Source organism: Thermostichus sp. MS-CIW-30, assembly GCF_054058015.1.
In genome coordinates, this window is sequence record NZ_JBSRZW010000018.1 from 1 (window position 1) to 54981 (window position 54981).

57 protein-coding genes (1 of these 57 only partly in view) are annotated in these 54981 nt (G+C 59.1%); 33 read left to right on the forward strand and 24 right to left on the reverse strand.

Going from position 1 to position 54981, the window contains the following annotated elements:
- Positions 1–91 precede the first annotated feature (91 nt).
- The 3 genes from ACVWXW_RS08945 to ACVWXW_RS08955 form a co-directional block, all read right to left on the reverse strand.
- Entirely contained in the window at positions 92–325 is a 234-nt protein-coding gene (locus tag ACVWXW_RS08945) for a hypothetical protein (protein ID WP_457387631.1), read from the reverse strand.
- Between the two features lie 130 nt (positions 326–455).
- Entirely contained in the window at positions 456–2081 is a 1626-nt protein-coding gene (locus tag ACVWXW_RS08950) for a TM0106 family RecB-like putative nuclease (protein ID WP_457403589.1), read from the reverse strand.
- Between the two features lie 60 nt (positions 2082–2141).
- Positions 2142–2420, reverse strand: coding sequence for a hypothetical protein (locus ACVWXW_RS08955; protein ID WP_011431115.1), 279 nt, complete (start codon positions 2418–2420; stop codon positions 2142–2144).
- Between the two features lie 452 nt (positions 2421–2872).
- Between ACVWXW_RS08955 and ACVWXW_RS08960 the strand changes: the two genes are divergently transcribed.
- Positions 2873–3721, forward strand: a complete 849-nt coding sequence (locus ACVWXW_RS08960) for an ABC transporter ATP-binding protein (RefSeq protein ID WP_011433616.1) — start codon at positions 2873–2875, stop codon at positions 3719–3721.
- Between the two features lie 325 nt (positions 3722–4046).
- Here the strand turns inward: ACVWXW_RS08960 and ACVWXW_RS08965 are convergent, their stop codons facing one another.
- The gene (locus ACVWXW_RS08965) at positions 4047–4748 is read right to left on the reverse strand and encodes a response regulator transcription factor (RefSeq protein WP_457396140.1); all 702 of its coding nucleotides are present in this window, start codon (positions 4746–4748) and stop codon (positions 4047–4049) included.
- 475 nt (positions 4749–5223) lie between these two features.
- Between ACVWXW_RS08965 and ACVWXW_RS08970 the strand changes: the two genes are divergently transcribed.
- From ACVWXW_RS08970 to ACVWXW_RS09015, 10 genes are all read left to right on the forward strand, one after another.
- The gene (locus ACVWXW_RS08970; RefSeq protein ID WP_414342412.1) at positions 5224–5604 is read left to right on the forward strand and encodes a hypothetical protein; all 381 of its coding nucleotides are present in this window, start codon (positions 5224–5226) and stop codon (positions 5602–5604) included.
- 226 nt (positions 5605–5830) lie between these two features.
- Positions 5831–6601, forward strand: a complete 771-nt coding sequence (locus tag ACVWXW_RS08975) for an SH3 domain-containing protein (protein WP_457403591.1) — start codon at positions 5831–5833, stop codon at positions 6599–6601.
- Positions 6602–6920: 319 nt separating this feature from the next.
- Entirely contained in the window at positions 6921–7388 is a 468-nt protein-coding gene (locus ACVWXW_RS08980) for a hypothetical protein (RefSeq protein WP_414388357.1), read from the forward strand.
- Between the two features lie 8 nt (positions 7389–7396).
- Positions 7397–8098 (forward strand): cobalt transporter CbiM, encoded by a 702-nt coding sequence (cbiM, locus tag ACVWXW_RS08985; RefSeq protein WP_457403592.1) that lies wholly within the window; start codon positions 7397–7399, stop codon positions 8096–8098.
- Complete coding sequence (gene cbiQ, locus ACVWXW_RS08990) at positions 8085–8915, forward strand: cobalt ECF transporter T component CbiQ (RefSeq protein WP_457403593.1); 831 nt, start codon at positions 8085–8087, stop codon at positions 8913–8915. The genes cbiM and cbiQ overlap by 14 nt, the downstream gene beginning before the upstream one ends.
- Positions 8899–10383, forward strand: coding sequence for a 30S ribosomal protein S12 methylthiotransferase RimO (rimO, locus tag ACVWXW_RS08995; protein WP_457403595.1), 1485 nt, complete (start codon positions 8899–8901; stop codon positions 10381–10383). The genes cbiQ and rimO overlap by 17 nt, the downstream gene beginning before the upstream one ends.
- A gap of 50 nt (positions 10384–10433) precedes the next feature.
- Positions 10434–11150, forward strand: a complete 717-nt coding sequence (gene rpiA / locus ACVWXW_RS09000) for a ribose-5-phosphate isomerase RpiA (RefSeq protein WP_457403597.1) — start codon at positions 10434–10436, stop codon at positions 11148–11150.
- A 285-nt stretch (positions 11151–11435) separates the two neighbouring features.
- Complete coding sequence (locus tag ACVWXW_RS09005; RefSeq protein WP_457403598.1) at positions 11436–12773, forward strand: UDP-N-acetylmuramoyl-tripeptide--D-alanyl-D-alanine ligase; 1338 nt, start codon at positions 11436–11438, stop codon at positions 12771–12773.
- Between the two features lie 77 nt (positions 12774–12850).
- Positions 12851–13105 (forward strand): DUF3134 family protein, encoded by a 255-nt coding sequence (locus ACVWXW_RS09010; RefSeq protein ID WP_457403599.1) that lies wholly within the window; start codon positions 12851–12853, stop codon positions 13103–13105.
- A gap of 328 nt (positions 13106–13433) precedes the next feature.
- Positions 13434–13967, forward strand: coding sequence for a fasciclin domain-containing protein (locus ACVWXW_RS09015; protein WP_457398116.1), 534 nt, complete (start codon positions 13434–13436; stop codon positions 13965–13967).
- Positions 13968–14091: 124 nt separating this feature from the next.
- Here ACVWXW_RS09015 and ACVWXW_RS09020 read toward each other — a convergent pair whose 3' ends face one another.
- Positions 14092–14334 (reverse strand): hypothetical protein, encoded by a 243-nt coding sequence (locus ACVWXW_RS09020; protein ID WP_011433628.1) that lies wholly within the window; start codon positions 14332–14334, stop codon positions 14092–14094.
- A 188-nt stretch (positions 14335–14522) separates the two neighbouring features.
- On the opposite strand from ACVWXW_RS09020, the gene ACVWXW_RS09025 reads away from it, so the two are divergent.
- Positions 14523–15431 carry a cyanophycinase gene (locus ACVWXW_RS09025; RefSeq protein ID WP_148202746.1) on the forward strand — a complete coding sequence of 303 codons (909 nt, stop codon included), beginning with the start codon at positions 14523–14525 and terminating at the stop codon, positions 15429–15431.
- A gap of 10 nt (positions 15432–15441) precedes the next feature.
- A complete protein-coding gene (gene menD / locus ACVWXW_RS09030; RefSeq protein ID WP_457403600.1) occupies positions 15442–17262 on the forward strand; it encodes a 2-succinyl-5-enolpyruvyl-6-hydroxy-3-cyclohexene-1-carboxylic-acid synthase in 1821 nt (606 codons plus the stop codon).
- Here the strand turns inward: menD and miaA are convergent.
- Positions 17186–18199 carry a tRNA (adenosine(37)-N6)-dimethylallyltransferase MiaA gene (miaA, locus tag ACVWXW_RS09035; protein WP_457403602.1) on the reverse strand — a complete coding sequence of 338 codons (1014 nt, stop codon included), beginning with the start codon at positions 18197–18199 and terminating at the stop codon, positions 17186–17188. The genes menD and miaA overlap by 77 nt on opposite strands.
- Before the next feature lie 277 nt (positions 18200–18476).
- Between miaA and ACVWXW_RS09040 the strand changes: the two genes are divergently transcribed.
- The gene (locus tag ACVWXW_RS09040; protein WP_457403603.1) at positions 18477–19178 is read left to right on the forward strand and encodes a hypothetical protein; all 702 of its coding nucleotides are present in this window, start codon (positions 18477–18479) and stop codon (positions 19176–19178) included.
- A gap of 87 nt (positions 19179–19265) precedes the next feature.
- Here ACVWXW_RS09040 and rpe read toward each other — a convergent pair whose 3' ends face one another.
- Positions 19266–19976: a ribulose-phosphate 3-epimerase gene (gene rpe / locus ACVWXW_RS09045; protein ID WP_414522387.1), complete on the reverse strand. Its 711-nt coding sequence runs from the start codon at positions 19974–19976 to the stop codon at positions 19266–19268.
- A 105-nt stretch (positions 19977–20081) separates the two neighbouring features.
- Positions 20082–20393 (reverse strand): hypothetical protein, encoded by a 312-nt coding sequence (locus tag ACVWXW_RS09050; RefSeq protein ID WP_414383965.1) that lies wholly within the window; start codon positions 20391–20393, stop codon positions 20082–20084.
- Between the two features lie 149 nt (positions 20394–20542).
- On the opposite strand from ACVWXW_RS09050, the gene ACVWXW_RS09055 reads away from it, so the two are divergent.
- Complete coding sequence (locus ACVWXW_RS09055; protein WP_414331820.1) at positions 20543–20944, forward strand: VOC family protein; 402 nt, start codon at positions 20543–20545, stop codon at positions 20942–20944.
- Between the two features lie 2 nt (positions 20945–20946).
- Positions 20947–22587: an NAD(P)H-hydrate dehydratase gene (locus ACVWXW_RS09060; RefSeq protein ID WP_457403604.1), complete on the forward strand. Its 1641-nt coding sequence runs from the start codon at positions 20947–20949 to the stop codon at positions 22585–22587.
- A 37-nt stretch (positions 22588–22624) separates the two neighbouring features.
- Here ACVWXW_RS09060 and ACVWXW_RS09065 read toward each other — a convergent pair whose 3' ends face one another.
- From ACVWXW_RS09065 to ACVWXW_RS09105, 9 genes are all read right to left on the reverse strand, one after another.
- Positions 22625–23194 carry a hypothetical protein gene (locus tag ACVWXW_RS09065; RefSeq protein WP_457403606.1) on the reverse strand — a complete coding sequence of 190 codons (570 nt, stop codon included), beginning with the start codon at positions 23192–23194 and terminating at the stop codon, positions 22625–22627.
- 209 nt (positions 23195–23403) lie between these two features.
- Positions 23404–24036 (reverse strand): hypothetical protein, encoded by a 633-nt coding sequence (locus tag ACVWXW_RS09070; protein WP_041436643.1) that lies wholly within the window; start codon positions 24034–24036, stop codon positions 23404–23406.
- Between the two features lie 18 nt (positions 24037–24054).
- Positions 24055–24666, reverse strand: coding sequence for a hypothetical protein (locus tag ACVWXW_RS09075; RefSeq protein WP_457403607.1), 612 nt, complete (start codon positions 24664–24666; stop codon positions 24055–24057).
- Positions 24667–24982: 316 nt separating this feature from the next.
- Positions 24983–25120 (reverse strand): DUF4351 domain-containing protein, encoded by a 138-nt coding sequence (locus ACVWXW_RS09080; protein WP_414374584.1) that lies wholly within the window; start codon positions 25118–25120, stop codon positions 24983–24985.
- Positions 25121–25205: 85 nt separating this feature from the next.
- On the reverse strand, positions 25206–26039 hold the full coding sequence (locus ACVWXW_RS09085) for an undecaprenyl-diphosphate phosphatase (protein ID WP_457403608.1): 834 nt from the start codon (positions 26037–26039) through the stop codon (positions 25206–25208).
- Between the two features lie 231 nt (positions 26040–26270).
- On the reverse strand, positions 26271–26789 hold the full coding sequence (locus ACVWXW_RS09090; protein ID WP_414374581.1) for a DUF2808 domain-containing protein: 519 nt from the start codon (positions 26787–26789) through the stop codon (positions 26271–26273).
- A 332-nt stretch (positions 26790–27121) separates the two neighbouring features.
- Positions 27122–27307 (reverse strand): photosystem II reaction center protein PsbZ, encoded by a 186-nt coding sequence (gene psbZ / locus ACVWXW_RS09095; protein WP_011433643.1) that lies wholly within the window; start codon positions 27305–27307, stop codon positions 27122–27124.
- A 142-nt stretch (positions 27308–27449) separates the two neighbouring features.
- Positions 27450–28142, reverse strand: coding sequence for a queuosine precursor transporter (locus ACVWXW_RS09100; RefSeq protein ID WP_414329328.1), 693 nt, complete (start codon positions 28140–28142; stop codon positions 27450–27452).
- Positions 28142–28798 (reverse strand): response regulator, encoded by a 657-nt coding sequence (locus ACVWXW_RS09105; RefSeq protein ID WP_457384811.1) that lies wholly within the window; start codon positions 28796–28798, stop codon positions 28142–28144. Before ACVWXW_RS09105 ends, ACVWXW_RS09100 begins: the two co-directional genes overlap by 1 nt.
- 251 nt (positions 28799–29049) lie before the next feature.
- Here ACVWXW_RS09105 and ACVWXW_RS09110 point away from each other — a divergent pair, with 251 nt between their 5' ends.
- From ACVWXW_RS09110 to ribB, 13 genes are all read left to right on the forward strand, one after another.
- Positions 29050–30168 carry a class I SAM-dependent methyltransferase gene (locus tag ACVWXW_RS09110; RefSeq protein ID WP_414349803.1) on the forward strand — a complete coding sequence of 373 codons (1119 nt, stop codon included), beginning with the start codon at positions 29050–29052 and terminating at the stop codon, positions 30166–30168.
- A 162-nt stretch (positions 30169–30330) separates the two neighbouring features.
- Complete coding sequence (locus tag ACVWXW_RS09115; protein WP_414342436.1) at positions 30331–30801, forward strand: hypothetical protein; 471 nt, start codon at positions 30331–30333, stop codon at positions 30799–30801.
- 73 nt (positions 30802–30874) lie between these two features.
- Positions 30875–31219: an MgPME-cyclase complex family protein gene (locus ACVWXW_RS09120; RefSeq protein ID WP_414329330.1), complete on the forward strand. Its 345-nt coding sequence runs from the start codon at positions 30875–30877 to the stop codon at positions 31217–31219.
- Between the two features lie 147 nt (positions 31220–31366).
- Positions 31367–32911 carry an MFS transporter gene (locus tag ACVWXW_RS09125; RefSeq protein WP_457403610.1) on the forward strand — a complete coding sequence of 515 codons (1545 nt, stop codon included), beginning with the start codon at positions 31367–31369 and terminating at the stop codon, positions 32909–32911.
- Positions 32912–33050: 139 nt separating this feature from the next.
- Entirely contained in the window at positions 33051–34220 is a 1170-nt protein-coding gene (locus ACVWXW_RS09130; protein WP_457393415.1) for a glycosyltransferase family 4 protein, read from the forward strand.
- Between the two features lie 80 nt (positions 34221–34300).
- On the forward strand, positions 34301–35998 hold the full coding sequence (locus ACVWXW_RS09135) for a PP2C family protein-serine/threonine phosphatase (protein ID WP_238376753.1): 1698 nt from the start codon (positions 34301–34303) through the stop codon (positions 35996–35998).
- A gap of 471 nt (positions 35999–36469) precedes the next feature.
- A complete protein-coding gene (locus tag ACVWXW_RS09140) occupies positions 36470–36688 on the forward strand; it encodes a hypothetical protein (RefSeq protein WP_414329334.1) in 219 nt (72 codons plus the stop codon).
- A 130-nt stretch (positions 36689–36818) separates the two neighbouring features.
- Complete coding sequence (gene argH, locus ACVWXW_RS09145; RefSeq protein ID WP_414349809.1) at positions 36819–38252, forward strand: argininosuccinate lyase; 1434 nt, start codon at positions 36819–36821, stop codon at positions 38250–38252.
- A gap of 119 nt (positions 38253–38371) precedes the next feature.
- Positions 38372–38668, forward strand: a complete 297-nt coding sequence (locus ACVWXW_RS09150; RefSeq protein ID WP_457403611.1) for a DUF6464 family protein — start codon at positions 38372–38374, stop codon at positions 38666–38668.
- A gap of 161 nt (positions 38669–38829) precedes the next feature.
- Entirely contained in the window at positions 38830–39318 is a 489-nt protein-coding gene (locus ACVWXW_RS09155; protein WP_011433657.1) for a M67 family metallopeptidase, read from the forward strand.
- Positions 39319–39564: 246 nt separating this feature from the next.
- Positions 39565–39846 carry a MoaD/ThiS family protein gene (locus tag ACVWXW_RS09160; protein WP_011433658.1) on the forward strand — a complete coding sequence of 94 codons (282 nt, stop codon included), beginning with the start codon at positions 39565–39567 and terminating at the stop codon, positions 39844–39846.
- Between the two features lie 2 nt (positions 39847–39848).
- Positions 39849–41018, forward strand: coding sequence for a molybdopterin-synthase adenylyltransferase MoeB (gene moeB / locus ACVWXW_RS09165; protein ID WP_011433659.1), 1170 nt, complete (start codon positions 39849–39851; stop codon positions 41016–41018).
- A gap of 440 nt (positions 41019–41458) precedes the next feature.
- Complete coding sequence (gene ribB, locus ACVWXW_RS09170; RefSeq protein ID WP_457387606.1) at positions 41459–42712, forward strand: 3,4-dihydroxy-2-butanone-4-phosphate synthase; 1254 nt, start codon at positions 41459–41461, stop codon at positions 42710–42712.
- Here the strand turns inward: ribB and ACVWXW_RS09175 are convergent.
- The 3 genes from ACVWXW_RS09175 to ACVWXW_RS09185 all read right to left on the reverse strand — a co-directional run bounded on the left by ACVWXW_RS09175 (position 42701) and on the right by ACVWXW_RS09185 (position 45615).
- Positions 42701–43183, reverse strand: coding sequence for a hypothetical protein (locus tag ACVWXW_RS09175; protein ID WP_457403613.1), 483 nt, complete (start codon positions 43181–43183; stop codon positions 42701–42703). The two genes, ribB and ACVWXW_RS09175, sit on opposite strands and share 12 nt — an antisense overlap.
- Before the next feature lie 114 nt (positions 43184–43297).
- A complete protein-coding gene (locus tag ACVWXW_RS09180; protein WP_457403625.1) occupies positions 43298–44341 on the reverse strand; it encodes a GntR family transcriptional regulator in 1044 nt (347 codons plus the stop codon).
- A gap of 155 nt (positions 44342–44496) precedes the next feature.
- Positions 44497–45615, reverse strand: a complete 1119-nt coding sequence (locus ACVWXW_RS09185) for an ABC transporter ATP-binding protein (RefSeq protein ID WP_011433663.1) — start codon at positions 45613–45615, stop codon at positions 44497–44499.
- 290 nt (positions 45616–45905) lie between these two features.
- On the opposite strand from ACVWXW_RS09185, the gene ACVWXW_RS09190 reads away from it, so the two are divergent.
- On the forward strand, positions 45906–46460 hold the full coding sequence (locus ACVWXW_RS09190; protein ID WP_414418374.1) for a DoxX family protein: 555 nt from the start codon (positions 45906–45908) through the stop codon (positions 46458–46460).
- 311 nt (positions 46461–46771) lie between these two features.
- Here ACVWXW_RS09190 and ppk1 read toward each other — a convergent pair whose 3' ends face one another.
- Genes ppk1 through ACVWXW_RS09205 form a run of 3 tightly spaced genes read right to left on the reverse strand, consistent with a single transcriptional unit; the run spans position 46772 to position 50833 of the window.
- Positions 46772–48946 carry a polyphosphate kinase 1 gene (gene ppk1 / locus ACVWXW_RS09195; protein ID WP_457403626.1) on the reverse strand — a complete coding sequence of 725 codons (2175 nt, stop codon included), beginning with the start codon at positions 48944–48946 and terminating at the stop codon, positions 46772–46774.
- A 58-nt stretch (positions 48947–49004) separates the two neighbouring features.
- Positions 49005–49964 (reverse strand): branched-chain amino acid ABC transporter permease, encoded by a 960-nt coding sequence (locus ACVWXW_RS09200; RefSeq protein WP_414418731.1) that lies wholly within the window; start codon positions 49962–49964, stop codon positions 49005–49007.
- Positions 49964–50833, reverse strand: a complete 870-nt coding sequence (locus ACVWXW_RS09205) for a branched-chain amino acid ABC transporter permease (protein WP_457403614.1) — start codon at positions 50831–50833, stop codon at positions 49964–49966. The genes ACVWXW_RS09200 and ACVWXW_RS09205 overlap by 1 nt, the downstream gene beginning before the upstream one ends.
- 152 nt (positions 50834–50985) lie before the next feature.
- On the opposite strand from ACVWXW_RS09205, the gene lptC reads away from it, so the two are divergent.
- Positions 50986–51951, forward strand: a complete 966-nt coding sequence (gene lptC / locus ACVWXW_RS09210) for an LPS export ABC transporter periplasmic protein LptC (RefSeq protein ID WP_457403616.1) — start codon at positions 50986–50988, stop codon at positions 51949–51951.
- Between the two features lie 83 nt (positions 51952–52034).
- Positions 52035–53798 carry a sulfatase gene (locus ACVWXW_RS09215; protein ID WP_457403618.1) on the forward strand — a complete coding sequence of 588 codons (1764 nt, stop codon included), beginning with the start codon at positions 52035–52037 and terminating at the stop codon, positions 53796–53798.
- A 12-nt stretch (positions 53799–53810) separates the two neighbouring features.
- Here the strand turns inward: ACVWXW_RS09215 and ACVWXW_RS09220 are convergent, their stop codons facing one another.
- Positions 53811–54305, reverse strand: a complete 495-nt coding sequence (locus ACVWXW_RS09220; RefSeq protein ID WP_414331319.1) for a DUF3531 family protein — start codon at positions 54303–54305, stop codon at positions 53811–53813.
- A gap of 544 nt (positions 54306–54849) precedes the next feature.
- Between ACVWXW_RS09220 and fabG the strand changes: the two genes are divergently transcribed.
- Positions 54850–54981, forward strand: partial view of a 3-oxoacyl-[acyl-carrier-protein] reductase gene (fabG, locus tag ACVWXW_RS09225; RefSeq protein ID WP_457403619.1) — the 5' portion only. 630 nt of this gene lie beyond the right edge of the window; 132 of the gene's 762 nt are visible here — the first part of the coding sequence; the start codon lies at positions 54850–54852; its stop codon lies off the right edge, out of view.

Below are 54981 nucleotides of genomic sequence, written 5' to 3' on the forward strand. Positions count from 1 at the left end.
TTCGGGCCTGTTTTGTTCTCTGGTAGAGCAGAGCAGGCTCAGGGCTACTGAAAGCCCGCTCCGTACCGCTTAGCGGTCGGAGCCGGGTAGTTTACGCAGCCAAGCGGGATCCCCCGTAGCCAGGCCAAGGAGAAGCAAGCACAAAAAAGGCAGGGTTAACCTGCCCCCGCCGAGAAGATCGAGAGTTGAGAGCTTGCTCTCGTTGTCGTAATCGTTGCATCAAGGCGCGGTTCCGTTTGTCCAGTTGGCGCTTGCGTGCCGATCCCCCACGACCGCGACGGTTTCTGCCCTGATGGCGAGGAGATTCATGAGATTTCAACAGCATGGGATTCCCCTGATAAACTAAACAGTCCTGCCTGATTCTAAACGAAACCTCAGCAACTGGCCACAAGACTGGCGGCGCAAGCTGCGGCATTTGCGGCTGGGGATAGGCCGTCTTTGTCAATTTATTCGCATCATTCGGCATGGAGGACTCCTTGGGACAGCCAGTCTTTTAGGCGGTGGGTAGCCCGGCAGTCATCCTCGTTGTAGATAAGCGAGTGCTCCAAATATCTGCGCTCCCGAGTTTCCAGCCATTGGCTATACCAGTAAATGGACTGGGCGCCATTGGCATCCGGCAGACGCCATTGAAACCCCAACCAGCGGGCGATGTTTTTCAGGGAATAGCTCTCAATCGGTAACACCACCGAGCGTTGCACCCAGGCCTGTAAATCCACAAAGCGCTGCAACAACTGCCGCAGCTGTCGGGGATCCGTGCGGTATTGCTCCCCCAGCCGTCGGCAGGTCTGCACTTCAAAGCCGTGAAAGTGGTAGATGGGAGCGTCAGGATAGCGTTGTGCCAGTTGCAAGAATTGCTCCCAAGCTTGCCTTTCTTCCCGCGGCTCGGCGGCCAGGCAACTGTGATAGCTCGCAACCTTTTTCCCCTCGGCTTGCTCCACCACCAGCAGGCCCAGCAGATAGGCGACGTTGTGGCGGGGATCCGCCTCGATATCGAAGTACAGCTCTACGGGTGTGGTGGGCAGGGTTTCCGGGGGGGATTGAATCCAGAGAGGCTGCCGGCTGAGGGTGGCACGGGCTTGCAGCTGCAGTTGCAGGGCCACGCCGGATCCCAACTTGGGAATGGCTTGCAACCTATCCAACTGAGCGTTGGCCAGGGCTTCAATCGAGTGGATCCCCGCCTCTTGCAAAAGGGGATAGCGGGATCCCGTTACGCCCGGCAGCAGGCTGAGGGGTTGAGCGGCGGCGTTCAACTGGCGACAATGCTCCCGCCAGTGGCAAAGATGGCAGCGGCTGCGGGCCATGAACACCTGGGGCGGTTCCGGCTGGTTGAGGGAGTGCAGGTACTCCTGCAGCAATTGCCGCACCTGTGCTCGTCGGCGGCTCAGGTGGACGGGGTGCCACTTCCCATCTTTCAGGATCAAAATGCCCCGCTTGGGAACGTTTCCCTGCAGGGATCCGAGCAACTCTGCCTGCAAAGCCAGCAACAATTCGTATTCCGGTTTGGGGCGTTTGCCGATACGAATATGAACCGGCAGGTAAGAGGATCGGGCGGCGTGGCGACTTCTGCCAACGAGAGTGGGATCCCGAATCAGCAGATCCAGGGAGCTGCTCACCCAAACTGAACGTCTCTCTGGAACAGCTTCAGGCGGCAACGCAAGAGCGGGCACCATCTCGTAGTCTTCTGGGGCAGGGATGGGATCCCTTGGAGAGGAGGAGTGAGGGACAGGTTCAGAAGCAAGCTGCAACAGCTCTGCCTCAGCAGTACAGTTGAGATCTTCCTGCGGTTGCCAAAACAGCTCTGCGGCAATCCGTCCGCCGTAGATCCGCTCCGCCCCGTCGGCCATGGCTGCCAAGAGAGCTTCATTGCCCGGCGCAACCCGTTCTCCGGGGAATCGCTCAAACACAGCGGCTGCCAGGGCTTGGCGATCCCGCCGCCATTGCTCCAGCAGGTTGTCCGGCGGCAGCTTGGCCTCTTGAGGGCCAAAGCGATCCAGGTAAGGCAAGCGTCGGCAACGAAAGAAAGCAAGCAGCTCCTCAGACTCAACAGAACCCTGTCCTGCTGCTGCAACCTGGCACTCCAACGGTGGAAAACCTCAGCTCTGCTGCCATTGTGGCACGCCCCCAGGTTGCCCTCTGATCCTTCAAGACTTGGGATCCTGAGCGGGCAGGAGATGGGCGATGATCCGCTCAATCGTCTCAGATTGGCGACGAGCTGTATCGGCTTGCTGTTGACATATTGCCTTTAACTCTCCCAGCCAAGTGCTCTGCTCCTGGGATATCAGCACCTGTTGTTGAACAATGGCTTTCAGATGGGTTAGGTCATCCTTGACGAAGCTGACGGTCTCGGCCAGGGTCAACACAGCCCCAACCAGGCGATCCAGCCGGAAGTCAATTTGGTCGAACCGGTCTTTGCTCTGCATTTTGCTTAGATTTGTCGGTAGAAGCTATCGGCCAATGCTGAAGGGGAGTCGCTTCGCCCAGGGAAGGCCCCCCGCCGAATAGCTAGCCCCCTCAAGCTTGTGTCTTTATTGTTACCCATACGTACAGATACGTACAGATATGCCATGAGCTATCCAGCCCAATTTCCCCTTCCAGAGTCTGTACAGGTGTTGTCTTGGGAGTGCGGTTCACCCTTCAGACGCAATGTGTACTATTTTGCAAGATCCAGAGAAAAACCCCAGAGAACGAAATCACAGCCACGCAAAAGCTCAAGAGACAACCCAGACTGCTGCCAGCAGCAGGGATCCCTGATAAGACCTGCAGCTTGCTGACACGGCTGGCGTATGCTGGAGAATAAAGATTTCTTTACACTTTACCGGAGCGGACTGTGACAGCTCTTTCGACGGCCCCAGCCTTGCCCCAAACCAAGACGGTGGCGGTGGAAATGCAGGGGGTGTGGAAGCGCTTTGGGCAGCAGGTTGCCGTTCAGGATTTGAGCCTGCAGATCCCCCAGGGGGAAGTGTTTGCCCTGTTGGGGCCCAACGGCGCTGGCAAATCCACCACCATCCGCATGCTTACTAGCCTTACCCGACCCAGCCAGGGATCCATCCGGGTGGGGGGGTATGACGTGGTGCGGGATCCGGTGGCGGTGCGGCAGCAAATTGGCGTAGTTCTGCAGCCTATCACCCTAGAGGCAGAGCTGACCGTTTGGGAAAACCTGGAGTTCCACGGGCGTATGCACCACATCCCCAACCCAGAGCGGCAACGGCGCATCGATGAATGGCTGGAGTATGTGCGGCTGGCGGATCGCCGGCAAGACAAAGTGAAAACCCTCTCAGGGGGAATGAAACGACGCTTGCAGGTGGCCAGGGCGTTACTGCATCGCCCCCAGATTTTGTTTTTGGACGAGCCCACTGTCGGGTTGGATCCCCAGGCGCGGCGGCTGTTGTGGGAGATCTTGCGGGATCTCAATCGGCAGGGCATGACCTTGCTGATTACCACCCACTACATGGAGGAGGCAGAAGAGCTGTGCGACCGCATCGGCATCATGGATGGGGGAAGGTTAATCGAGTTGGGCAGCACCGAGCAACTGCGGGCCAAGTATGGAGAGGCCCTGCTGGTGCGATCCTGTCCTGGCCGGGAGGTGGAGTACACCTTTTTCCCCAGCTTGGCGGAAGCTCAGCGGCAGTTGGAGGCAGAACCCGACAAAACCGGCCTCATGGTGCGCCCGGCCAACTTAGAAGACATTTTTGTGCGTTTGACGGGCCGCCGCCTGGATTAGAGAACCCAAAGGATGCTGGCACTTTCATCCCCCAGGCGCAAAAACTGTGTCTTGCTGGAGTGGGGCATTGAGCGTTGCAGTTCTACACTCTGGTCATCTTATTTTTTTATTGGAATAGCGCGTTTATTGGAATGGCGCGGGGTGAACCTGTTTCGCCGTACTGATCCCCGCCTTCCCTCTCTCAAAAGGAGAAAGACTGGAGGTGAGTTGGCGAGTGTTTCAATTTGGCTCGACTTGAAATGACCCGGTGCGCAACAAGTCTCGGCCCGATAACTCCGTCCTGCTCTCGCGCTTAGGCCGGGGAGGATACCAACTTTTTCTCTGCCTACCCCTCTTTGGGGCTGGGGGGCTCAAACTTGTAGCCAACTCCACGCACGGTGCGGATCAACTCCGGTTGGCTGGTATCAGTCTCTAGTTTCTTGCGAATTTGGCCGATGTGGACATCGACCACCCGTTCATCTCCCTCGTGGTTAAAATCCCACACCTCTTGAATCAGCTCAGCCCGTCGCCAAACCCGCCCCGGATGTCGAGCCATAGCATAGAGCAAATCGAACTCCAGTGCTGTTAAGTTGATCAGGCGCTGCTCGCGGATGACTGCTCGGGTTTCCGGGTCGATTACCAAAGAGGCAAAGGTCAAGACCGGTGCGCTGGCAACTTCGGTCTTCATGCGTTGCCGCCGCAGAATGGCTTGCACTCGCGCCTGTAACTCCGGCAGGCTGAAGGGCTTGGTCAGGTAGTCATCTGCCCCCAACTGGAATCCGTGCAACTTATCAGCAGGGCTGACGCGGCTGGTCAACATCAACACGTACACGCCGGTCTCTTTTTGCATTTGCTGGCAGAGATCGTAGCCGCTCACATCCGGCAAGTTCAGATCCAAAATTACCAAGGCCGGCTGAAAAGCGCGCAACTGCTGTAAGCCCTCGGCCCCCGTCATCGCCACCTCAACCGAATACCCCTGCCGCTGCAAGTACCGCTGCAGTAGAGCACAAATGCTGGGATCATCATCGATGATGAGGATGCGTGACATGGCAGCTTGGCACTCTCGAAGTCAGCAGGAGACAAGGTTGCAGGGCGTTGGGGTGTGGGGATCCCTTCGGCAGCTCATGGGCAACAATCGTGCAGAGGCGATGGGCCCTCGGCTCGCGGGTGAATAAAGAGCCCTCTCAACAAGGCAAGCTTGACCCCAACCTCGGCTGGAAAGGGCCACAGGCGCAGGCAATTCATGAGTGATTGAACACTTAAATCTTATTTCAAGTCTTTACGTATGGGGTCACAGGGGGAGTTCATCCTTGTCAAGGCTGCCCTTCTCTCCAAATTAACGGAGGCTTATCCAAGAATCTTGGGCATTATCTTACTGAGTTGCCCAAGGGGAAAAGTAGCGTAAGGAGGATCCGTCAAGCAAGATCCTTAGCACCTGGAGTTAATCTGGAAGCTGTGACGCTGCTGTTCCTGTCTCAAAGTCTCGCTTTAGTGTGGCAGGTGGCGGTTTATCCCGGAGGCTTATGTACACCAATCCCGATGAAGTCTTCCGCAAAGATGTCTGGTTGGCCCTCTTCACGTGGGGGATCCTAGAGTTGGCTTGTTTCGTGATTATCCCCTTTACCGGAGCCTACGCATTCTCGCAAGTGGAGGCTTGGCTGTGGCCCTCTTTGGTTTTGGGGCCGGTGGGGGCGGTGGTAGTGGCTTTTTGTTCTAAAGTGGTGCTGGCTGCTAACAACATCCCGGATCCCAGGAGAAAACAAGCCCAGCGGCAAGTGGCTCAGGTGGTCAGTCTTTTTGGCTTTCTGGGCTTGGCATTGCCCCTCCTTCTGGCAGGATGGGTATTTGGCCGAGAGATTTTGACGACCGACTGGCAGAATAAGTTCACCAACACCAATAAGTAGAAGCTAATCTCCGACGCCCTTGCCCTCTGGGGTCGCGTCGCCCCGTCAGCGTTGCGATTCCTCTGCACAGGCCTAGCAAGAGCGCTGCGGAACACGATACATTGGGATGCAATCACGTCAGCGTTGCGCAGCAGTCGTGCTCTGGCTTTCGTAAATCACCGGTTTTGACGGGGATCCCATCTTCTCTGCGGATTCTTGCCTGCAGCATTGCGGGAAGGTATTTCGGATGGCTAACTACCCGATGCGAGGCCGTTCTTCTCCTGCTTCTGGCGGTTTTCCCTTGGGCACCTTGGTGGTGGTGAGTGTCTCGGTTGGGGCTCTGGCCGCCTTGGCTTGGCAGTTGTGGCAGCTCGTCGCCCCCATGTTGGCCCCCCCTGCCCCGCCTCAATTTCCGCAGGCCGTGCGCTTGGATCCCTTGCCCCGCCCAGCCAGTTTTCCCTCTCCCCCCTCTGGCCCTGCTGCAGGCACTGTTGACCCTGAGGGATTTCCCCCCGGCAGCCGTGGGCGGGTGATCGAGCCCATTGGCCTGGCCATCCGCAGCCAACCTTCTGCCGATGGAGCCTACCAAGGGGGAATTGTGGTGGGGGAAACGGTGACGGTGTTGGAGTACAGCGCCGATGGTCGTTGGCAACGGGTGCGGCGGGAGTTGAATGGACAAGAGGGCTGGGTGCGCGCCGGCAATTTGGGCCCTGTGGATGGTGTTTCAGCCTCAACTTCTCCAGCTCCCACGGTTGAACCCAACCCTGAATCAACTCCTTTGCCGACTCGACCCCCCACGGCAGCAGTGGTTTCCCCAGGTGAGCGGGGACGGGTGATCGAGCCCATTGGCCTGGCGCTGCGGGCCACTCCAGAGCGGGAGGGAACCTACATTGGTGGTGTGCCCATGAACGAGGTGGTGACGGTGCTGGGCCTCAGCGAAGATGGTCGTTGGCAGCGCATCCGCCGTCAGAATGGGCAGGAAGGTTGGGTGCGGGCGGGGAATCTGGCGCAGGAGTAGCCATACAGATGCCCCGGTGGGGGATTGTGACGACCGGGAAGGCTGTGTTTCGGTAGAACAGTACCGATGCCAAGCTATGCTGGGGCTGCAGCTTGTTTACGCGACCGTGCTGGCAGCGCGGAGCAATGGTGAAGTGCGTCGGGGGATCTGCTTTCAGTGCTAGGAGGGCAGAGTTCTTGCCTCTGATCTCCTGGAGATCAAGCAGTTGCTGACCCCATCTTCGCCGCCCATGGACAGACCAAGACCCTGGATCCTTTCTCGTTCTTGCTTGCTACTGCTTCTTGGCTTGCTTGAGCCTGCTCCGGCTTGGGCCCATGGGGTGGAAGCCTCTCTTCGGGCTGTTCCCGCTTTTGAGATCGAGGCCCGCTACGATTCTGGGGAACCGATGGGATCCGCCCGGGTGACGGTATTTGCGCCGACGGATCCCACTACCCCTTGGCAGGAGGGACAGACGGATGCGCGGGGACGATTTCTGCTGCAGCCGGATCCCAACCTGACGGGCCTCTGGCAGGTGCGGATTCGCCAGGCGGGGCATGGGGTGTTGGTCAACGTGCCGGTGGGCGAGGAGTTCCCTCAGACAGAAGGGATCCCCAGCGCTTCCCCACCCTTTGGGCCTTTGCAGCGGGGGGTTATGGCCGCCTGTGTCATTTGGGGCTGTCTGGGCACAGCTCTGTTCTTCTCCAGGCCCCGTCAATCTGGTTACGCAGCGGTGGAGAGCCCACCGGTTTCGGGATCTCCAGGGTCAGGAATCTCAGGCTCCCAGGCTGGCTCCTCTGCTCTGGAGTAGGACTGACCATGCACATCAGCGATGGCATTTTGCCAGCACCGCTTTGGCTAGGGGGTTATGGCATCACCGCCCTGATCACCAGCTACAGCTTGCGGCTTCTCCGTCGCGCCGGCGTTGCCGAGCAATGTCCTTGGTGGGAACGGGATCCCCGCCATATTGCTACGCAACGCTGTCGCGACCAGTTGCCCAAGGCGGCTCTGTTCACGGCTGTCTTTTTTGTGGCCTCTTCGATTCACCTGCCCTTTCCCCCGGCCAGCCTGCATCTGGTGCTGAACGGGTTGATGGGTCTGATGTTGGGGGCTTTGGCCTATCCGGCCATTGTGGTGGGCTTGTTTTTTCAGGCGGTGGCCTTTGGCCATGGGGGCCTGACCACATTGGGCATCAACGCCGCCATTATGGGGATCCCGGCGCTCCTGGCCGGTGGGATTTTTCGGGCAGGCCGTCGGGTGATGGGGGCCGGAGTGTCTGCCTTCTTGGCGGGAGCGGTTGGGGTGGGTCTAGCAGTGCTGTTGTTTTACGGGGTGGTCATGGCTGCTGTGGTTGACGCTGGCAGCGGGATCCTCTCCACAGAAGCCGGTCGTCTGGCTCTTGGGAGCTTGGTGGTGGCCCACATCCCCCTGATGGTGGTGGAGGGGTTGTTCGCCAGTTGGGTGGTGCTGTTTTTGCAGCGGGTACAACCGGCGCTGCTGGGAGAGTATGGCAAGAGATGAAGCCGGCTCAGGGATCCCTTGCTGCTGGCGCGGTCAACAATCCCATCCTCACCCCTCCAAACCCCTTTCCTGGCTGCACCGGTGGCAACCTCTGCCCAAGGTGCTGGGCCTGATGGCGCTGATGGCGGCTTTCGCCTCGGTGAGGTGCCTGGCCCTCTTGCCGCTTATCTGGGCGCTGGTGGCTGGACTGTGGAGCCTGTCGGGATTGCCTTGGAGCCTCGGGCTGAGGCGGCTGGCAGCCCCAGGGCTGTTGGTGGCAGGGTTGATGGGGATCCTTCCCTTCTGGGCGGGGGAAACCATCCTGTGGCGCTGGGGATCCCTGGCTCTGCGTTGGGAGGGGCTGCAGATGGCGCTTCGCATTGGGGGGAGAGGGCTGGCCCTATTTGCCCTCACGATGCTGCTGCTGGAGACCACCCCCACATCGGAACTGTTGGCAGCGTTGCGACAACTGGGGATCCCAGACCTCCTGCTGGAACTGGCCTGGCTCACCCAGCGCTATTTGCAGGAGGTAGCCGCTCAGTGGCAGCAGATGCAACGGGCAGCCCGGCTGAGGGGTTGGCGACCGCGGGGATCCCTGTGGCGTCCTGGGCCGGCTTTGAGGCAAGACCTACCCTTCCTGGCTGCTTCGGTGGGCACCCTGTTGGTGCGCAGCTACGAGCGCTCCGAGCGCACCTATCAGGCGCTGCGACTGCGGGGCTACGGACGGGCACCTCTGTTTTCGACGGCGGCTGGCGGGGATCCCTGGAGCTGGGCGGCCACCGCGTTGGCCGTGGCTACGGCTCTATTGCTCCGCAACGCTGATGCGGCCCTCAACTAGAATAGATAAGCCTCTGGCAAGCTGCCCCCTTTTTGATGCTCAGTCCATGAATGGGTTAGAAGCGACCGTCTCCAGTTTCCCATCCGTTAAGGACTCCGTCCCGCTTACGCGAACAGCGGTGCAGCGTACAAAGGCGTCGGTTGCCGTTTTACACCTGGGCTGTGAGAAAAACCGGGTGGACACCGAGCACATGCTGGGCCTGCTGGCCCAAGCGGGCTACCGGGTGGATGGGGACGAAGAGAGTGCTGACTATGTGATCGTCAATACCTGTAGCTTCATCGAGGCAGCGCGGCGGGAGTCGGTCAGCACCCTGATGGAGTTGGCAGTACAGGGCAAGAAAATCGTTATTGCCGGCTGCTTGGCGCAACACTTCCAAGAGGAGCTGCTGCAGGAGATCCCGGAGGCGGTGGCTATCGTGGGTACCGGCGACTACCACCAGATCGTCCAGGTGATCGAGCGGGCGGAGCGGGGAGAGCGGGTCAATGCCGTTACTTCCAGCTTGGATTACATTGCCGACGAGACCGTACCTCGCTATCGCACCACCCATGCGCCTGTGGCCTACCTGCGGGTAGCCGAGGGCTGTGATTACCGCTGCTCCTTCTGCATCATTCCCCACTTGCGGGGCAACCAACGCTCCCGCTCCATCGAGTCCATCCTCCGGGAAGCAGAACAGCTGGCCGAAGAGGGGGTGCAGGAGCTGATTTTAATTTCCCAGATCACCACCCACTACGGGATCGATCTCTACGGGGAGCCGCGCTTGGCTGAGCTTATCCGCGCCCTGGGCCAGATCCCCATTCCCTGGATCCGCATGCTCTACGCCTACCCCACGGGCATTACCCCCGCCGTGGTGGAGGCCATTCAAGAGACCGCCAATTTCCTGCCTTACCTGGATCTGCCTTTACAGCACAGCCATCCTGAGATCCTCAAGGCCATGAATCGCCCCTGGCAAGGGCAGGTCAACGACCGGGTGATCGAGCGGCTGCGCCAGGCGTTGCCCAATGCCGTGCTGCGCACCAGCTTTATCGTCGGCTTTCCTGGGGAGACGGAGGAGCACTTCCAGCATCTACTAGACTTTGTCCAGCGCCATCAGTTTGACCATGTGGGGGTGTTTACCTTTTCTCCCGAAGAGGGCACCCCTGCCTACCACCTCCCCCATCAGGTTCCAGAGGCTGTCAAACAAGAGCGCCGCGCCCGTCTAATGCAACTGCAGCAAGGCATTGCCTTCCGCCGCAACCGCGAGCAGGTGGGCCGAGTGGTACCTGTACTTTTGGAGCAGGAAAACCCCAGAACCGGCGAGTGGATTGGCCGCTCCCCTCGCTTTGCCCCCGAAGTGGACGGGGTGGTGTACGTGCGTGGGGAGGGCTCTCTGGGATCCCTGGTGCCGGTGCAGATCACCCACGCCGAGCCCTATGATCTCTTCGGTCGGGTGGTGGCAGCGCCGGAGGGTTTTAGCTGGAGCGGGCGGTAGCGGTGCAAAGCACTTTGGTAGGATCTTCATCCACGGGAGAGGAGCTGGGAATGACTACCCTTGGCGGCAGCGGGACCGAGTCTTTAGATGAGCTGAAACAGGCGGCAGCCCGGGCTGCAGTTCAAAAGGTGCAGTCGGGAATGGTGGTGGGGCTGGGCACGGGATCCACAGCCGCCTTTGCTGTCAGCGCCCTAGCAGAGCGGATGCAAAGCGAGGGTCTGCAGATCCTCGGTGTGCCCACCTCCGAGCGCACGGCTGAACAGGCCCGCTCCCTGGGGATCCCGCTGGCTACCCTAGAAGAGCAGCCGCGCCTGGATCTGGCCATCGATGGGGCCGACGAGATTGAAGTGGGATCCCTGAACCTGATCAAAGGGGCAGGAGGGGCCCTGTTGCGGGAAAAATTGGTGGAGGCCAGCGCTGCCGAGCTGATCATCGTTGCCGATGCCTCTAAAAAAGTCGCGCAGTTGGGCACCCGCTTCCCGGTGCCGGTAGAGGTGGTGCGCTTTGGCTGGAAAACCACCTTGGCGCGGGTAGAGGCTCTGGGGTGCACAGCCACCTTACGGCGGAATGCCAACGGGGATCCCTACTTGACGGACGAGCAGCACTACATCCTCGACTGCCAATTCGGCCCCATGGCGGATCCTGCCAAGATCGCCGATCAACTCAAAGGGACGGTGGGGGTTGTGGAACATGGCCTGTTCATCGGCATGGCCAAAGAGGCAATCATCGCCCTCCCGACTGGGATCGAAACGCTGCAACCCAGCTGACAACTTCCTATACCCAGTCGTGTATTGGCGTTGCCCAGGAACTGGGTTTACAGCTTTTTCCGACTTCATGGGAGTTCCGTAGCCAAGCGGGAGCCTTCCCACGCAAGAGATTGATTGACACTGGCTGTGGTAAACAACGCTGAAAAAAGCTGTACAGCTATCCCCAACTCCCCTCTCCCCCTGGGAGAGGGGCTGGGGGTGAGGGGGAGCGCTTGGGAAATGTCTCAATCGGGTCTGAAATGACCATAGACGAAGAGGCTGTAGGCGAATTGGAGTTTCTGCCCGATGCTGACCTTACGAACTGTGGCTGACCTGCTGCAAACTCCCCTGCAGGGGGATCCCCATTTGTTGGGTCTTCCCGTCCAAGCCATTTGCACCGACAGCCGCCAACTCCAGCCAGGCTCAGTCTTCGTGGCGCTGCGGGGGGAACGGTTTGATGGACACGACTTCATTCCACAAGCTTTGGCAAGGGGGGCCGTTGCCGTCATCAGCCAGCGTCCGGTGGCTGGGCCCCATTTTCAAGTCTCAGATACCCTAGCTGCCTACCAGCGCATTGCCAGAGGCTGGCGGGAGCAGTTTCCCCCCTCCGTAGTAGCCATCACGGGTTCAGCAGGCAAAACCACCACCAAGGAAATGCTGGCGGCTGCCCTATCCCGCTACGGCACAGTTCTCAAAAGTGAGGCCAACCACAACAACGACATCGGGGTTGCTCAAACACTGCTCCAGATGCAACCGGAGCATCAGTTTGTGGTTCTGGAAATGGCCATGCGCGGCCCCGGAGAAATTCGCCGGCTGGCTCAGATGGCTCAACCCACCCACGCCTTGATCACCCATATTGGCACCGCCCACATCGGCAGACTGGGATCCCGCGCGGCCATTGCTGCTGCCAAGTGCGAGCTGCTGCAGGAGCTAGGGCAGGGGGTGGCTCTGCTGAATGGAGAAGATCCCTTGCTGTTGTCTACCGCCGCCAGCCTGTGGTCGGGACAAACCCTTACCTATGGTCTGGATCGGGGGGACTTACGGGGAGAATGGGATCCCCAAGCCCAAACGGTAACTGTGGAGGGCCTAACGCTGCCGGTGCCCTTGCCGGGAAGGCATCATGCCCTCAACTGGATGGGGGTGCTGGCTGCTCTGTGCAGCTTGGGGCTGGATTGGGAGCGGCTCCGAGAACCCATTGCTTTGCCTACTCCTCTGGAGGGGCGCAACCGCCATCTCAAGCTGGCAGGAGATGTGGAAATCTGGGACGAAACCTACAACGCCTCGCCGGAAGCGATGATTGCGGCTCTGCACCTATTGGCTCAAACCCCGGGGAAACGGCGCTGGGCCATTCTCGGCCCGATGCGGGAATTGGGAGAGCATGCACCTCAGCTCTATGCGGAGGTGGGTCGGGCGGCTGCCCCTTTGGGGCTGGATCGGGTCTTGCTCTTGGATCCCGAAGGAGAAATGCAACCGCTGCTCGACCAAAAACCGGCAGCCCAGGCAGAACGCTGCGAGGAGGTATCCGAACTGCTGGAAATCTTGCTGCATCAGGTACAAGCTGGGGATCGGCTGCTGTTCAAGGCAGCGCGAGCTGTTGAGCTGGATCGGGTGCTGCGCCGCTTTTTGCAGGAGTGGCAGGCATAGGCTAAACTGAGGGATATATCGATGGAAAGCCCGCGTCCCTCGGTTGAGAGGAGATCAATCCAAGCCGAGTTCATTCCTTGTCGATAACTGCCCTTTTTCCGTACGGCATGTACTACCACAATCCCTCTCTGCGCGAAGAGCCCCGCGATCAGCCGCCAACGGTGGTGCCCTCTCCTAGCAGCCTCTCCATTCTTGACTGGTTGCGCAAAGAGGGCCGGTTGATCGAGCAGCCCATTGAGGTCCCTGAGATGATTTTGGAAGAAGACATCGACGATATCGACGATTTGATCGGGGACGACTACGACGAAGACTTCGAGCCCGAAGAAGAATAGCTGCAGTTGTTGAATGCCTCTTCACCCCCTTTGCCCGGCACAGCAAAGCTGCCGGCTCTTGCAACGAAAATGTAAATTAAATAAATGTAATAGATTTCTCGGCTTGAAAGGATCCCTTTTCAGGTCGTTGTGGTTGGCTGGCAAACGTACCGGAGTTGTTGTTGCAAATCTAAAAGCAGTGGAGCATAATCCCAAAATCCTTGCGTAGATTACGTTTCGCACGTTGAGAGTATCTTTTTCCAAGATTTTTTTGATTTTTAGGAACTCGAACAGGCTCCCCTACGTCTCTAAGGAATGTAAACCTAATCTTTACGAAGGGTTACAGCATATGATTCGCAATCTCTTCACTCTCTCTTTGGCCGTTGCCTCGGCCACCACGTTGGTTGCAGCCCCTATGGTCAATGCCAGCAGCCAGGGCGCGACTTCTGAAAGCGTGAAAACCGCTGCTGCTAGTAGAACCATTGTGGATGTTGCTGCTGAGGCCGGCTCTTTCACCACCCTGATCCAAGCTTTGGAGGCTGCCGACTTGGTGGAAGTGCTTTCTGGGGAAGGCCCCTTCACCGTCTTTGCTCCCACCGATGAGGCTTTTGCAGCTCTGCCGGAAGGCACTTTGGAGGAGTTGCTCTTGCCGGAAAACCGTGAGCGATTGATCCAAATCCTCACCTACCACGTGGTGCCCGGCAAAGTTCTCTCCACCTCTTTGGAAGCTGGGGAAGTGGTTACGGTCGAGGGATCCCCTGTGGAAATCTCTTTGGCTGATGGTGTCAAGGTCAACGATGCCAATGTGGTAACAGCCGACATTGAAGCTTCCAACGGTGTCATCCACGTGATCGACAAGGTGATCTTGCCTCCACAAGGGTGACCTACCAACGCCATGGATTCTAGGCCCTTCAGGGTCTAGCCCTCTGGCAGCCCCTGCTCTGGTGGCGGGGGTTTCGTGTTGGGATCCCCAGCTATTCCGTTCTTTGGGCAAGGGATCCCCAATTTCATAGGTCGATGCCAACGCTGGAAGCGTAGATTGCCTCCACCGACACGCCGGACACCCGTTGAGGACGCACGATCATGTACTCATTGTCCATTTGCTTGGGCAAGGTGATGAACTCTTCGCCGCCCACCATGAGGTTGTTGATCAGCTCGGTGTATTCTCTGGCTTCTTTGACCCGTACCTGCATGGTTTGTCCACCTTCCAGCATGATGTGGACAAGATATCCGTCAGGTTTTCTGGCCATGGATGCTCCTGCTGGGTGAACCGAAGGACGAGACGAGGGGTGTTCTTATGAACATTATTCCCCCTTTCGAGACCCCTAACCAACCCCTGACTCTTCCGTGAAATCTGGAATTGAGCTGCGCCAAACCGAATTCCAAGCCGTAGCATAGTGAAAGTGAAATGTGCCCATTTTAATCTTCCTCGCGCTCCATGCCCCATTTGCCTGATGTTTCTGCTGCCCACCGTGAGCTGGAGTGGAACGGAGTTCCTTCCACGCCGACAAACGACGCCCAACCCCTGAGCCGCTCTACCGTGAAGGATCCCATCACCGCCCGTTCCGACATCATCGCCGTCGGGGGAGCAGAGGATAAGGAAAATGAGCGCCACATCCTTTGGGAGTTCTTCCGCCGAGCGGGGGGAAAGTCTGCCCACATCACCATCGTGCCCGCGGCTTCTGGGATCCCGGCGGTGCTGGGGGAGATCTACGCCAACATTTTTCAGCAGATGGGGGCAGCCAGCCTCCAAGTTCTGGATATCCGCAGCCCGATGGAGGCAAGGGATCCCGATAACGTCGAGAAAATTCGCTTCTCCACCGGCATCTACTTCACGGGTGGGGATCAGGAGCGGCTGGCAGAGGTGCTGGCCCACAGCGAGCTGATGGAGGCCATTCGACAGCAGTGGCAGCGGGGGCAGACGGTGATTGCCGGAACCAGCGCCGGAGCTTCTGCGTTGGGGCAGCAGATGATCTCCCGCGGCTACAGCGGAGAACCGCCCACGCCGGCAATTGTAACGGTGAAGACGGGCTTGGGCCTTTTGCCTCGCGTCATCATCGATCAACATTTCCATCAGCGCAATCGCCTGGTGCGGCTGGTTACGGCGGTGGCCCACTACCCCCAATGTCTGGGCATCGGCATTGATGAGAATACGGCGGTGGTGATCCAGGCCGACGATGTGATGGAGGTGATCGGCTTGGGCACAGTGACAATTGTGGACGGGACGCAACTGTACTCGACCGTTCAGGAGGCGGCGGCGGATGAGTATTTTCGGCTGCACAATGCCCGCATTCACTTTTTGCCGCCGGGATCCCGATTCGATCTCAACACCTTGTCTCCACTCTGACTGCTGAAATGTGACCGGTGAAAACTTTGTCCTGCCGAGGCGGCTGGACTGGCGCAACCTCAACACCCTCTGGGGATCCCTATTGGCCGAAACCTTGAGTCGGCTGGGTTGCCGTTTGGCGGTGGTGTGTCCGGGATCCCGCTCAGCACCCCTGACCTACGCGCTGGCCCAGCACCCCGACATCGAGGCAATTCCCGTGCTGGATGAGCGGTCGGCAGCCTTTTTTGCTCTGGGGTTGGCCCAGCAAACCCGGCAGCCCATCCCCCTGGTGTGTACTTCTGGCAGTGCTGCCGCCCACTTTTTCCCGGCTCTCCTTGAGGCAGCCGAAAGTGGCTTTCCCCTGTTGATCCTGACGGCGGATCGGCCTCCAGAGCTGCGCCACTGTCGCGCCGGCCAAGCAATTGACCAAGTGAAGCTCTACGGCCATTACCCCAACTGGCAGGCGGAATTGGCCGTGCCCAGCGCGGCTCCAGAAGCCCTGGCCTACCTGCGCCAAACCCTAGTGCACGCCTGGGAGCGCACCCTTTACCCCTTCCCCGGCCCTGTGCATTTGAATGTGCCCTTCCGGGATCCCCTGGCTCCCATTGCTGACGGCAGCACTGCGCCTTTGATTCATTTGCAGGAAGATCCGGAGTTTGAGAAGACCTTTTTTCGTGGAGTTGTTCCGCCATGCACCGGCTCTTCCTTCCAGGCGGTGCGGAGCCCTCTGCAGACGGAGACAGCTTCTTTTTGGCAGGAGTGGCGCGGCTGTGAGCGGGGGGTGATCTTGGCGGGGCCGGCTCAACCGCTGGATCCCCAGCGCTATGTGGAGGCAGTGGCCCGTTTGGCGACGGCTTTGGGCTGGCCGGTGCTGGCGGAGGGGCTTTCTCCCCTGCGGAACTACGCTTCCCTCAACCCCTATCTCATCACCACCTACGACCTCATCCTGCAGCGGGATGATCCCCAGCTTTGGCCGCAGCAAGTCATCCAACTGGGATCCCTGCCCACCAGCAAAGCGCTGCGGCAAACCCTGGCCAAGGTTGCTCCCCGCGTTTGGCGGTTGGATCCCCGCCCTGAGAATGGGGATCCCCTGCACAACCCCACCACCCACTTGCCTTTCGCCGTAGAGGAGTGGGTCGCCGGGATCCCGGAAGCGCCGGCCAAGCGAACAACTTTTCTGCAGGGCTGGCTGACAGCGGAAGCGCAAATCCGTGCTGCCCTAGACCAGGCCATGACTGACCTATCGGAGTGGTTTGAAGGCAAGGTTGCCTGGTGGCTGGCCCACCACTTGCCCCCAGAGACTCCGCTGTTTATTGCCAACAGCACGCCGGTGCGGGATGTGGAGTGGTTTTGGCCCCCCAACGACCGCCGCATCCGGCCCTACTTCAACCGCGGCACCAACGGCATCGATGGCCTTCTCTCTACCGCCTTCGGGGTGGCCCACCGGCAGCGCCCGACGGTGTTGCTAACCGGGGATCTGGCCTTTTTGCACGACTGCGGCGGCCTGCGGCTTGGCCCTCACCTGCAGGGATCCCTGACCATTCTCCTCATCAACAACCAGGGGGGTGGGATTTTCGAGCTGCTGCCCATTGCTGAAGTGGGCCGTCAAGGGCCAGATCCGCCCTTTGAGCCCTACTTTGCTACTCCCCAGTCGGTGGATCTTGCCCTCCTCTGCCAAGCCCACGGCATTCCCCACCGGCGGGTGGAAAGCTGGCAGGAGCTGGCCCAAGCTTTGGATCCCTTACCTGCCCAACGGGTGCGGGTGTTGGAGATCCTTACGGATCGAAAAGCCGATGCTCAGCGGCGGCGGGACTGGTTTCAACAGTGGTCGGAGCTGCCATCCAAGCCTTGACCTGCTTCCAGATCTGCTCCGGCAAATCCTCAGCTTCGCAGTCCAGCCACTGGATCCCTGGCAGGGCCCGGAACCAGGTCATCTGCCGCTTGGCAAATTGGCGGGTGCGCCGCACAATCAGGGGCTGCAGCTCGGCTTCCGGGATCCGCCCCTCCAGGTAAGCGCCGATCTCCGCATAGCCCAAGGTCTGCAAGAGGGGTAAGTCTGGCCCGTAGCGCTCCCGCAGGGTTTTCACCTCCTCGATCCACCCCCGCTCCATCATCTCTGCCGTGCGCCGGGCAATGCGTTGTTCCAAACGGGGCATTGGGCAGCGCAGCCCCAGGATCAAGATGGGGTAGTGGGGGGGATGGGCCTGCCGTAGGCTGGAAGCCGGCTTCCCGGTGGTGTAAACGATCTCCAAAGCACGCAGCGTGCGCACTGCGTCATGGGGATGAATGTGCTGGGCGGCAACGGGATCCAACTGCTGCAGCCAGGCGTAGCGGATCTCAGGGGGCCAAGTTTCCAGTTGTGTTCTCAGTTGGGGCTGCGGAGGTACCGCAGGGATCCCTAGGCCAGCAGTCACCGATTGGATGTAGAGACCGGTGCCCCCCACCAAGATGGGAGTCTGTCCCTGCCGATGGGCCTCGGCGATGCGGGTTTGGGCCGCCTGTTGGAACTCGGCCACCGTGTAGGTGTGGCGGGGATCCACAAAGTCAATCAGCTCGTGGGGCCAGAGAGCCCGCTCAGCAGGGGTAGGCTTGGCTGTGCCGATGTCGAACTCGCGGTAGACCTGGCGAGAGTCCGCATTCAACAACGGGGATCCCAGCCGTTGGGCCAAAAGCAGTGCCTGTCGAGATTTCCCGGTGGCCGTGGGGCCGGCAATGACGATCAATCCCGGCCATTCTGTCCGGTCGGAAGCTGCTGCAGCGGGAATGCCATTCTCGAGGGTAATGCGCATTCGCTACCCAAACCATCGGCAGGGCAGACTGGCAAGCAACTTTCCTCAGAGACCAGATTAAGATTCTCGAAGAACCTTGTCTCTTTGGGTTAGGATCGGTTACCTGCTACCCTGCTTTTTTGCTGTGCTGATCTCATCCTACATTCCTGCTTCGACGGTTTTGAGGGTCAATGGGCCACAGCCGCAGCCAGTGGCGCAGTTTTTACCTCTCCGGCTAGAGTTGTTCGCAAGGCGCGGCCTCAGCCAGATTGGACGGGCAATTGGAACAGGGTTGCTGATGGCTATGCTCATAGGTGTCCCTTGCTCGGCGCGGGGGGAGACCTTGGTGCTCAAGCAGGGAGAAGTGCGCACTCTGCCCCTGTTGCAAACCCGGGCCCGGCTGCCCTTGCAAATGGAAATGCTCTATCTGGGCATGGTCGAGGAGCGCTTCTTGAGCTACGCCCGCGCCAACAATTGGGAGACCATTTCCAGCGAGCGGGAGGATCCCCGTTGGAGCCGCTGGCAACTGCGTCCTGGGGGTGAAGCCCTTTACCTGCCCGATTCCCCTTCATCTCAGAACTCCTTGGAGCCCCCCATCTATGCCCGTGGGTTTTATGTGCAAGCCTATTTTGTCGGCGGGCGCCTGGCGGGAATGCACCTGATTCGCAACCCTGAAGAGCCGGGCTTCAACTTGAAGGCCCTGCAAAGGCTTATCCGCGCCTGGTTTCCCGATAATCGCCTGATGTTGCATTACCAAATACTGCCAGAGGATCCCGAGCAGCAGGTGCTGGGCGCCTATCTGGGCACCATTCCTCCCCCCTACCTTGCCGATATTCGGCGCAACCGCGTGCCTTTTTGTCAGACTTTTTTCAGCCCCACTTTGCCCCAGCCGATCATCCCCCCCTCCGTCGATGTGCCTCCCCATTGCCTGGGCACAACTGCCGTCAACAGCGGGACGGGGCCTTACGCTGCCCAGAAAGGGGCTGCTGCTTTGCGCTAAAGGCACGTGAGGAGTTGGCTCAGCGCAGCGCTGGGGTCAAGCCGGATTTCAGTAAGGGAGCAGTTTCCTTCAAAATGAACTGTCACCTTAAACTGTCACCAGCTCGGGACGGCGGCTGTTGCGAATGCTGCGAATGGCTTCTGCATAGTCTTTGGCTTTGAACACTGCCGAGCCGGCCACAATGGCGTTGGCTCCTGCTTCAATCACCTGCCAAGCGTTGCTGGCTTTGATGCCGCCATCCACCTCGATCCAGGGATCCAGGCCGCGCTCATCACACATGGCCCGTAACTGGCGAATTTTGGGCACCACTGCTGGAATAAAGCTCTGGCCGCCAAAGCCGGGGTTGACGCTCATGATCAGCACCAGATCCACCAGCTCCAGCACGTATTGGATCAGCTCCAGGGGGCTGGCCGGATTGAGCACCACGCCCGCTTGCTTGCCCAGATCCTTGATTTGGCTGAGGGTGCGATGCAGGTGGATGGTGGAGCTGGACTCTGCGTGCACGGAAATGATATCGGCCCCTGCTTTGGCAAAATCCGCCACATAGTTCTCCGGCTCTACAATCATCAGGTGGACGTCCAGGGGCTTAGCCGTCACCGGGCGCAGCGCTTCCACCACCAACGGGCCGATGGTGATATTGGGCACAAAGCGGCCATCCATGACATCCACATGGATCCAGTCGGCCCCCGCCTCATCCACTGCCCGTACTTCCTCCCCCAAGCGGCTGAAATCGGCTGAAAGGATGGAAGGGGCGATCACAATCGGCTTTTGCCCAGAGGTCGCTGACGGCTGCACCATGGTGAGTCCTGGGGATTGAAAACAGAGAAACGGAGAAACCTGCTCCTCTATGGTACGGGGTTTGATCCCCTTTGCAAAGCGTTATATCCCCTCTCAGCTTGGCACTCAAGGCTCCAGGGGGGACGTGGACTCTGGCGACAGGATCCCGTTCGCGTTGGCGGAACGGAGTCCTTTCAAGCTCGCATCGCCGGGCCACAGACCCTGCAAGACTTGGGCAACACGGTGCCAGGGATCCAGCCGTTCCGTTCGCGTTGGCGGGACGGAGCCCTTGCTGCTTTGAGGCTCTGGAGAAGACTGCTCAGAGGGGGCGGGATCCCTTTCCTCCAGCCTCAGGGAAAGCTGCTGCAACTGCATGTAGATGCTGTTCACGGCCAGCATGGCCAAGACCGTGCCGAAAAACTTGGTGCGGGATCCCATAGGTCAACCCCTGTGCGAAAACAAAGATACGGTTGTCGCGGGTGCGCTAGCTCCACCTTAGCTTACGGGTTTGGCTTGCCGTTCGGAGAAAATATTGATGTTCGCGTCGGCCTTGCAAAGCCCCACGGTCAAGATTTCCCAACAAGACAATGACTGCCCCCCAAAAGCCAACCTATCATCACCTGCACACCGCCCTTTGGGTAAGCGATCTGGCCAGAGCCGAACATTTTTACGGGACAGTGCTCGGGCTCCCCAAGGCGGAACGCTTTGCGTTTAACTTTCCCGGCGCTTGGTATCAAGTGGGTTCCTCCCAAATTCATTTAATCGTGGCCGAGGAGCCGATGGATCCACGGCAGCGAAGCGGAACGGGATCCTCAAAGTGGGGGCGTAATCCCCATGTGGCGCTGGGGGTAGATGACTTGGAAGCGGTGAAGGCTCGCCTGCGGCAGGAAGGGTATGAGGTGCAACCGAGCGCTTCCGGGCGAGCGGCAGTGTTCGTCCGGGATCCGGATGGGAATGTGATAGAGCTAAGCTCAATTAGCGCAACTTAGCCATGAGCCATCTCCCCTCAGCAATGCCGCCGGTTGCAACAGCGTTGCGTAGCGATATGGGTTCTCGTTGCCAGTTCGATCCGGCCATCAGCCTGGTCAGTTCCGCGCAGATGCAGTGCCTTGAGGGGCAGATCTTCTCTGCCGGCATGCCCGTTGCCGCTCTGATGGAGAAGGTGGGGCTGGCCGTTTTTGCCCAGCTGCAGAGGGATTTTCCGCAAGCCCAGCGCATTGGCATCCTCTGCGGGACAGGGCACAACGGTGGGGATGGGTTGGTGGTCGGGCGGGAGCTGTGGCTGGCCCAAAAGTCGGTGAAGGTGTGGCTGGGCAAGCCGGATCTCAAACCCCTGACGGCAGACCACGCCCGCTATCTCAAGGCGCTGGGGGCGGAGTTTGTGGGGCAGCTTGAGGAGCTGGCCGATTGCGATTTGCTCATCGATGCCCTGTTTGGGATCGGTTTGAACCGACCCTTGGGGGAGCCTTGGGCGGGGGCGGTGGGGTGGGCCAATGGCAGTGGGATCCCCATCCTTAGCCTGGATTTGCCGTCTGGCCTCAACGACCAAACCGGGGAAGTCTGGGGCTGCTGCATTCGCGCCAGCCATACCTATACCCTTGGCCTTTGGAAACGGGGGCTGTGGCAGGAAGCAGCTCTGCCTTGGGTAGGACGGTTACATCGCGTTGATTTTGGGATCCCCGCTTGGGCCTGCCCAGAGGATGAGGTTCCCCGGTTGTTGCTGCGGCCTTGGCAGCACTTTCCTGCGGATCCCCCTTTGGATACCCACAAATACTGCCAGGGATCCCTGTTGTTGGTGGCAGGCTCGGCAGCCTATGCCGGAGCAGCGGTGTTGGCGGGGCTGGGATCCCGCGCCAGCGGGGTGGGTATGGTGACGATGGCGGTGCCGGCGGAGTTGAAAGGAGTGATCCACAGCGTCCTGCCGGAAGTCTTGGTCTATGCCTGGGAGGGGATCCCTTCTCTGCCGCCGGTGGCTGATCGCGACAGCGGGACGAAGTCCTTGAAACCCTTTCAGGCGGTGGCCGTGGGGCCGGGCTTGGGAGAAACCCGCTTACCGCTGCTGGAGATCCTGCTGCGGGATTGGGCCGGGATCCCCTGGGTGATCGATGCGGATGGCCTCAATGCTCTCGCTGAGATGGGGGTAGAGCGCTTACGAGAAAAAGGGATCCAAGCCATTCTCACCCCCCACCTGGGGGAATTTCGGCGGCTCTTTCCAGGGATCCCGCTCCAGGATCGCCTTGAGGCGGCCCAAAGAGCAGCAGCCCAGAGTGGAGCTGTAGTGGTTTTGAAGGGGGCGCGGACGGTGATCGCCTCTCCCACTGGGGAATGCTGGGTGAATCCGGAGAGCACGCCGGCTTTGGCCCGGGGTGGCAGTGGCGATGTCTTGACCGGTTTGATCGGGGGCCTAGTGGCGCGAAGAAGAGCTCAAGCCGATCAACCTTTGGACGCTCCCGCCTTGCTCAGTTGCGCCTGTGCAGGGGTGTGGTGGCATGCTCAGGCGGCTGTCCATCTGGCACGGGAACGCGGCCTAACGGGAGTGGATCCGGCACGGCTGGCGGAGCATTTGCCCCAGGTGCTGCAAGCTCTTCAACAGGAGCAAGTTGTCCATACCGTGTCGCAGGCGGGTGAATAAATACTCTAAGTCATAGCCCAAGCCTTCCTGCTTGCTCCTACCCTCCACTAGGGGTCACCCGGTAAAGGGCACAGGAATAGAATTCTGGCTGGTTACTCGAAAGCCTTGGACAGGCCACCAAACCAAAGCCCGCATCCTCCACCACTATCTTCTCCGGCTGCAAGCTAAAATCCTGCGGGATCCGGAAAATCGGACTCAGGGATCCCTGAGGGGACACCCGTGCCAACCCACTGCGCCAAGACCCTTCTGCATCTTCCAAAAGACGACTCTGCCCCAACAAAGCCACTAAGTTGGCTCCTTGTAGGTCAATATCCCGGATGGGTACAGAATCTCCACCATTTTGTTCTCGTATCACCCGCCCATCCACCACTACCGCTAGCCCCTGACTGGGATTGGCCTTGAGAATACTCGGATTCCCTTGGTTATTGGCCAGAAAATAATACTCCTGCCCGACGAGCTTGGTTGCGGAGTTATCCGAGATAAGCGAAAACCCAGGCGGGAAAAAAGCACTCAAATCCATCACCTGAGTGGTTTGCCCTGTGGCATCCACCTGCAGCAACTCCTGACCACAACAGGAACGCAGCCAATCCCAACTTTGCCGAGCCATAATCACCGGGAAGCTATACCGGGTGAAAACGACGCTATTGCCCACCTGAACGAGGTTGGATAGGTATTCTGCAGTTCCTCTTCCGAAGGCCCCAAATGGGAGATCATCCACAAACGTCGAGACTTGGCCCTGGGCATTCACTTTGTTCAAAACCCCCACATTCCGGGTTCCAACCCCTGCATCAAAGCTCCGAGTGCCTTTCAGCAGCATCACCCCATCTTCAAATGCACCGATTCTGCGGAACCACTCTGAATAGCCTGGCCATTCATTTTTTTCTGCATTGTTTGACCAAGAAGATTAATTAGAGTTTCTTGGACATTAAACCTTTGCAATAGTGGCCTTAGAATATCATTTGCATTTGGGGCTTTTAGAAGAACACGAGCATATTGCCACGCTTGAGGGTCTGACAGTTCTGGCAGTGCTTCCCGAATCTTGAGTGCAATGGATGCAACGATTTGAAAGGTTGGGTTGTCTGCTGCTTGAGTTACATTTCCAGACGCAGTTATTCCTCCCAAAGCCATGCTGTAAGCAAGCCGATAGTTTGCGATGTCTTGCTCGAACCCAATATTGTCTTTGAGTCGGATCAATACATTCTCTTCATTTCCTCCAATGGCAGCAATGATTCTATCACGATTATCCTCAGCGTCACGTATTTCAGTTGCCAGTCCGTTAATATAGTAAATTTTAGACTTGAGGACAAGTGCAGCGGTATTGAAGCTGAAATTGGGAGAAATAACTGAGTGAATATTTGGTCTGTTTGGTAATGAGCAAGACTTGAGAATCAGTACAGACAGGCAACAGCACAATAAAACAACAAGACGAACAGTATTTCGACCGAACATCCATTTATCCTCACTAATCTAGCGAATTGGGTCAGTACATGTCCATTCTTCTGCGCCAACGACTTGTCCAGAGAACTTGGCATCAACAGTTAAATCTGCAATAACTCTTTCCTGGGTGTTAAGCATTTGAAATTGCACTTCCCTTCTTGCTTCAGCAACTTCATCAATCAGGTCGAATTCATTTGCCCCGCCAAATGCTAACCGCGCACATCGAATTGCTCGGAAACCATCAAGCACTCTTGCACGCACCTGGTCTCGACTATCCCTGTCAACATTCACGATGCTTGCCTGTAAAGCTTTGGCGTATCGCAGCATGGCCTTCCGCTTCAGCTCATCATTGGGATACCGGCGGTAAATCCAGCGCTGCACATCATCACGCACGCCATCTCCATCGGCATCAATCCCCTCCAAAGTTTGCTTCCCTTCTTCTCCAGGATCCGGTGGCAAATTGGGGAATAACCGATCCAGTTCATCGACCGGGATCATATCTGGAGAGGGATCCTCACCCGGATTTTCTGGCACAAATCCAGTAGTGGGATCAGGATTGGGCTCTTCTTCTGCACTGGGGGTAGAACCTCCCCCGCCACTGCACCCACACAGCAACACCAACACAGAAGAGAGCATCAACATAAGCAGTATCCTGAGGCCGTTCATAATCGCCTTGGTTCTAGCAGTTCAAGTGGCACAAGTGACCCCCACAGGGATCCGGCAATCCTTCTATTGGAGCTACAAGCAACACAAAATTAGGGCAGGGATCCCTAGAAGGAACTCTCTCAGGAGGATCTACCGTTCATCACCCGACAAGAGCAAGACTGGATTTGCAGCCTGATGCTCAAGCAGAAACTAACATCTGCTTCAACAAAGTGCAAGTGCGCTGCAACACACGGGCTCAATCTTTAGATTCGTCAGCGTATGATACGGAGCCCTTTTTTGAAGGGGAGAACCTTTAATGGCTGAATCCATCAAGCCAGGTGGTGAGGTCAATCAACGACTGGAACTCCAGCAAGGCTAGACCCAGCTCTTCCAAGCGCTCCACCGATAAAGACCGAATCTGAGCCTCCACCTCCTCAGGCAGGGATCCCATTTTGCCAATCTTCTCAGTGGGAAAAGCAGCCAGAAAGGAGTGACCACCTCAGGGATCCCCGTGGATTGTAGTTGACTGAGCTTGATTAGGGCCTTAGAAACCCCAGCGCTAAACCCAAGATAATAAACAAGCCAAAGCCAATCCGATAAAAGATGAACAGCCAAGTGCTGCTGCGCTGCAAAAACTGAATCAGCCAATCGATAGAGAGATAGGAAAAGACAAAAGCAGAAAGAGTGCCCAACCCCTGCGGCAGCAGGGCCTCTGCCTCGAACTCGGAGATAAACTCCACAACCCCCGCCAAAAATAATGCCGGGATCCCCAGCAAGAAGGAGTAACGGGCGGCAGCCGAGCGCTGCAAATGGAGAAACAGCCCTGCCGTCAGCGTCGAGCCGGAGCGCGACACCCCAGGGATCAGGGACAAAGCTTGGGCCAGCCCCACCCAGATCCCATCCCCAATGCCCAAGCTGTGAAGGTCTCGTTGGCGTTTGCCCGTTTGCTCTGCCCAGCCCAACAACAAAGCCAAGCCAATGGCTGCAGTGGCGATCACCCACAACTGGCGGGGCGGGGATCCCCAAATGGCCTTGATGGCCCAGCCGGCAACCACAATTGGCACTGTTCCCACCAAGATCCCGACCGACAGCCGCCAAGGCTCCTGCTGAAAATCTCGTTCTCGCCAGGCTTTCCAGGAGCCGAGGAGCAACTGGCGCAGGTCAGAGGCAAAGTAGATCAGCACCGCCCCCAAACTGCCCAACTGGATCACCGCCGTAAAAGAAGCGCCCGCATCCGGCCATCCCACCAAAGCCGGAAACACCCGCAGATGAGCCGTGCTGCTAATGGGCAGAAATTCGGTGATCCCCTGCACCATGCCCAAAATCAGAGCTTGCCACCAATTGGGATACCAGGTGTCAGCAAGCAACAAGGTAAACACTCCCCCACCCAAACTTGCCGGATTTGCACAATCCCCATTCTTAGAAAAACTCAGAACTCCGGCTTTTTCCAGCAGCCCATACCACGGCGAACAAACACTTGCAGAGGGATCCCACCCCAACTGGCCGGGAACTTGGGTGTCGCTGTCCCAGACCCGCAAAAGGGCTGTGCCTATAGGATCGCCGCAAAGATCAACAGTAGGTCAGATCATCGGGTCAATAGATCAGAAGCCAATCCGCTCTGGGTCTTCAATGGTAATCAGCCAGTTGCCCACATTGCGGAAGAGCGGGTTAGGCTCCGTCCCCCGTACCCGCGCCTCCACCCGATAGATGCCGGCAGACGAGGGGTTGCGCACATTGGAGAGCACCAGACGGATCTCCTGACCGGCAGCAATGGGTTGACGGGCCACCACCTCTAGAGAGCGAAACTCCTCGTTCCAGTACACTTGATCCAGCTCTACAGGCCGGCCTTCTACCTCCAGGCGGACACTTTCCGGATCGATGCGGCCATCGAAATTCCTGTCCCCGTTGATCTGCACTTCTGCCACCGCCACATTCTGGGGGGGAATGGTCAGGCGATAGCGATCCAAACGACTGCGAACCCCGCCAAAATCGAGCCGATAGCTGAGGACAGGTACCCCTTCACTGCCGGTGATCACCAAACCCGACTGCGCCTCTGCAGAATGGGGCATCACCAGGGATCCCAGGCTCCCCATCAACAGGCCCGCCAAGGCCAGCCTCATTCCTCGCCGAGCAAGGCCAAGTTCCTGCGAACATTTCCCTGCTCTCATCACTGCTCTCAACACCCAAACCTCCGCTGGTTGAAACACCTCAGCACCCTCAAAGCTTGCCAACGCAACCTGCAGCCAACCTAACCAGTGGCAAGACCGCCATCTCGCCGTCCATTGTAGAGGATGGGATCCTCTCTACCGAGAGAGCCTAGGGCTCACCGGGGTGCGCAAGTACGCAGTTCTGGCAGAGATCTCAACAAGAACTTTGGGCCACCATACCCACAGTGCAGCCCCCCACAGCGCCGATTGTAACGGCAAGATGCCCCTGCCCTTCTACTGCTTCTTCACTTGAGGAAACTCAGCACCCCCACCCCGATCACCATCAGCACCCAGAGCAGGGATCCCACCAAAATCACATTCTTGGCCCGGCTCCAGTCACTGGCTGAGCTGTAGAGCACCGGCACCGCCACCACCAAGAGCAAGCTGTAAAGCACCAACACCAACAAAGCAATTTGGAAAACGAGCATCATCTTTCGGATCCCTCACAAAAGTCTTGTCTTGGATAAAAGCTCCCGGTAACACCGGATGGCAGCAGGATAAATAGGATGACGCTCTGACTATACCAAAATAGGATCCCTCCCAAGGCCAGATCCGTTGAGGCGGCTGATGGATTCATCTAGACACAGGCTGGAGGCGGAAGGGGTTAAAGTCGGTTGCCACATCGAAGTAGTCTTCTTGTTCTTGCTGCTTTAGCCAGCCGGTAATGGCATAGGTCAGGGGCGTGAACGCCGCCTCAACGGCACACTTGAACACATAGTTGGAGAGTATTAAGCTGCCCAGGCCGGGGAACACCCCCCAGAAGGCCAAGGTGACAAACAGTCCAGTATCCACCGCTTGGCCCACCAGGGTAGAGCCGATGGTGCGTGTCCACAGCCACCGTCCCCGCGTCCACACCTTCATGCGGGCCAGTACATAGGCGTTGGCAAAGCTGCCTCCCCAATAGGCGATTAAGCTGGCCAGCACAAGGCGGGGCGTCAGGCCCAGAATCTGGTCGTAGGCTTCTTGATAGGGCCAGTCGGGGGCGGCCGGCAGGGATCCCACGATCATGAACGTTACCGACATGAGGGCCGCCGAGAGAAATCCCAGCCAGATCACCCGTCGCGAGCGGGCATAGCCATAGACCTCCGTGAGGATGTCGCCAAAGATATAGCTGAGGGGGAAGAGAATGGTGCCCCCGTCAAAGGTAAAGGGCCCCAGAAGAACGATCTTGGTCGAGGCGATGTTGGAAATCAGCAGCACGGCTACAAATAGAGCCGTCACCGCATCTAGGTGTCGATAAGCTCGCTCAAAAACCCTCTCAGACATCAGGATCCCCCCAACAACTTACGGATGTGCCGCAGCTCCTTGACGATCAAGGCCAAGCCTTGGCTATGCCGTTCCACTTCGCCGGCGAGCTTACGGATTTGTTCTTCCAGGTTAGCGCTGTGGGATTCCTGACGGTCTAGACGCTGGCTGAGGCTGGAAAGCCGCGTCACCACCTCCCGCTGGATCAGGTTTTCCGTGCCTTGAATCAGCAGCGTCTCGATAGCAGTGAGCTTGTTCAAGAGCAATTGGGTGTTGGTTTCCCCTCCAGCCTCCGGGGCAGCTACGGGGGCCACTTGCAGAGCCTTTTGAATTTGTGCAAGGAGAGCCTCCGCCTCAAACGGTTTTTCGATAAAGTCGAAATCGACAAAAGGCTCAGGGATGCGGGCCGTCACCTGCTCCTTCATCCCCGACATCATGATGATGGGGGTATTTTTCAAACTGTCTTCGCGGCGAATAGCCTGCAACGTGTCATAGCCATCCATCTTGGGCATGACAAAATCCAGCAGGATCAGGTCGGGGTGATGTTTTTTGGCCGCTTCCAGCCCTGTCAACCCGTCTTTGGCCTCCACCACTTGGAACTGATCGGCCAAGATGCTGGCCACCATCTTGCGAATCATGATGCTATCGTCAATGACCAACACCGTCTTGGTTGTCATGCTGAGGCGCTCCCTCTTCCCATTGACTCGACCTGATCGGCCCTTTCCTCCAGCCCATGAGGCGAGCGGGGAAATTTTTCTAGGACACCACTAGAGTACTCTCCTGTTCGGCCAGATGGAGCGTGCCTACGAATCCCCTTCCGCCAGGTTTCCCCTGATCCCAGTGGCTGCCAGCTCGGCGCGGCCGCCTTGCTATAATTAAGTGTAAACAAACGTTAAGCCTTCATTCTTCATTCGCACCTTGCAGGGTTATGAGCCTACAACTAAGTCCTGAGCTGTCGCTGCCGATCCCATCTCCAGTCGGAGAAGCTGCCTACCGCGCTTTTCAGTGGGGCAAAAACATCTTCGGCTTTGCCCACAAAGCGCTCTCCACCCAAGCTTCAGATCTGATGCTCTCCGTGCTCAGGGATCTGCAAAGCTTCTCCTCCGGGAGGACCCCGCCGCCGCGGGCCAAGGTGCGGGTGAGCGCTGACACGCTACAGGTGTTGCGGGCCCGTTACGAACAACTCCTGCAAGCGGACTGGCAAGATGCTGAGGCAGGGTACTACCCGCACGCGCTCCTGTTCGACAACCCCTGGCTGGACTTTGCCCGCTATTACCCACAGGTGTGGTTGGATTTGCCGCAAATTACTCGGCGGGTTCACAGCAAGCGTTACCAAGAGTTTTCTCAAGACATCTCCACCGAGGGCTATCCGAAATACTACCTGCAAAATTTCCATTACCAAACCAACGGCTATCTGAGCGACAGCTCGGCTGAGCTTTATGACCTGCAGGTGGAGCTGCTGTTTGGGGGCACAGCGGACGCGATGCGCCGTCGGGTGATTCGCCTGCTCAAAGATGCCTTGGATCCCACCTTGGTCAGCCCCCACATCCTCGATGTAGCCTGTGGCACGGGGCGGATGCTGCGCTTGCTGCGGGGATCCCTGCCCAAAGCAGCTTTGTATGGCCTGGATCTTTCCCCCGCCTATCTGCGCAAGGCCAACCGACTGTTGCAGGAGCTGCCGGGGGAGCTGCCCCAGCTTATCCGCGCCAACGCCGAGGCCATGCCCTATGCCGACGCCACCTTCGATGCCGTTATCAGCGTTTTTCTCTTTCATGAGCTGCCTGGCCCGGCCAGACAAAATGTCATCAACGAGATGAGTCGGGTGGTGAAGCCAGGGGGCGTGGTGGTCATCTGCGACTCGGTGCAACTGCTGGATTCGCCAGAGCTGAAGGAGACGATGGAAGCCTTTATGCAAACCTTCCACGAACCCTACTACCGCGACTACATCCACGACGATCTGGGGGTGCGCCTGCAACAGGCAGGCTGTGCGGTGCTGCGCCGAGAAACTCACTATGTCAGCACCTACACCCTAGCCCGTAAAGGTTGAGCGCCCCTTCCACAAGCTTAAGAGGAAGAGTAAATCGGCGGTCACTTGTCCAGAGGGTGTATAGTAGTTTTAGACACGAAACCTTGGATGAGAAGACGGGCCACTAACTGGATAACCCTTGGGTGCAAGTCCGTCTAAGATCTTTTTCTTGTACTTAGGCTCATGTCCCACCCCCATGGATCCCTCCGCGCCGGCATTACTGCTCTCAAGCAGGAGCGCTACCTGGAGGCGATCAACCTTCTCGAGTCCTTCTGCTACTGCTGTTCCATCCAAGAGAGACAAGAGAGTTTGTCCCGCCGCCTGAGCGAGCGCAATGGCTCGAGGGCAGATCCGGAAGAATGCGTTTTGGCTCGTGTAGCTCTGATCATGGCATATCAGGGCAGTGGTGACTTGGAACGCTCAACTGCCCTTTGCCAAGAGCTGTTGGAGGAGAAGGAAACTCCTGAGTCCGCTTCCTGGGCTCGGGAATGGGCAGCTCAGGCTCTACCTACCCTCAAGCAGGCTTCAGAACATTCCATGCCCCCTGAGGAAGTCATGGCGCGGCTACCCGTTCTCCGGCAGTTGGAAGACTGTCAGCCGCTGTGTAGCTCCCGCGATCCGGCTCCGCATCTGCTCAAATCTGCCTCTCTCTGAGGGAGAGGATCTGCAAGGAGCGGTGGACGCCCGGCTCTAGCCTTTATTCTCAACACAGTTCCACAGCAATCTTATGTCTGCTGCCGAACCGACTACCTATCATTTTGTCGTTGCCAGCCTGTCTTTCTTACGTTCTGAGCCTCTGGAAGAGGTGCTGGAGGAGCGTCGTCGATACTGCGAGGAGCGCCATTGCCCTGTCGATTTCTTCTGGGTGCCCCAGCCGGCCTTCATGGAAGCTCCAGAGTTAAAGCCCCTGCGGGACAAGTTGAAGGAGCCCCTGGGGGCAGTGGTATCCACCAACGCGGATTTTATTCGTTGGCTGAGCCTGCGCTTAACCTTTGTAGAGAAGGGCAGCTTTGTGGCTCCCAGCGAGTCGATCCCGGATCCCTTGCGCTCCTTGTCTGCCGCAGGAAGCTAGGCCTGCCGATTCCCAAGATTTGGGTTGGTGGATTGGAAGGCGGGCCAAGATAAGATCGGGGCACCCCATTTCCACTTTTGTTTGCTGACGGGATCCCATTCTGTTGTGGGGCCGACGTCGGGGAAATGGGCAGGTCACCTGGGGAGCATGATGACTTTGGAGCAACGATGGGGCTGGCCGGAGGGAGGGGCAGGGATCTGCCACCCCAGTTCCCCTCTCCAGAATCCCCCACCTGCGTCAACGCCAACTTGGGGTCTGAAGTCAGAAGCTCTCTTGCCTGAGCCGACAGCAAGCCCCGCCCTCAGCTCGCCGGAGTGTTCTCCTGGGGATCCCCTGCCGGAGCCACCTCCTGAGGATCCCGAAAAAGGGCAAAAGGAAGAGGAAGATCAAGGTCTGGCTGAGCCGGGCCTGAGCAACTTTGTAACCGTGCTGCGCCGGCGCAATTTCCTGCTGCTGTGGATGGGGCAGGCGTGTTCCCAGTTGGCGGACAAGGTGTTGTTGGTGCTGCTGATTGGGTTGGTTGCCCGCGAATTTCAGCCGGAAGGGGCTTCCATCAGCGGTTGGGTCTCGGCCATCATGCTGGCTTTTACGCTGCCGGCGATGCTATTGGGCAGCCTGGCAGGGGTATTTGTGGATCGCTGGCTGAAAAAAGGGGTGTTGGTGCTCTCCAACCTGGGGCGCGGGATCCTGGTGCTGCTGTTGCCGCCGCTGCTCTGGCTCAGTGCCGGGCGCGACCTTTGGCCGGGGATCCCCTTGGGGTTTGCGGGGCTGTTGCTGGTGAGCTTTGCCGTCTCGGTTCTGACCCAGTTTTTTGCTCCTGCCGAGCAGGCGACTTTGCCCCTGATCCTGCCGAAGCGAGAGCTGCTGGCGGCCAACTCCCTGTACACCACCACGATGATGGCTTCGCTGATCGTCGGGTTTGCTGTGGGGGAGCCGCTGTTAACCCTGGCAGATCGTTGGGTACGCCATTGGTTGCCGGGCTGGGAAGTGGGGCCGGAGCTGTTGGTGGGGGGAGCCTACCTCTTGGCGGGATCCCTGCTATTGCTGCTGCAACCCCGCGAGAAGCTAGAGCCCCGGCGTTGGGAAGTCCCCCACCTCTGGGAAGATCTCCGCTTGGGCCTGCAATATGTCAGCCAGATGCCCCTGATCCGAGCTGCCTTGGTGCAGGTGGTGGTGCTCTACTCGCTGTTTGCGGCGCTGGCAGTGTTGGCGGTGCGCATGGCCGAAGTGATGGCAGAGCTGAAGCCAGATCAGTTCGGAGTGTTGTTGGCCGCTGCCGGCCTGGGCATGGGGATCGGCGCCTTTTGGGTGGGCCATACGGGCCGACGGGTGAGCCGCCGCGCCTGGATTGGGCTGGGATCCCTGCTGCTCTGTGGGGCTCTGGCAGCCCTCTCCTGGACGACCCACTGGTTGCTGCCCAGCTTGGGCTGGATTGCCCTGTTGGGCTGTGGCGGGGCTCTGGTGGCGGTGCCGATGCAAACCTTGATCCAAGAGGAAACGCCTGACCATCTGCGGGGCAAGATCTTTGGGCTCCAGAACAACGCCGCCAACATTGCCCTCAGTTTGCCGCTGGTGTTTACGGGATTGGCAGAAGCCCGCCTTGGCCTTCCCTGGATGTTTGTGGCCCTGTCTGTTCTGGCGGGGCTGGCGGGGCTGTACACCTGGAGCCTATTGGGCAGAGAGGCCCCCTAAATCCTGCCGCAGCGCGAGGTTGGATATCCTCTTCCGAGGGGACGGGCCAAGGCAGGAGCTAACTCTGCTACTCTTGTAGAGGTTTAAGAATCGAGACTCCCTTTGCAGCTAAGCGTTTCAGCTCCGCGGGGATCCGCCCATGCACATCGCCTGGATAGGCAAAAAAACACCTTTCTGTGGCAACGTCACCTATAGCCGCGAGGTGACCAACGGCCTTTTGGATCGGGGACATCAGGTTAGCTTTTTTCACTTCACCAACGACGGCCAATCGCCCGCTCTGGATCCTGGAGGTGAAGGCTGGAGGGCGGAGCTGGATCGTCGAGACGTTTCCCTCCCCTGTCTGTACAAGTCGCAGATTTACACGATCCCGGCCCCCAACGCCAAGCGGTTGCTCACCCAGGCCCTCAAGGAATTGCAGCCGGATCTGGTACATGCCTCCTTGACCATTTCTCCCATCGACTTTGTGCTGCCGGAGATCTGTGCTGAGCTCAACCAGCCGCTGGTGGCCACCTTCCACCCGGCCTTCGACCGGCGGCGGCGCAACATCGCCTCTCGCACCCAATACTTGGCCTACCAGCTCTACGCCCCGTGTTTGGCCAACTATCACCGCACCATCGTCTTCTCGGAAACGCAACGGGAGATCTTGGTCAAACTGGGGGTGAGCCCCCAGCAGGTGGTGGTCATTCCCAATGGTGTGGATGTGGACAAGTACGCGCCTGGGCCCTCCACCCTCAAACAGCGGTTGGGACTGGAGCGGATCTTCGTCTATCAGGGGCGGGTTTCGCCGGAGAAAAACCTGGAGGCCCTGCTCAAGGCTTGGAAACACGCCCAAATGGGGGAGAAGTGTGGTCTGCTGATCGTGGGGGATGGGCCGCTGCTCAACACCCTCAAGCCCTTCTACACCCTTCAACATGGGATCCACTGGCTGGGCTATATTGCCGACGAGCAGCAACGCATCGAGATCTTGCGAGGAGCCGATGTGTTTATTTTGCCCTCTTTAATCGAGGGGCTCTCTTTGTCCCTGTTGGAGGCGATGGCCTGTGGGCTGGCAGCAGTGGCCACCGATGTCGGCGCTGATGGCGAGGTTTTGGCCGATGGAGCCGGGATCCCGCTGGATCCGACACGGGTGACGGCGGAGCTGCAAACGCTGTTGCCTTTGCTGCGGGATCAACGGGAGTTTACCCAACTGCTGGGGATGAAGGCCCGCCAGCGGGTGCTGGAGCGCTATACCCTCAGCCACAACCTCAGCCAGGTGGAACAGCTCTACCGAGAGCTGTGCCAGGGATCCCGTCAGCATCGCTGGGTGTGAGGGATGAGTGTGATGAAGCTTGTGATATTTTTGCTAAGCTGTTTCGTTACGTTTCCAAGGGATTAACGCCAGTCTTCCCGATGGATGATCACAGCCCCCAAAAGGCCGTTTTAGGGCAGCCCCCTGCCGGGCTGTCAGATTCTTTGTGGTCAGAGTCCTTGCTGGCCCAGGATTCGGGCAAAAATCCCCTCCCCCCCAATGCTCCGTCGCTGTCGCCCACGGACAATTCGGGGGACTTGCGCTCAGCTCAGACCGGCCAGGATGAGGATCCCACCTCTTCAGGTGCCGTTGCGTCCGATGATAGAGAGCTGCCGGAGGTCAAGCCGGCCATTGTGCCTGCCCCTGCAATGCCGGATCGGGTGGCAGAACTGGAGAGAGAACACCATCGGATGCAGTATCTGCTGGCGTGGCTGGCTTTTGCTCTGCGCTCTTTTAACAACTTGAACCAGATCCTGGAGCTGACGGCTTTTGTGGCCAGCCAACTGACCGATGCCGAAGGCGGAGCCCTGGTTTTGTTCAATCCCAACGGCACCATCCAGTTGGATCAACTGCATTGCTCTGATCTCAATCACCGCGAGCAGATTCGGGCTGAGATGGAGCAAATTACCCAGACCCTCTCGGCTCAAGAGCCCATTCTCAAAACGGAGGGATCCCTGTCTGTTAAGATCCCTGCCCTTGAACACCTCTTGGACGAACGGTTCCGCCAGAGCTTGGGGCCGGATGTACGCCTTTTCGGCACGCCGCTGCTGATTCGCAACTCTGTCCAGGGTCGCTTGTACGTCTTCAGCCGTCAGCCTGGCTACCACTGGGATGAACGTCGCCAACAACTGTTGCGCTTGGTCGCCGATCAGGCAGGGGTGGCCATCGAAAATGACCGCTTGACGGCAGCCTTGCGCCGCAAGATGGCCCTGGAAAAAGAAATGGAGATTGGCTCTTACATCCAGACCCAACTGCTACCTCGGGAGTGCCCTCAAGTCAAGGGGATTCGCTTGGCAGCCCGTTGCCGGGTGGCCAGCAAAGTGGGGGGCGACTACTATGACTTCATCAAGATTCCCGGCGAACGCCTGGAAACATCCGACTCATCTGAAGAAACGGCAGGCTTTCGCTTGGCCATCGTCATTGGGGATGTGATGGGCAAAGGGGTGCCCGCCGGCCTGTTGATGACCATGACCCGCGCCATGGTGCGGGCGGAGGCCCTCAACCGCCATTCGCCGGCCCGTGTTCTGCAACATCTGAACCGGGCCATGTACAGTGACCTGGAAAACTCCAATCGCTTCATCAGCCTGTTTTATTCGGAGTACGATCCCCGCTCCCATCGCCTCTGCTTCAGCAACGCGGCCCACAACCCCACCCTGTGGTGGCAGGCCCGCACCCGAGAAATTCAACCCCTGGACACAGAGGGGGCGCTGATCGGCTTGGAAGAAAACAGCCACTACTCGGAAAGCTGCGTGCAACTGCAACCCGGGGATGTGGTGGTGTACTACACCGATGGCTACACGGAGACAGCCAACACCCGCGGCGAGCGCTTGGAAACCTCTGGGCTGATGGACGCCATCCAGTACGCTGCCCGTCGCTACGACTCCCCCGAAGACATCTTGGAGAGCTTGTTTGAGCAGATGGATGCCTTCCGAGGCCGCCGGGGATCCCACCCTCTTCCCCTATGGCTGCCCGAGGATCCAGAGCTCCTGTTGCAGGACGAGATTTCCCTGCGGCCTGAGCCCGTGGACGACACAACGCTGGTGGTGTTGAAGGTGTTGCCCGACTCCGAGCCAGCCTAGCTAAAAAAGTTCAAACTCAGGGTTAATGACAGCAGGCCGCAACGCTCACAATAGCTCAAGCAAGCTACTCAACGCTACTGGGCTGGGCAGCAACGGTGGGTTGGTTGACGTGGTTTTGCCGGACTACTAGGCTAGTTGGTTAGTTCTGGCATGCGTTCTGCATGGGCTAAAGCCTGCTCCAGCTTTAGTCTGTGTGGCTCTCTCAGAGAGCAAGGAGCGGCTACCTGCAGCTTGCGGGGAAGTCACGCCTGTGGAGATCCCTCTGGCGGGGCAGTGGGGGTGATCTCTGCTGCCAGCCATAGTTCGTTAAGGCAGGAAGAAAGCAGAAGCGCGGCAGACGCTGAGCACTCCGCGCCGCCGGTGCGAGTGGAAGTGTTTGTTGGCGTTTCGTAGGTCTTTCAGAGCGGTACGCTCTAGCTGGTGGAGCTACCAGGTTGGCTGCACTGTGTTATCTACACCTGAGGTACAACCATGAACTTCTCTCCTTCTGGGTCTGAAACCGCCTCGGTTTACTTGCCGGCTCCCGCGGCTTTCCAGACGGAAATGATTGTCGGGCAGGTGTTCCGACAGGATGTGCTGGGCGATATCCGCAAGGGTTGGAATGGCTTTGTGGAATCGGGCCAAATTTGGGCGCTTTTGATAGGGATCGTGGCGGGCTACATGCTCAAGAGCATCACCAGCTCCCACTAGAGCCTTGTCGCCATTGCTCTAGCTGGATCCAGTTGGCCTGAGCCGGCGGGGTTTTGGCCGTCGGTATTTGGTTTTTGTGCTTTTTCTTCTGCAGCGGGGTCTTTCTTCCCATTCTCCCAGTTCCCAGCCGATGTCTGAGCCGACGGTAACTTCCACCCCTCGCCCCTGGAGCCAACGCTTCGAGGGATCCCTGCACCCTGCCATCGCCCGCTTCAACGCCAGCATCGGCTTCGACATCCGCCTGCTGCCCTACGATGTGGCCGGATCCCTGGCTCATGTGCAGATGTTGGCCGCTTGTGGCATCCTGACCCAGCAAGAGGCCGACCAGATCCGGTGGGGATTGGAGCAGATCCAACAGGAAGCGGCTGCCGGCACCTTCCGGCCCGATCCAGAGGCAGAGGATGTCCACTACGCCGTCGAGCGTCGTTTGGTGGCTTTGGTGGGGGAAGTGGGAAAAAAACTGCATACCGGGCGCTCCCGCAATGACCAAGTGGCCACCGATCTGCGTCTCTATCTGCGAGATCAGATCGATCACCTTCGTCAAGCCCTCTGGGAGCTGCGCGGAGTTTTGTTGGACTTGGCCGAGCGGCATCTGGAGACAATTCTGCCCGGCTACACCCATCTGCAACGGGCTCAGCCGATTAGCTTGGCCCACCACCTCTTGGCCTATGAAGAAATGTTCTGGCGAGACTGGCAACGGCTGGGGCGGGTGCGGGAAGAGGTGAATGTCTGCCCCCTCGGATCCGGGGCTTTGGCCGGCACTTCTCTGCCCATCGATCGGCAGCTCACCGCCCATCTGCTGGGATTTGAGCGGATCAGCGCCAACAGCTTGGATGCCGTCAGCGACCGGGACTACCTGGTGGAGTTCCACGCTGCCGCCAGCTTGATTTTGGTGCATCTCAGCCGCCTCTCGGAAGAGATGATCCTCTGGGCTTCCCAGGAGTTCGGCTTTGTCACCCTCACCGATGCCTGTGCCACCGGCTCCAGCCTCATGCCCCAGAAGAAAAATCCCGATGTGCCGGAGTTGGTGCGCGGCAAGGCGGGGCGGGTGTTTGGCCATCTCCAGGCTTTGTTGGTCACCTTGAAGGGGCTGCCGCTGGCCTACAACAAAGATCTCCAAGAAGACAAAGAGGGACTATTCGACACGGTCGATACCCTGAAAGCCTGCCTAGAGGCGATGACCCTTCTGCTGCGGGAAGGGATCCAATTTCAACCTGAGCGCATGGCGGCTGCTGTGCAGGAAGATTTCTCCAACGCCACCGATGTGGCCGACTACTTGGTGCGCAAAGGGATCCCCTTTCGCACAGCCCATGATTTGGTGGGGCAGATTGTGCGCATTTGTTTGGCAGAGGGGATCCTGCTGCGGGATCTGCCCTTGGAGCGCTGGAAAACCTTCCACCCGGCCTTTGAGGCGGACATTTTGACGGCCATTGAGCCCCGCCAGGTGGTGGCCACGCGGCTCAGCGCCGGGGGAACGGGCTTTGCTGTGGTGCGAGAAGCCCTGCAACGGGCCCAGGCCCGCCACCAGCAGCCAGAGCCATCGGAAGAAACTCCACAAACTTAAACTGAACTCAAGGAGAGTTTGCAATTCTTGGGTTCTTCTCGCCAGTGTGTGCCATCCTGAGGTTCTCAGCCATCCAACGCAACTCCCAGCCTGTTGGCCTCTTCCCTGGGTATCGTTCCATGTTGGATAACCTCACCGCCCACGTCCTCGAAAATGCGGCCAAGCGTCGCTGGCGGGAACGCGCCTACAGCCGATTTTTGCAAGATTGGCGACGGCAAGTGGTGCTGCTGCGCCGTCAACGGGCCGGCGAATTTGGCCCACCCCTGGGGGATCCCTCTTGTGTTTTCAGTGCCCACTCGGCCTGGTTGCGCTGTGCCGTCCATCCGCAAGGGCCGTGCCAGGGTTGCCCCCACTATGCTCCTGTCGCCCCTTCAAAGCCAGAGCCACCTCTGGGTTCACTCGATGGACGGGTCTGACCGCGCCACACTGGTGGCCGAACATTTTCAGCAGCGGCGGCCTCTGCGGAACGGCCTGCCCGTTGCGCCCCAATGGCATCCGCTGTAGCTAAGTTGAGGGATCCCCGGCCAACTTGTGCCAGAATAAAAGAACGGTAACTCCATCGGCAAAGGCGAGATTCATGGCCCTCTACCTCTCGGCAGACCACCTTCACAGCATCCGCCAGCACGGCGAACAAGCCTTTCCCCACGAGAGCTGCGGCATTTTAATTGGGGAAATCCGGGGATCCGACAAGATCATCCACGAGCTTTGGTCGGTGACCAACACCTGGGATCAAGCGGAAAACCCTCTGGCAGACGGGGAATCCAGCCGCCGCCGCTTTTTGATCGATCCGGCGGATTTCAAGCGGGCCAACGACCACGCGGTGCGCAAAGGGCTGGGGATCCTGGGCACCTATCATTCCCATCCCAACCATGCGGCCATTCCCTCCGAGTTTGATCGGCAGCATGCTTTTCCTTGGGGCTTTTCCTGTGTGATCGTCAGTGTGCGCGAGGGCAAGGCAGAAGAGGTGGTGAGCTGGGTTTTGGATGAGCAGGAGCAGCCCCAACGGGAGCCGATGCAGATGCTGGAAGACATTCGCATCCCCCCGCTCCCGGCTTTGGCAAGCTAGAGTCGTTTGGGCTTTGCCGCTGTTTGAGGCTGAAGTTCACGGCTAAGTTCAGTTGGGATCCTTGAAAGCTGGGATGGGCGCCACCGGAAAAAGCGGTAGTCTAGTGCTGAACCTTGTCTGTAACATAGCTGAATCCTCAAAGTCAGTAGACAGCCCCAACAAGATCGACAAACGGATAGGTCAGCCCAGATCCTCTGGATCCTCAAAAGTCTCCAGTAGATATCCAAGATCTCTCCCCGAACTCCCATGGCAACCAAAGTTCTGATCCCCTCTCCCCTGCGCCCCTACACCGACAACCTGGAAGCTGTCGAGATCGAGGGCAGCAATGTTGGCGAAGTGATGGGCAACCTCATCGCCCGCTATGGCGAGCTGAAGCGCCACCTCTACACCGAGGATGGGAAGCTGCGCAATTTTGTCAATGTCTACCTCAACGACGAGGATGTGCGCACGTTGCCCCAAGGCAACAACACCCCCGTGGGAGAACAAGCCGTCATCAGCATCGTTCCCGCTATTGCTGGAGGGTTGTGAGCATGTTGAACCTGGATACCAGCCAAGTTAGCCTCTCCCGCGAAGAGATGGAGCGGTTTTCTCGACATTTGATCCTGCCCGAGGTGGGCCTAGAAGGACAGAAGCGGCTGAAAGCGGGCAAAGTGCTGTGCATCGGCACAGGCGGCCTTGGCTCGCCCCTGTTGCTGTACTTGGCGGCAGCCGGCGTGGGGCGGATCGGCATTGTCGATTTTGATGTGGTGGATGTGTCCAACCTGCAGCGGCAGGTGATCCACGGCACCTCCTGGGTGGGCAAGCCGAAGGTGGAATCGGCCAAGAACCGCATCCTGGAGATCAACCCCCACTGTCAAGTGGATGTTTACAACACCGCCCTGAAGGCCCACAACGCACTGGAGCTGTTTGCCAACTATGACGTGATTGTGGATGGCACCGATAACTTCCCCACCCGTTACCTGGTGAACGATGCCTGTGTGTTGACGGGCAAGCCCAATGTCTACGGCTCGATCTTCCGCTTCGAGGGACAAGCGACGGTCTTCAACTACGAAGATGGGCCCAACTACCGGGATCTCTACCCCGAGCCGCCCCCACCAGGACTGGTGCCCTCCTGCGCCGAAGGGGGAGTGTTGGGGATCCTCCCCGGCATCATCGGTGTTATTCAAGCTACCGAAACCGTGAAGATCCTGCTGGGCGTGGGCACAACCCTAAGTGGGCGGCTGCTGCTTTACGATGCCCTGAACATGAGCTTCCGGGAGCTGAAGCTGCGCAAGAACCCCGCCACTCCTCCCATCACCCAGCTTATCGACTATGAGCAGTTCTGCGGGATCCCGCCAGCCCAAGCCACAGAACAAGCTGGCCAGACAGAGATCCCCGAGATCACTGTGGCCGAGCTGAAAGCGCGGATGGATGCTCACCAAGACTTTGTGTTGGTCGATGTGCGCAACCCAAATGAGTGGGAGATAGGCCGGATCCCTGGTGCTCACCTGATCCCCCTGCCCCAAATTGAAAACGGCGACGGGGTGGAGCAGGTGCGTCGCCTCCTTAACGGCTCAGAGCTGATCGTCCACTGCAAGAGTGGGGCGCGCTCGGCCAAAGCCCTGAAGATCCTACAAGCTGCTGGGATCCAAGGAAAAAACCTGCGCGGGGGGATCCTCGCCTGGGCAGAGGCTTACGATCCCTCGATTCCCAAGTACTGACTCTGCCTTGGGATCCCTAGCTGTTGCCCAGTTTGCTTTAGCTAGACCGCCGGGAAGCCCCGCCCTCTATTAGTGGATAGTGGTTAGTAGCTAGTGACTAGCCGGGGTGAGGGTCGGGAGGAGAGGCGGGAGCATGGTGTTTTGTCCTCATTGGTGCTGTAATCAAGGTGGCAGGGTTTTATGCACTGCTGCTATAAACATCAAGTACAGAGCGGTGGGGCATCCCGTCCTTTTCGCGCCAGCGGGACGGAGTCCTTAAGCTCAGGAAATGTCCTTAACTGGAGTCACTGTTCGCGTCAGCGGGACGGAGTCCTTGAAGCCCGCACCCTCTCGCTTTAGCGGCACGGATTGCTTCGCGTAGCATGAGTGCGGGAGTATGTCACCATAGATCCGGTAGATCCGGTGCGCAGGGCCGGTTGCGCCAGATTCTCCCTTTTTCCATGAGTGCCATCCCGCAGGCCGAGACAGAAACGATCTTCCACTCCATCCCCGAAGCCCTCGAAGACCTCAAGTGTGGTCGCATGGTCATCGTGGTCGATGACGAAAACCGAGAAAACGAAGGGGATCTGGTCTGTGCTGCCCAGTTTGCCACGCCCCAAGCTATCAACTTCATGGCCACCTACGGGCGGGGCCTTATCTGCCTGGCCATGCAGGGATCCCGCCTCGATGAGCTGAAGATCCCGCTGATGGTGGGGCAGAACACCGACAGCAACCAAACTGCCTTCACCGTCAGCATTGATGCTGGGCCAGAGGCTGGAGTTTCCACCGGCATTTCCGCTGCCGATCGCTCTCGCACCATTCAGGCGGCCATTCACCCGCACACGCGACCGGAAGATCTGCGCCGGCCTGGGCATGTCTTTCCGCTGCGGGCACGGGAGGGCGGAGTACTCAAACGGGCTGGCCATACGGAAGCAGCGGTGGATCTGGCGATGTTGGCCGGGCTGTATCCGGCAGGGGTGATTTGCGAGATCCAAAACCCGGATGGCTCCATGGCCCGCCTGCCCCAGTTGATCGAATATGCCCGTCAGCACGATTTGAAGATCATCACCATCGCCCACCTCATCGAGTACCGCTTGCGCACCGAACAACTGGTTCACCGAGAGGCTGCCGCCACCCTGCCAACGGAGTTTGGCCAGTTTCGGGTTTACGGCTACCGCGATAGCCTCAACCAAGTCGAGCACCTGGCCCTGGTGAAAGGGGATCCGACCCAATTTGCCGCTGAGCCCGTCCTGGTGCGCGTCCATGTGGAGTGTCCCCTAGGGGATGCGCTGGGATCCCTGCGCTGCGATTGTCGCCGCCAATTGACAGCGGCCCTGAAGATGATCGGCCACCAAGGCAAGGGGGTACTGGTGTACCTGCGCCGGCAAGAGCAGGAGCTGAGTCTCATCGAGCAAATCAAGTCCTACGCCCGGCAAGATCTGGGACTTTCTGAAACCGCGCCACCGGTGGCGATGGACTTGCGCGATTACGGCATCGGCGCCCAGATCCTACGGGATGTAGGGGTGCGCAAAATGCGCCTGATCAGCAACACCTCTCGCCACATCAGCGGCTTGAAAGGATTTGGCCTGGAAGTGGCCGAGCGCGTGCCCCTGCTGGTGGAAGAGCCGGATCTCAATTTGCATGTGGAGCCGTCCTGTTCCCTGAAACTGTTGCTGCACGACGCTGGCGCAACCGATTCCGGCTCAAGCCTGTAGCGCGTTGTAGGGCCGAGGGCTATGGTGGAACAAAGACTGGGGTGCAGCCGGCTCGCCATCCACCACATAAGCCTTGGATCCCCAGCCCCAGAAAGACCAGAAAGGACGTTCGGGCCCCGATGGAGCCGTCATTGCTATGCGACGCTTCCGCGCTGGTGACAGGGGTGCGGAGCACTGGCGCGCCGGTAGGAGGGAGTCCCTGGCTGTCGGGCTCAACAGTTGCTTCGGCAAGACGGGAATGTCGGATCCCACCTGCGACCACACTTCATAGCCCTGAGGGCGCACCACCACCAGGCTGATCAGGGATCCGTGATCCATGTCGTAGCGGCAACTGGCGATGGCCTCTTGCAGCTGAGAAAAGCCCCGGTTGAAGACGTAAAAATGGTCTTGGAAGCGGATGGCCTCCCAGAAACCTTCCCGGGTGACCGCCACATGGTCATGATCGGCGGAGGCGTAGTCGAGGATCACCATGCGTGTAAAGACTGATCAGCGATGAATCAAAATGAGAGAGCTTTTACCGTATTTTCACCTAAGCACGATCTTGGACAGCCTGTCATCCGCAAAATGGCTCACCTGCAACAAGGCTTAATGGGTTTCTTTGCCTTGCAAACTGCTACTGCTTGCGTCCCCATCTCCTCCGGCTCCAGGGATCCCACCCAGTTCCCGTCGCAGCTCGGCCATGGCTGCTTCTCCGATGTGGGGGGTGGCGCAGACTAGGTTGGGTGTGCGGATTAGATCGGCTCGGGCTTGGCGCACCAAGACCCGCAGGGTGGGGTAGCTGGCCTCATCGCAGATGAGGGTATGGGCGCGGCGGATTAGGGATCCCACCCGTTCAGCATCGAAAATCACTGCCGTCAGCACCAGCAGGTCTCCCCGCAGACTGTAGACAATCACCTCGGCAACCTCCAGCAGGGCAGTGCTGATGCTCACCAGCCCCAGACAGGCGTAGGAAGGCAATTGGCGGATCAGGGCAATTTCGCGGGCGTAGTCGGACACCTCCACTGTCAGAACACGGGCCCCCCGGGGTTGGGCAATGGCCTCGACGGCGCTGAGAAAATAGTGCAGCGTCACCACAGTGCCGGAATGGATCTGATCCAGGACGGTGGCCAGATCCTCCAGGGGCACCAACTGGACCCGGATGCCCAGAGTTTGCTGGATTTGCTGGGCCATCAGTTGTCCTGTACCCAAATCCCGGTTGGGCACACACACCAGCACTTGAGCACTGCAGCGCAACCGCCAATCGATCTCCGCTAGCAGCAGATCCCGCACCTGCTCCAAAGAAAACCCCTGCTGCAGCAGCTGGTCGATGCCCTGGCGCACCTGCTCCAGGACCTGTCGGGATCGATCCAGGTTTCCCCCCAGGCCGCGAGAGTAGTTAACCACCTGGCGGGCGGAGCGGCTCACGTAAATGCCAGATCCAGCGCGGGTTTCCACCAGGCCCATGGCCTCCAATTGGCGGTAAACCTTGTGGATGGTGTTGCGATGCAGGCCCGTTTGCATAGCCAATTGACGGGTGCTGGGCAGGCGGCAGCCGGGAGGAAACTGCCCACAGGCAATGGCGAAGCAGAGCAAATTAAAGAGCTGCACGGAGCCAGGGATCCCACTCTCCGGCTGGATGGAAATGCGCATCATGGCCCGTTTTTCTCCCTTTGACAACGCCGTTGCGAGCCCGTTTCTGGGCTACGTAAGAATCCCTCGACTTCAGTCGGCGGGAGTGTCAACTGCCTGCAAGATAGCGCCGACGCCGGATAGACAAGCTCCAGAGGAGATCGGGATTGAGAGCCCTATTCGGGGATGCGGTGCATCCGGCTGGGATCCCAACTTAAAGTCACCTCCGTCCCTTCCGGCAACTGCTGCAAATTCAGGCCGGGGTTGGGTTGCACAGCCAAAAGTTTCACCTCACAGCCCGACACCCATACCTGATAGCGAATGAAAGCCCCTAGATAAGCAGTGTCGCAAATCCGTCCCCGCAAGCGGCAGTGGCCATCGGGGATCCCTTCTTCAGATAAGTCAATCCGAATGTGCTCCGGGCGCAAAGCAAACAGGGCCGCTTCTCCCACGCATCGTTCCGCCAGGGATCCCTCGATCAAGTTGGTTTGGCCGATAAAACCGGCTACAAACCGGGTGGCAGGTCGCTCGTAGAGCTCTGCCGGGGATCCCACCTGTTCGATGCGCCCGCGATTGAACACGGCAATACGATCGCTCATGGTCAGGGCCTCTTCTTGGTCGTGGGTGACGTACAAAAAGGTGAGACCAAGGCGGTGTTGTAGGGCCTTGAGTTCAAACTGCATCTGTTGGCGCAACTTCAAATCCAGCGCCCCCAAAGGTTCATCCAGCAAGAGCACCTGCGGTCGGCCAACCAAAGCCCGCGCCAAGGCCACCCGTTGCCGTTGCCCCCCTGAAAGTTGGCTGGGTTTACGGGATCCCAGATCGGGCAGTTGTACCAGCTCCAGCGCCTCTTGCACTCGCTTTTGGCGCTCCTTCGGCGGTATGCCGCGGATCATCAAGCTGTAGCCAACGTTCTCCGCCACCGTCATGTGGGGGAAGAGAGCATAGTCCTGAAACACCGTGTTCACAGGCCGTCGGTAGGGCGGCAGACCCAAAACATTCTGGCCGTTCAATTCGATCTGCCCCTCATCCGGACGCTCAAAGCCCGCGATCATCCGCAAACAGGTGGTTTTGCCCGAACCCGACGGCCCCAACAACGTAAAAAACTCCCCCTGCTGCACCTCCAAATCCACCCCGTCCACCGCTTGGATCCCGGAAAAGTTGCGGCTGACCCTCCGCAAACGAATGGCAGGCGGGGATCCCTCCTCTCTCCCGGCTTGGGCTTTGGCGGAGCTGACATCAGAGGCGAGGACAGATTCGGCAACCATATCGACACAGGCAGCAAATGAACCCATTATGAGGGATCCATTTACAGAGGTTGACAGGTCTCAGCAAGGCCGGAAAAGTCCCAGGCCAAGAGCAGAGATAGTGTGGCGCAATCGCCTGCGGTGAAAGCTCGCCGGAAACCCACCCGACCGGTCGCGAAAGCGGGCCGGAGACCTTGTTTTTGCATGGGATCCCTTGACCACTGGGGATCTGAGTCCCACCCTTGTTACAGAAATTTAGAATCGTTACAATAAGTTAGAATCTTTGCTCATCTTTGCATCGCAGGTTTTATCCTATGGCACCCTCTCAGCAGTTTCCCGTGCTACTCGCCTCAGCTTTGCGTCACGACAGCGTAACTCCGCGCTGGTCTCAGGTGGCGTGGACCGTTTTGCGGGTGGTGGCAGGGCTATTCATGATTCACAACGGCCTTGACAAACTGGCAGATATCGAAGGGTTTGCGACGGCTTATGTAGAAGTGATCGGGTTGCCCTTCCCGATCTTTTTTGCTTATGTAGCCGCCTATACCGAGCTGATTGCAGCCCCCATGGTGGCGCTGGGCTTGTTGACCCGCGGGGCAGCGTTGGGTTTGTTCGCCACGATGGCAGTGGCCATGTTCCATCACATTAAGGTGGCCGGCTTCAGCGTTCCCTACTTGGAGCTATCCGCCATCTACGCAGCGATCTTCCTGGCCTTTGCGGTGAATGGGGGGGGCTGGTTCTCTGTGGATCAGCTCTTGGTGAACGCAATCGAGTCGTGGCTGAACCGCTCCAGCCGGGAAAAGTTGGAGAGCTTGCAGTCTTCGTTGCAGGCCACGGAACGGGTAATTGCGCTGGGCGAGGAAGAGGCCGAGGCCGCCAAGACCACCGGATCCTGAGCTTTGGTGGCCATTCCCGATAGCGGCGAGGCTGCTCCTCTCTCCCTCTGAGAGAGAGGTTAGCTAAACCGCCGGGAAGCCCCGCACTCTCTGCAACAGCAGGAGGGTCGGGATGAAAGGCGTATATATCCTGTGCCATAATCAACATGGCTGTACAAAACGGCGTTGCCGGAATCTGGTACAGCTACGCGGTGGGACATCCCGTGTCTGCGCGTGGAGGGTTCTTGCAGTAGCTCCCCGATGAAGCGCGAAGCCCACGCTGTACCTGTAGGGTCAGTGATGGGAGTATGTCACCAGTGAGAGTCATCCTGCTAAATGCGGCTGGCGGCCCGCTCCATCAGGCGTTGGTGGGTGGAGCGCACAGGCTCTCCTGGCTTGGGTTGCCGCTGCACGTAGGTGCCATCAGGGCGCAACTCCCAGGCTTGCCGGTTGTCCGTCAGGCAGATGTCCAAGATCGCCTTGAGCTCCCGCTGCAACGCGGGATCCTCCACAGGGGTAACCACCTCAACCCGTCGATCCAGGTTGCGGGTCATGTAGTCGGCGCTGCCAATGAAGTATTCTTCCTGGCCGCCATTGTAGAAGTAGAAGATGCGGGAGTGCTCCAGGAAGCGCCCGATGATGCTGATCACGCGGATGCGTTCGCTTAGGCCGGGGATCCCGGGCTTGAGGCAGCACATGCCGCGCACAATGAGGTCGATCTCCACCCCGGCTTGGCTGGCCTCGTAGAGCAGCCGGATCATTTCCGGGTCGGTGAGAGAGTTGATCTTGACGATGATACGCCCCTGGCCCCCCGCTTGGGCATGGCGCATCTCGCGGCGGATCAGGGCTTCCATGCCTTGGCGTAGGGTTCTGGGGGCCACCAAGAGCTTGCGGAATTGCCGTTGCCGCGAGTAGCCCGTCAGCAGGTTAAACAACTCTGTAACGTCGTTGCAGAGGGTCTCGTTGCAGGTGAACAGGCCCAGGTCAGTGTAAATGCGGGCGGTTTTGGGGTTGTAGTTGCCGGTACCGATGTGGACGTAGCGGCGCAGGGATCCCTCCTCTTCCCGCACCACCAAAGCCAGTTTGCAGTGGATTTTCAGCCCCGGCAGGCCGTAGGCCACGTGGACCCCGGCTTTCTCCAGCTTTTTGGCCCAGAGGATGTTGTTTTCTTCGTCGAAACGGGCTTTGAGCTCCACCAGAGCGGCCACCTGCTTGCCGTTTTCGGCGGCCTGAATGAGGGATTTCACCACCGTCGAGTCGCCGGAGGTGCGGTAGAGGGTTTGCTTAATGGTGAGCACCTGCGGATCGTTGGCGGCCTCCTCCAGAAACCGCTCCACGCTGGCGGCGAAGGAATCGTAGGGGTGATGCACCAACAGATCCCCTTCCCGGATGACGGCAAAGATATCCACCGGCTCATCGCTGACCGAGGCAGTGCGCAGGCGGGGCGGGGTGACCGGCCCCCAAGGGGGATCCTTCAAATCGGGCCGATCCAGGCTGAGAAACGCCATCACCCCCCCCATGCTCAAGAGGCCATCCACTTCGTACACCGAGTCACTGTTGAGGCGCATCTCTTCGCTGAGCCGTTGTCGGATGGCTGCCGGAGTTTGGCTGGCAATCTCCATGCGCACCACTGAGCCGAAGCGGCGCTTGCGCAGCTCTTCTTGAATGGCAGCCAGCAGATCGTCGGCCTCGTCCTCTTGGATTTCCAGATCGGCATCCCGGGTGATGCGGAAGGGGTAGTACTCCAGCACCTGCATGCCGACAAACAGGGACTCCAGATGGTGGGCAATCACCTGATCCAGCGGCACAAAGCTCACCCCATCCCGCAGCGGCACAAAGCGGGGCAAGGTATTGGGCACCTTCACGCGGGCAAAGTGTTCCTTGCCGGTTTCCGGATCCCGCACCACTACCGCCAAGCTGAGGCTGAGGTTGGAGATGTAGGGAAAGGGATGGCCTGGATCCACCGCCAAGGGGGTGAGCACTGGAAACAAACGCCTCTCAAAGTAGTCCCGCAGCTCCTGCCGTTCCGACTCGGCCAGCTCGGAAAAATCGCGGATGTGAATGCCCTGTTCCGCCAGCTTGGGCACCAGTTCCTGCCGGAAGCAAGTGTGCAATTTTCGAATCAGGGGGCGCAGGTGGCTCGAGATCTGCTGCAACTGCTGCTGCGGTGTAAGGCCATCCGGGGTTAGCACCAACACGCCCGTTTCCAACTGACGACGGATCACCGCCACCCGCACCATGAAAAATTCGTCCAGGTTGCTCTCAAAGATGGCCAGAAACTTCAGCCGCTCCAGCAGAGGTGTGCGCTCATCCAGGGCCTCGTGCAAAACCCGGGCATTGAATTCAATCCAGCTCAGCTCCCGGTTGAAATACTGCTCCGGCAGAGCATAGCCCTCTTGGATGGGTGTAGTCCGGATCCCTGGTTGTCCGGCATCCGGGGGGCAGCCCGTCGTGTCGGGGTTGCAGGGTGGCCAGGAAGGGTCAGTTTCCTTGGGACGCGGAGTCATGACGACAGAGGGCTGGGTTATCTCAAACACGTCAACAACAGCTGGAGCCGACCCAATCCTATCCTGCGGGGTTCTGCTTAGGCGAAGGAGAAGTGCCCAAGACGGGCTTGGGCGGACGTTCAGGCAACAATCCTTGAGAGCGCGTCAGAAGAATCACCTGGAGCAGGATCCCGATCAACAAAATGCGCAAAGGGCCAGCCCGGGTGGCCCACTGGGGCGGCAAACGGTTGGTGAGCCACTCGCTGCCCGACCACACCCCCCAAATTACCAGCGCTCCCAGCAAGGCGCCGCGATTGTTGCCACTGCCCCCCGCGATCAGCATTACCCAAACGATAAAGGTGGCAAACTCCGGTTGAAAGGCTTCTGGGCTGATGAAATTGACAAAATGGGCGTAGAGGGCCCCCGCCAACCCCATGAGCATGGATCCCAGCACAAACGCCTGCAGGCGAAACTGGAGCACATCTTTGCCGGCGGCCATGGTTGCCGGTTCATCCTCGCGAATGGCCCGCAGCACCCGCCCCCAAGGGGAGCGATAGGCCCGCTCCGCAGCCCAATAGACCACCGCCAAAATGACCAGCACCAAGCCCAAGTAGAGAAGAGTATCCTGACCTGGGATCCAGCCGCGAAAGGGTCGCGGAATGCGGGTAATTCCCCGTACGCCATTGGTCAGCCAGCCCTCATTCCTCAGGATTTGGCTGATGATCTCGGCAATGCCGATGGTAGCGATGGCCAGGTAGTCGGAACGCAGCTTCAGGGTAATCAAGCCGATCAAAAAGGCAATCGCTCCGGCGACAGCCACAGCTATGGCAAAACCCACCCAAAAGGGCAGATTGAAGCCGCCCAAATGCTCGGCGCTTGGGGGTGTGGTGACAATGGCGCTGGCATAGGCTCCCACGGCAAAAAAAGCCCCCACCCCGATGTTGAACATGCCGGCGTAGCCCCACTGGATATTGAGGCCCAGCACCAGCACGCCGTAGATCCCCACCAAAATCAAAAAGAAAATGCCGTAGCTCAACATCAGACATCCCCCCCACCCGGGGATCCCAGTAATCCTGTGGGTCGGAAGATCAGCAGCAGTACCAAAATGGCGAAGGCCACCCCGGTTTTATAGGCAGGGTTCATCACCAAGGTGGAAAACTCTTCCGCCAGGCCAATCACCAGCCCTCCAGCAATGGCCCCGTAAGGGCGACCAATGCCGCCGAGAATGGCCGCTGCAAAAATGGGCAGCAATAGCCGCCAGCCCATGGTGGGGTGCAGCCGGGTATCCATGCCCAGGAACACACCTGCTGCGCAGGCCAAGGCTGCGCCGATGGCCCAAGTCCAGAGGACGATCCGCTCTGTATCAATGCCGGTAACCTTGGCCAGCTCAAAATTGTCGGCCATGGCCCGCATCGCTTTGCCCACCCGCGTGCGTTGTAAGAAGAGATGCAGTGCCACCACCAACAGGGCTGTTCCCGCCAGGATTACCGCCCAATCGGGCTTAATGCGCAGCTCCCCAAGCCGCCACGGCAACTGGATCCCGCTGCGGTACACCTGATTGTTGGGCCCCCAGATGATCTGCACCAGGCTGCGCAGAATCAGGGCGGTGCCAAAAGAAGAAATGAGCAAGATCACTGGTGCCTCCCGGCGCAGGCGGCGATAAATGAGTTGGTCGATCCCAACTGCACAAAGTACCGTGGCCAAAGCTGCCGGGATCAGGCTCACCCCAATCGGCCAACCCAGCCCGACCAACGTCAGGCCGAAGTAGGCCCCCAGGGTCATCAGATCCCCGTGGGCAAAGTTGGCAAAGCGCAAAATGCCAAAGGTCAGCGACACCCCAATTGCTCCCAGGGCGTAGATGCTGCCCAAGACAAGGCCGTAGATGAAAAGTTGCAACAGTTGGGTCACGCTTGCCCCCAAAAACACTTTGCCCTGATAATGCCACGGGTTTGCCGAGAGCGGGATCCGGCTCAGCGCAGCGGAAGGATACGGCTGATCGCGCCAGCGGGACGGAGTCCTAAGAAAGCTAGGGTAGGGGAGAAAGCCCCCAAGGAAGATCCATGCAGTCCAGGTCTTTGTCTGTCCTCCGTTTCCTGGCCGTTTTGGCCCTGCTGAGCGCGGGCTGTGGCGGGCCGGAGTGGGATCCCGATGCGCCTTCCGAGCCCATCTCCACCCCCCAGTTGATCTACGAAGACATCACCCTCACCCAGGCCAGACCGGATGGTGCCATTCTCTGGCGCTTACAGGCTCGCCTGGCCGAATATGAGTCCCCCCCAGAAAATGGTGCCGCTCCTGTGCAGTTGGGATCCGCCCATTTGCAGGCCGTTGAGGGAGAATTTTTCGACGAAGACAACCGCGCCATCCGCACCCGCGCCGAGCAAGGCTCTGCCTACCCCGGCGAACGACGTCTGGAATTGACGGGTCAAGTCGAGGTGGAATCGGAGCGAGACAACCTGCGTCTGGAGGCCCAGCGGGTGGAATGGCTGCCGGAACAGCGCCTCCTCCAAGCTGAGGGCCAGGTGAAAGTGGAGCTGTTGGAGGGCCAGGGATCCCTGCAGGGGGAGCGGCTGCTCGTCGACTTTGGCCAAGCCCAGATGCAGCTGGAGAACTGGGATCCCACTCAGCCGGTGCGGGCAGAGTACCGGGATCCGGATCTGGAGCTGGCTGCCAGCCGTTTTCTGTGGCAATTTGGCGTCGGGGAAGTGCAGGCAGTAGGGTCTGTAGAGGTGTATGCCCCCCTACAAGCCTTGCGCCTCAGCGGTGGTCAGTTGCGTGCTCCCCTGCCCTTTGCCGAGCTGCGCTTGCTGGACAATGTGAAGGCCAAAGCCGAGCAGACAGGGCAAGAGCTGGAAGCCCAAGAGATTCGCTGGCGCATCGGCTCCACCCAGTTGCAAGCCCGAGGCAACGTGCGCTACCGCCAGCCCGGCCAGGCTTTGACTGTCAGAGGCAACCAAGGGATCCTGGATTGGCAGGCCAACACTGCTCGGATCCAAGGCAACAGCCAAACCCAGCTCACTTTGCCCTAAGGGGGGCTGGGGGGAAGCAGAAAGCTGGCCGAGAGCATGGCAGGATAGGGATACCTTTAAGGAAAAGTATCGGGTGAGTTGTGGTGAGCTTTGAGGACTCCGTCCGAGTGGCGCAAACAGGACATTCCCCCGCAAGGGCCGGCGCTGCTGCCGTAGAACGCCCCAACATCCTGCTGATCGTGCTGGATACCCAGCGGGCGGATCGTCTCTCCTGCTATTGGTCAGAAGCGGAGCGTGCCCGCCAAGTGCCCACCAGCCCCAACCTGGATCGGCTGGCTGCCGAATCCACCCTCTTCGAGCGGGCCATCGCCCCTGCCCAATGGACCATCCCCTCCCACGCTTCCCTGTTTACGGGGGAATATCCCAGCACCCACCAGACTGTCCAAGCAGATCTGGAGCTGAGCCCCGCCCTGCCCACCCTGGCAGAGCTGTTGCAGCTGAGCGGCTATACCACTGTGGGCTTTTGCAACAACCCTCTGGTGGGGATCCTGAAAAACGGCTTGCGGCGCGGCTTTGAAACCTTTTACAACTACGGTGGCGCTCTGCCCACCCGCCCCCCCGAAGGCACCCCCTTGCCCGCCCCCTTGAACCGCTGGCTGGCCGCCTACACCCAATTTTGGCGGCGGCTCTCCTATCCGGTGCAAAACGCCTTTGCCCGCTCCGACGCCCTCTTCCAGCTGGCGCTGCACCCCTGGTTTGCCTCCCTCTGGACCCGCTTGGTGAACTTCAAGGGCAACACCGCCGCCTCGATTGCGGACTTAAATCGCTACTTGCACCAGATGGCCCGCCGCCGGTCGGATCCCGGAGCACGGCCCTTCTTTTGCTTTGTCAACCTGATGGAGCCCCACCTGCCCTACTGGCCGCCGGAGCCCTTTGTGCAGACATTTGCCCCCTATTTCAAAAGCAACCGCGAGGCCCGCGACTTTTTGCGCCAATACAACGCCCAGCCCTACCGCTGGATGGCGCCCCTGCCGCAGCCCCTTTCTCCACTGCAAGCGCAGGTGCTGCGGGATATCTACGATGCTGAGGTGGCCTACCAAGATCATCTGCTGGGATCCGTCTTCGACACCCTGCGCCACACCGGCCTGGAGCAGAACACGCTGGTGGCCATCGTCGCCGATCACGGCGAAGGCCTGGGAGAACACGACTTCGTCGGCCACGCCTTTGTGGTCTACGAAGAGCTGATCCGCGTGCCCCTCATCCTGCGCTATCCCGGCCACTTCCCGGCAGGAAAACGCATTGCCACCCCCGTTTCCACCCGCCGCCTCTTCCATACCCTCCTGGAAGCTGCCGGCTTTAGCCCCAACCTTTCCCCCAACGGTGCCCCCTGTGTCAGCCTCAAGCTCCGCCGCGAGGTCGCCCGCCTCAGCTTGGCCCGCACCTTGGCAGGGGAAGATCCCGAGCAGGGAACAGTGCTCAGCGAAGCCTTCCCGCCCCACCTCCTCATTCGGGCTATGGAAAGCCGTAACGACAGCCTGCTGCGGGCGCGTGCCTGTTACGACATCCGCCGTGCCCTCTATGAGGGGATGACCAAGCTCATCCAAACGGGGGATCGTCCCAGCCTCTACAACTTGGAGCAGGATCCAGCGGAGCTGCGGGATCTGCTCTGGGTCGGCAACGGGGATCCTGTCTCCTCTCTCCCTGATGCTGATCCGCAACGCTGTCACGACGGGTCGGCGGTGGAGACCGGCTGGCCCCAGGCTTGGCTGGCTCGCCTACAGCAGGGGCTGAGAACGTGGGTGAGCTGGGCAGAGTCCCGGCGGCCTAGCACGGCTCCTCGCAAGGTGAATGTGGAAAGCGATGCCGACTTGGTGCGGCAGATGCAAGAGCTGGGCTACTTGGAGTAGGCAGGGATCCCGCTATTCCAGCCCTCCTTCCTCCTCCCTGTGATCCCGCACATAGCCGTTTAGATCGTAGTCATCCATGTCATCCATCTCCTCCGGATCCGCCGTTGGCCAATCCTCATTTTGCCCGCCGATAATCACGCGGCTGAGGCCGATGTATTCCAGGCTGAGGGTGCGCAGGGCGTTGATCAACACATCCAGCGCCATCGCATCGGCGGTGCCCAGATCAAACCAGCAGCGGGCCCAGTTGTCCTTCTCTTCCAGGGATCCCATGTTGTGCATTAGGGAAGGCAAGGGCTCCGATTCGTTGGGATACTCCAGATAGCTCAGATCCACCTCGGCCTCTTGGGCCACCAGACGCTCGGCGTTAAATCCGCCCAGCTTGCCCAACACGTACCACGACTCCAGCACCTCGTTGAGGTACTCCAGCTCAGCTTCGACCGGCGGCTCGGCAAACTCAAACCAGATCCACAGATTTCCCGGATCGCACTCGCGAAACTCCACTTGCATGGACAGTTCCTGATACATTCACGCTGAACTCTCCTGAACATGGTTCAGGAAAGAAGCGATCGCATCCTGCCTATCTCTGAGCAGGAAGGCGGTATCCCGCAAAGCCCTGAGGAATACCCCCCGAGCGCTTTCCCCCTTCACTTCCCGGCAACCGTTGCGGTGGACTCAAGGATCAGGGGGAAACTTGGTCTACTATATCCCTCTCAATGACTTTTGCCAAACCGCCTAAAGCTCAGTAAATTCAGCAAAGTTCAGGGTTTTGGGGGTTAGAGGCATGCTCTGCTGCGGCCTAGCCTTTGATCATAGTCCGGCTCTGCTCGCCCGTTGGTCTGGGAATCCGTCCGTCAACACATCTTGCGGGCAGGGTGACTGCACAGAGCCGTGGGATCCCTCCTGCCTATGCCGAAGGACTCCATCCAAGTAGCGCGAACGGCGGTTATGAGGGACGCAGCGCAAGCGATCGCAGGGAAGCCAGTGGCAACCAGAGGGCTCTAAAGCATCCTATACTGTTGCGGCTGTCCGAATCACGAGGAACCTGCCGCTTATGTCTGAGCTTCTCCCTTTGCCTTCCCTCCAAGACCGGGTGGCTGTGGTCACCGGAGCCAGCCGGGGCATTGGCCGGGCGATTGCCCTGCACCTGGGGGCCATTGGAGCAAAAGTGGCGATCAACTACGCC

Bases quoted from the DNA above. Each gene is read 5' to 3' on its own strand.
- ACVWXW_RS08945 (WP_457387631.1), bottom strand. From the start codon at position 325: ATGCTGTTGAAATCTCATGAATCTCCTCGCCATCAGGGCAGAAACCGT.
- ACVWXW_RS08955 (WP_011431115.1), bottom strand. From the start codon at position 2,420: ATGCAGAGCAAAGACCGGTTCGACCAAATTGACTTCCGGCTGGATCGC.
- ACVWXW_RS08965 (WP_457396140.1), bottom strand. From the start codon at position 4,748: ATGTCACGCATCCTCATCATCGATGATGATCCCAGCATTTGTGCTCTA.
- ACVWXW_RS08970 (WP_414342412.1), top strand. From the start codon at position 5,224: ATGTACACCAATCCCGATGAAGTCTTCCGCAAAGATGTCTGGTTGGCC.
- ACVWXW_RS08975 (WP_457403591.1), top strand. From the start codon at position 5,831: ATGGCTAACTACCCGATGCGAGGCCGTTCTTCTCCTGCTTCTGGCGGT.
- cbiM (WP_457403592.1), top strand. From the start codon at position 7,397: ATGCACATCAGCGATGGCATTTTGCCAGCACCGCTTTGGCTAGGGGGT.
- cbiQ (WP_457403593.1), top strand. From the start codon at position 8,085: ATGGCAAGAGATGAAGCCGGCTCAGGGATCCCTTGCTGCTGGCGCGGT.
- rimO (WP_457403595.1), top strand. From the start codon at position 8,899: ATGCGGCCCTCAACTAGAATAGATAAGCCTCTGGCAAGCTGCCCCCTT.
- rpiA (WP_457403597.1), top strand. From the start codon at position 10,434: ATGACTACCCTTGGCGGCAGCGGGACCGAGTCTTTAGATGAGCTGAAA.
- ACVWXW_RS09005 (WP_457403598.1), top strand. From the start codon at position 11,436: ATGCTGACCTTACGAACTGTGGCTGACCTGCTGCAAACTCCCCTGCAG.
- ACVWXW_RS09015 (WP_457398116.1), top strand. From the start codon at position 13,434: ATGATTCGCAATCTCTTCACTCTCTCTTTGGCCGTTGCCTCGGCCACC.
- ACVWXW_RS09020 (WP_011433628.1), bottom strand. From the start codon at position 14,334: ATGGCCAGAAAACCTGACGGATATCTTGTCCACATCATGCTGGAAGGT.
- ACVWXW_RS09025 (WP_148202746.1), top strand. From the start codon at position 14,523: ATGCCCCATTTGCCTGATGTTTCTGCTGCCCACCGTGAGCTGGAGTGG.
- miaA (WP_457403602.1), bottom strand. From the start codon at position 18,199: ATGCGCATTACCCTCGAGAATGGCATTCCCGCTGCAGCAGCTTCCGAC.
- ACVWXW_RS09040 (WP_457403603.1), top strand. From the start codon at position 18,477: ATGGCTATGCTCATAGGTGTCCCTTGCTCGGCGCGGGGGGAGACCTTG.
- rpe (WP_414522387.1), bottom strand. From the start codon at position 19,976: ATGGTGCAGCCGTCAGCGACCTCTGGGCAAAAGCCGATTGTGATCGCC.
- ACVWXW_RS09050 (WP_414383965.1), bottom strand. From the start codon at position 20,393: ATGGGATCCCGCACCAAGTTTTTCGGCACGGTCTTGGCCATGCTGGCC.
- ACVWXW_RS09055 (WP_414331820.1), top strand. From the start codon at position 20,543: ATGACTGCCCCCCAAAAGCCAACCTATCATCACCTGCACACCGCCCTT.
- ACVWXW_RS09060 (WP_457403604.1), top strand. From the start codon at position 20,947: ATGAGCCATCTCCCCTCAGCAATGCCGCCGGTTGCAACAGCGTTGCGT.
- ACVWXW_RS09065 (WP_457403606.1), bottom strand. From the start codon at position 23,194: ATGGCTCGGCAAAGTTGGGATTGGCTGCGTTCCTGTTGTGGTCAGGAG.
- ACVWXW_RS09070 (WP_041436643.1), bottom strand. From the start codon at position 24,036: ATGTTCGGTCGAAATACTGTTCGTCTTGTTGTTTTATTGTGCTGTTGC.
- ACVWXW_RS09075 (WP_457403607.1), bottom strand. From the start codon at position 24,666: ATGTTGATGCTCTCTTCTGTGTTGGTGTTGCTGTGTGGGTGCAGTGGC.
- ACVWXW_RS09080 (WP_414374584.1), bottom strand. From the start codon at position 25,120: ATGGGATCCCTGCCTGAGGAGGTGGAGGCTCAGATTCGGTCTTTATCG.
- ACVWXW_RS09090 (WP_414374581.1), bottom strand. From the start codon at position 26,789: ATGAGGCTGGCCTTGGCGGGCCTGTTGATGGGGAGCCTGGGATCCCTG.
- psbZ (WP_011433643.1), bottom strand. From the start codon at position 27,307: ATGATGCTCGTTTTCCAAATTGCTTTGTTGGTGTTGGTGCTTTACAGC.
- ACVWXW_RS09100 (WP_414329328.1), bottom strand. From the start codon at position 28,142: ATGTCTGAGAGGGTTTTTGAGCGAGCTTATCGACACCTAGATGCGGTG.
- ACVWXW_RS09105 (WP_457384811.1), bottom strand. From the start codon at position 28,798: ATGACAACCAAGACGGTGTTGGTCATTGACGATAGCATCATGATTCGC.
- ACVWXW_RS09110 (WP_414349803.1), top strand. From the start codon at position 29,050: ATGAGCCTACAACTAAGTCCTGAGCTGTCGCTGCCGATCCCATCTCCA.
- ACVWXW_RS09115 (WP_414342436.1), top strand. From the start codon at position 30,331: ATGTCCCACCCCCATGGATCCCTCCGCGCCGGCATTACTGCTCTCAAG.
- ACVWXW_RS09120 (WP_414329330.1), top strand. From the start codon at position 30,875: ATGTCTGCTGCCGAACCGACTACCTATCATTTTGTCGTTGCCAGCCTG.
- ACVWXW_RS09125 (WP_457403610.1), top strand. From the start codon at position 31,367: ATGATGACTTTGGAGCAACGATGGGGCTGGCCGGAGGGAGGGGCAGGG.
- ACVWXW_RS09130 (WP_457393415.1), top strand. From the start codon at position 33,051: ATGCACATCGCCTGGATAGGCAAAAAAACACCTTTCTGTGGCAACGTC.
- ACVWXW_RS09135 (WP_238376753.1), top strand. From the start codon at position 34,301: ATGGATGATCACAGCCCCCAAAAGGCCGTTTTAGGGCAGCCCCCTGCC.
- ACVWXW_RS09140 (WP_414329334.1), top strand. From the start codon at position 36,470: ATGAACTTCTCTCCTTCTGGGTCTGAAACCGCCTCGGTTTACTTGCCG.
- argH (WP_414349809.1), top strand. From the start codon at position 36,819: ATGTCTGAGCCGACGGTAACTTCCACCCCTCGCCCCTGGAGCCAACGC.
- ACVWXW_RS09150 (WP_457403611.1), top strand. From the start codon at position 38,372: ATGTTGGATAACCTCACCGCCCACGTCCTCGAAAATGCGGCCAAGCGT.
- ACVWXW_RS09155 (WP_011433657.1), top strand. From the start codon at position 38,830: ATGGCCCTCTACCTCTCGGCAGACCACCTTCACAGCATCCGCCAGCAC.
- ACVWXW_RS09160 (WP_011433658.1), top strand. From the start codon at position 39,565: ATGGCAACCAAAGTTCTGATCCCCTCTCCCCTGCGCCCCTACACCGAC.
- moeB (WP_011433659.1), top strand. From the start codon at position 39,849: ATGTTGAACCTGGATACCAGCCAAGTTAGCCTCTCCCGCGAAGAGATG.
- ribB (WP_457387606.1), top strand. From the start codon at position 41,459: ATGAGTGCCATCCCGCAGGCCGAGACAGAAACGATCTTCCACTCCATC.
- ACVWXW_RS09175 (WP_457403613.1), bottom strand. From the start codon at position 43,183: ATGGTGATCCTCGACTACGCCTCCGCCGATCATGACCATGTGGCGGTC.
- ACVWXW_RS09180 (WP_457403625.1), bottom strand. From the start codon at position 44,341: ATGCGCATTTCCATCCAGCCGGAGAGTGGGATCCCTGGCTCCGTGCAG.
- ACVWXW_RS09185 (WP_011433663.1), bottom strand. From the start codon at position 45,615: ATGGGTTCATTTGCTGCCTGTGTCGATATGGTTGCCGAATCTGTCCTC.
- ppk1 (WP_457403626.1), bottom strand. From the start codon at position 48,946: ATGACTCCGCGTCCCAAGGAAACTGACCCTTCCTGGCCACCCTGCAAC.
- ACVWXW_RS09200 (WP_414418731.1), bottom strand. From the start codon at position 49,964: ATGTTGAGCTACGGCATTTTCTTTTTGATTTTGGTGGGGATCTACGGC.
- lptC (WP_457403616.1), top strand. From the start codon at position 50,986: ATGCAGTCCAGGTCTTTGTCTGTCCTCCGTTTCCTGGCCGTTTTGGCC.
- ACVWXW_RS09220 (WP_414331319.1), bottom strand. From the start codon at position 54,305: ATGCAAGTGGAGTTTCGCGAGTGCGATCCGGGAAATCTGTGGATCTGG.